Origin of the sequence: Kineococcus terrestris (assembly GCF_041020755.1) — a bacterium.
Classification (GTDB): domain Bacteria; phylum Actinomycetota; class Actinomycetes; order Actinomycetales; family Kineococcaceae; genus Kineococcus; species Kineococcus terrestris.
Genome location: NZ_JBEUEI010000028.1, coordinates 1 through 53,638, shown reverse-complemented (window position 1 = coordinate 53,638; position 53,638 = coordinate 1). Strand labels below are relative to the sequence as shown.

At 76.3% G+C, this 53,638-nt stretch carries 46 protein-coding genes; 21 read left to right on the top strand and 25 right to left on the bottom strand.

The window, feature by feature from the left end; all coding sequences use genetic code 11:
* Window positions 1-110: 110 nt before the first annotated feature.
* Complete coding sequence (locus AB8M62_RS15650; RefSeq protein WP_369070150.1) at window positions 111-1,502, bottom strand: ABC transporter substrate-binding protein; 1,392 nt, start codon at window positions 1,500-1,502, stop codon at window positions 111-113.
* A gap of 190 nt (window positions 1,503-1,692) precedes the next feature.
* Between AB8M62_RS15650 and AB8M62_RS15645 the strand changes: the two genes are divergently transcribed.
* The 7 genes from AB8M62_RS15645 to AB8M62_RS15615 all read left to right on the top strand — a co-directional run bounded on the left by AB8M62_RS15645 (window position 1,693) and on the right by AB8M62_RS15615 (window position 9,585).
* Complete coding sequence (locus AB8M62_RS15645) at window positions 1,693-3,513, top strand: ABC transporter ATP-binding protein (protein WP_369070149.1); 1,821 nt, start codon at window positions 1,693-1,695, stop codon at window positions 3,511-3,513.
* Between the two features lie 11 nt (window positions 3,514-3,524).
* Entirely contained in the window at window positions 3,525-3,824 is a 300-nt protein-coding gene (gene gatC, locus AB8M62_RS15640; RefSeq protein ID WP_369056088.1) for an Asp-tRNA(Asn)/Glu-tRNA(Gln) amidotransferase subunit GatC, read from the top strand.
* Window positions 3,821-5,353: an Asp-tRNA(Asn)/Glu-tRNA(Gln) amidotransferase subunit GatA gene (gene gatA, locus AB8M62_RS15635; protein ID WP_369056087.1), complete on the top strand. Its 1,533-nt coding sequence runs from the start codon at window positions 3,821-3,823 to the stop codon at window positions 5,351-5,353. The genes gatC and gatA overlap by 4 nt, the downstream gene beginning before the upstream one ends.
* Window positions 5,350-6,885: an Asp-tRNA(Asn)/Glu-tRNA(Gln) amidotransferase subunit GatB gene (gene gatB, locus AB8M62_RS15630; protein WP_369070148.1), complete on the top strand. Its 1,536-nt coding sequence runs from the start codon at window positions 5,350-5,352 to the stop codon at window positions 6,883-6,885. The genes gatA and gatB overlap by 4 nt, the downstream gene beginning before the upstream one ends.
* A 121-nt stretch (window positions 6,886-7,006) precedes the next feature.
* A complete protein-coding gene (locus AB8M62_RS15625) occupies window positions 7,007-8,155 on the top strand; it encodes a zinc-dependent alcohol dehydrogenase (protein WP_369070147.1) in 1,149 nt (382 codons plus the stop codon).
* 67 nt (window positions 8,156-8,222) lie between these two features.
* Window positions 8,223-8,801, top strand: coding sequence for a hypothetical protein (locus AB8M62_RS15620; protein WP_369070146.1), 579 nt, complete (start codon window positions 8,223-8,225; stop codon window positions 8,799-8,801).
* A gap of 40 nt (window positions 8,802-8,841) precedes the next feature.
* Complete coding sequence (locus AB8M62_RS15615; RefSeq protein ID WP_369070145.1) at window positions 8,842-9,585, top strand: SDR family NAD(P)-dependent oxidoreductase; 744 nt, start codon at window positions 8,842-8,844, stop codon at window positions 9,583-9,585.
* Between the two features lie 30 nt (window positions 9,586-9,615).
* Here AB8M62_RS15615 and AB8M62_RS15610 read toward each other — a convergent pair whose 3' ends face one another.
* From AB8M62_RS15610 to AB8M62_RS15595, 4 genes are read right to left on the bottom strand one after another with little or no spacing between them, the layout of a single operon-like run.
* Complete coding sequence (locus AB8M62_RS15610; RefSeq protein ID WP_369070144.1) at window positions 9,616-10,224, bottom strand: DedA family protein; 609 nt, start codon at window positions 10,222-10,224, stop codon at window positions 9,616-9,618.
* 12 nt (window positions 10,225-10,236) lie between these two features.
* Window positions 10,237-11,256: a glucose-6-phosphate dehydrogenase (coenzyme-F420) gene (fgd, locus tag AB8M62_RS15605; protein ID WP_369070143.1), complete on the bottom strand. Its 1,020-nt coding sequence runs from the start codon at window positions 11,254-11,256 to the stop codon at window positions 10,237-10,239.
* Window positions 11,257-11,265: 9 nt separating this feature from the next.
* On the bottom strand, window positions 11,266-12,468 hold the full coding sequence (locus AB8M62_RS15600) for a PQQ-dependent sugar dehydrogenase (protein WP_369070142.1): 1,203 nt from the start codon (window positions 12,466-12,468) through the stop codon (window positions 11,266-11,268).
* 36 nt (window positions 12,469-12,504) lie between these two features.
* Window positions 12,505-13,245 carry a hypothetical protein gene (locus tag AB8M62_RS15595; protein WP_369056079.1) on the bottom strand — a complete coding sequence of 247 codons (741 nt, stop codon included), beginning with the start codon at window positions 13,243-13,245 and terminating at the stop codon, window positions 12,505-12,507.
* Between the two features lie 189 nt (window positions 13,246-13,434).
* On the opposite strand from AB8M62_RS15595, the gene AB8M62_RS15590 reads away from it, so the two are divergent.
* The 3 genes from AB8M62_RS15590 to AB8M62_RS15580 all read left to right on the top strand — a co-directional run bounded on the left by AB8M62_RS15590 (window position 13,435) and on the right by AB8M62_RS15580 (window position 16,399).
* Complete coding sequence (locus tag AB8M62_RS15590) at window positions 13,435-14,667, top strand: sensor histidine kinase (RefSeq protein ID WP_369070141.1); 1,233 nt, start codon at window positions 13,435-13,437, stop codon at window positions 14,665-14,667.
* Window positions 14,668-14,720: 53 nt separating this feature from the next.
* On the top strand, window positions 14,721-15,317 hold the full coding sequence (locus tag AB8M62_RS15585) for a response regulator (RefSeq protein ID WP_373694970.1): 597 nt from the start codon (window positions 14,721-14,723) through the stop codon (window positions 15,315-15,317).
* Window positions 15,318-15,397: 80 nt separating this feature from the next.
* Complete coding sequence (locus AB8M62_RS15580) at window positions 15,398-16,399, top strand: 2-hydroxyacid dehydrogenase (RefSeq protein WP_369056076.1); 1,002 nt, start codon at window positions 15,398-15,400, stop codon at window positions 16,397-16,399.
* Here AB8M62_RS15580 and AB8M62_RS15575 read toward each other — a convergent pair.
* The 12 genes from AB8M62_RS15575 to AB8M62_RS15520 form a co-directional block, all read right to left on the bottom strand.
* Window positions 16,359-17,096, bottom strand: a complete 738-nt coding sequence (locus AB8M62_RS15575) for a sirohydrochlorin chelatase (RefSeq protein WP_369056075.1) — start codon at window positions 17,094-17,096, stop codon at window positions 16,359-16,361. The two genes, AB8M62_RS15580 and AB8M62_RS15575, sit on opposite strands and share 41 nt — an antisense overlap.
* Window positions 17,093-18,292 carry a uroporphyrinogen-III synthase gene (locus AB8M62_RS15570; protein WP_373694967.1) on the bottom strand — a complete coding sequence of 400 codons (1,200 nt, stop codon included), beginning with the start codon at window positions 18,290-18,292 and terminating at the stop codon, window positions 17,093-17,095. The genes AB8M62_RS15575 and AB8M62_RS15570 overlap by 4 nt, the downstream gene beginning before the upstream one ends.
* Window positions 18,289-19,641 (bottom strand): uroporphyrinogen-III C-methyltransferase, encoded by a 1,353-nt coding sequence (gene cobA, locus AB8M62_RS15565; RefSeq protein WP_369070139.1) that lies wholly within the window; start codon window positions 19,639-19,641, stop codon window positions 18,289-18,291. Before cobA ends, AB8M62_RS15570 begins: the two co-directional genes overlap by 4 nt.
* A complete protein-coding gene (locus tag AB8M62_RS15560) occupies window positions 19,642-19,959 on the bottom strand; it encodes a Rieske (2Fe-2S) protein (protein WP_369070138.1) in 318 nt (105 codons plus the stop codon).
* Window positions 19,956-22,550 (bottom strand): nitrite reductase large subunit NirB, encoded by a 2,595-nt coding sequence (gene nirB, locus AB8M62_RS15555; protein WP_369070137.1) that lies wholly within the window; start codon window positions 22,548-22,550, stop codon window positions 19,956-19,958. The genes AB8M62_RS15560 and nirB overlap by 4 nt, the downstream gene beginning before the upstream one ends.
* A 3-nt stretch (window positions 22,551-22,553) precedes the next feature.
* Window positions 22,554-22,901, bottom strand: coding sequence for a molybdopterin oxidoreductase (locus tag AB8M62_RS15550; protein WP_369056071.1), 348 nt, complete (start codon window positions 22,899-22,901; stop codon window positions 22,554-22,556).
* Between the two features lie 10 nt (window positions 22,902-22,911).
* Window positions 22,912-24,300 (bottom strand): MFS transporter, encoded by a 1,389-nt coding sequence (locus AB8M62_RS15545; protein ID WP_369070135.1) that lies wholly within the window; start codon window positions 24,298-24,300, stop codon window positions 22,912-22,914.
* Window positions 24,301-24,478: 178 nt separating this feature from the next.
* Window positions 24,479-28,528, bottom strand: a complete 4,050-nt coding sequence (locus tag AB8M62_RS15540) for a molybdopterin-dependent oxidoreductase (RefSeq protein ID WP_369070152.1) — start codon at window positions 28,526-28,528, stop codon at window positions 24,479-24,481.
* 168 nt (window positions 28,529-28,696) lie between these two features.
* Window positions 28,697-29,488 (bottom strand): GAF and ANTAR domain-containing protein, encoded by a 792-nt coding sequence (locus AB8M62_RS15535; protein ID WP_369070133.1) that lies wholly within the window; start codon window positions 29,486-29,488, stop codon window positions 28,697-28,699.
* A 90-nt stretch (window positions 29,489-29,578) separates the two neighbouring features.
* Window positions 29,579-31,771, bottom strand: coding sequence for a SpoIIE family protein phosphatase (locus tag AB8M62_RS15530; RefSeq protein WP_369070132.1), 2,193 nt, complete (start codon window positions 31,769-31,771; stop codon window positions 29,579-29,581).
* A 76-nt stretch (window positions 31,772-31,847) separates the two neighbouring features.
* Window positions 31,848-32,813: a LacI family DNA-binding transcriptional regulator gene (locus tag AB8M62_RS15525; RefSeq protein ID WP_369070131.1), complete on the bottom strand. Its 966-nt coding sequence runs from the start codon at window positions 32,811-32,813 to the stop codon at window positions 31,848-31,850.
* Between the two features lie 41 nt (window positions 32,814-32,854).
* On the bottom strand, window positions 32,855-34,810 hold the full coding sequence (locus tag AB8M62_RS15520) for an aldo/keto reductase (RefSeq protein ID WP_369056091.1): 1,956 nt from the start codon (window positions 34,808-34,810) through the stop codon (window positions 32,855-32,857).
* Between the two features lie 215 nt (window positions 34,811-35,025).
* Here AB8M62_RS15520 and ilvD point away from each other — a divergent pair, with 215 nt between their 5' ends.
* The 5 genes from ilvD (at window position 35,026) to AB8M62_RS15495 (ending at window position 40,987) form a co-directional block, all read left to right on the top strand.
* Window positions 35,026-36,768 carry a dihydroxy-acid dehydratase gene (gene ilvD, locus AB8M62_RS15515; RefSeq protein WP_369056067.1) on the top strand — a complete coding sequence of 581 codons (1,743 nt, stop codon included), beginning with the start codon at window positions 35,026-35,028 and terminating at the stop codon, window positions 36,766-36,768.
* 282 nt (window positions 36,769-37,050) lie between these two features.
* A complete protein-coding gene (locus AB8M62_RS15510) occupies window positions 37,051-38,916 on the top strand; it encodes an acetolactate synthase large subunit (RefSeq protein ID WP_369056066.1) in 1,866 nt (621 codons plus the stop codon).
* Window positions 38,916-39,428, top strand: coding sequence for an acetolactate synthase small subunit (ilvN, locus tag AB8M62_RS15505; RefSeq protein ID WP_369056065.1), 513 nt, complete (start codon window positions 38,916-38,918; stop codon window positions 39,426-39,428). The genes AB8M62_RS15510 and ilvN overlap by 1 nt, the downstream gene beginning before the upstream one ends.
* A gap of 44 nt (window positions 39,429-39,472) precedes the next feature.
* On the top strand, window positions 39,473-40,501 hold the full coding sequence (ilvC, locus tag AB8M62_RS15500) for a ketol-acid reductoisomerase (RefSeq protein WP_369070130.1): 1,029 nt from the start codon (window positions 39,473-39,475) through the stop codon (window positions 40,499-40,501).
* Window positions 40,502-40,561: 60 nt separating this feature from the next.
* Entirely contained in the window at window positions 40,562-40,987 is a 426-nt protein-coding gene (locus AB8M62_RS15495) for a DUF3253 domain-containing protein (RefSeq protein WP_369070129.1), read from the top strand.
* A gap of 47 nt (window positions 40,988-41,034) precedes the next feature.
* Here the strand turns inward: AB8M62_RS15495 and AB8M62_RS15490 are convergent, their stop codons facing one another.
* From AB8M62_RS15490 to map, 8 genes are all read right to left on the bottom strand, one after another.
* Window positions 41,035-41,367: an antibiotic biosynthesis monooxygenase family protein gene (locus tag AB8M62_RS15490; protein ID WP_369054710.1), complete on the bottom strand. Its 333-nt coding sequence runs from the start codon at window positions 41,365-41,367 to the stop codon at window positions 41,035-41,037.
* 83 nt (window positions 41,368-41,450) lie between these two features.
* Window positions 41,451-41,996, bottom strand: a complete 546-nt coding sequence (locus tag AB8M62_RS15485; RefSeq protein WP_373694968.1) for an NAD(P)H-dependent oxidoreductase — start codon at window positions 41,994-41,996, stop codon at window positions 41,451-41,453.
* Window positions 41,997-42,102: 106 nt separating this feature from the next.
* A complete protein-coding gene (locus AB8M62_RS15480) occupies window positions 42,103-42,738 on the bottom strand; it encodes a hypothetical protein (protein WP_369070126.1) in 636 nt (211 codons plus the stop codon).
* Between the two features lie 103 nt (window positions 42,739-42,841).
* Window positions 42,842-44,332: a glyceraldehyde-3-phosphate dehydrogenase gene (locus AB8M62_RS15475; protein ID WP_369070151.1), complete on the bottom strand. Its 1,491-nt coding sequence runs from the start codon at window positions 44,330-44,332 to the stop codon at window positions 42,842-42,844.
* A 199-nt stretch (window positions 44,333-44,531) separates the two neighbouring features.
* Window positions 44,532-45,551: an LLM class F420-dependent oxidoreductase gene (locus AB8M62_RS15470; RefSeq protein ID WP_369054715.1), complete on the bottom strand. Its 1,020-nt coding sequence runs from the start codon at window positions 45,549-45,551 to the stop codon at window positions 44,532-44,534.
* A 56-nt stretch (window positions 45,552-45,607) separates the two neighbouring features.
* A complete protein-coding gene (ppgK, locus tag AB8M62_RS15465; protein WP_369054779.1) occupies window positions 45,608-46,390 on the bottom strand; it encodes a polyphosphate--glucose phosphotransferase in 783 nt (260 codons plus the stop codon).
* Window positions 46,391-46,493: 103 nt separating this feature from the next.
* Complete coding sequence (locus tag AB8M62_RS15460) at window positions 46,494-46,688, bottom strand: PspC domain-containing protein (RefSeq protein WP_369054716.1); 195 nt, start codon at window positions 46,686-46,688, stop codon at window positions 46,494-46,496.
* Between the two features lie 145 nt (window positions 46,689-46,833).
* Entirely contained in the window at window positions 46,834-47,703 is an 870-nt protein-coding gene (gene map, locus AB8M62_RS15455) for a type I methionyl aminopeptidase (RefSeq protein WP_369054717.1), read from the bottom strand.
* Between the two features lie 94 nt (window positions 47,704-47,797).
* Between map and AB8M62_RS15450 the strand changes: the two genes are divergently transcribed.
* The 6 genes from AB8M62_RS15450 (at window position 47,798) to AB8M62_RS15425 (ending at window position 53,398) form a co-directional block, all read left to right on the top strand.
* Complete coding sequence (locus AB8M62_RS15450) at window positions 47,798-47,983, top strand: hypothetical protein (protein ID WP_369054719.1); 186 nt, start codon at window positions 47,798-47,800, stop codon at window positions 47,981-47,983.
* Window positions 47,984-48,285: 302 nt separating this feature from the next.
* Window positions 48,286-49,545 carry a toxic anion resistance protein gene (locus AB8M62_RS15445; protein ID WP_369070125.1) on the top strand — a complete coding sequence of 420 codons (1,260 nt, stop codon included), beginning with the start codon at window positions 48,286-48,288 and terminating at the stop codon, window positions 49,543-49,545.
* Between the two features lie 7 nt (window positions 49,546-49,552).
* The gene (locus AB8M62_RS15440) at window positions 49,553-50,470 is read left to right on the top strand and encodes a hypothetical protein (RefSeq protein WP_369054721.1); all 918 of its coding nucleotides are present in this window, start codon (window positions 49,553-49,555) and stop codon (window positions 50,468-50,470) included.
* Between the two features lie 33 nt (window positions 50,471-50,503).
* Window positions 50,504-51,790 (top strand): hypothetical protein, encoded by a 1,287-nt coding sequence (locus tag AB8M62_RS15435; protein WP_369070124.1) that lies wholly within the window; start codon window positions 50,504-50,506, stop codon window positions 51,788-51,790.
* A 75-nt stretch (window positions 51,791-51,865) separates the two neighbouring features.
* Window positions 51,866-52,678, top strand: coding sequence for an AIM24 family protein (locus tag AB8M62_RS15430; protein ID WP_369054724.1), 813 nt, complete (start codon window positions 51,866-51,868; stop codon window positions 52,676-52,678).
* Window positions 52,679-52,822: 144 nt separating this feature from the next.
* Window positions 52,823-53,398, top strand: a complete 576-nt coding sequence (locus tag AB8M62_RS15425; protein ID WP_369054725.1) for a TerD family protein — start codon at window positions 52,823-52,825, stop codon at window positions 53,396-53,398.
* Window positions 53,399-53,638 lie beyond the last annotated feature (240 nt).

The window sequence follows — 53,638 nt, the reverse complement described above, 5'->3', positions numbered from 1 at the left end:
CGCCGCGTGGGGGGGTGGGGGGGGGGCGGGGGGGGGGGGGGGGGGCAGGGCCCCCCGCGGGGCCGCCCCCCCGGCGGGCCCCCGCCCCCGGTGGCGGGGTCGGCCGGCCGTCAGTTCGGCCAGGCCGCCTCGATGTTGTCCAGCGTCGTCTGCGTGTCCTGCCCGTTGGCGATCCACGCGGTCAGCTCGCGCCACTCCGCGGCCGAGCCGACCGCGGCGGGCATGAGGTCGGAGGCGTCGAACCGGAACGCGACGCTCTCGTCCTGCAGCTGCTCGGCCGCCAGCTGGTCGATGGGGCTGACCAGGTTCTCCACGTCCAGGCCCGTGTTGGCAGTCAGCCAGCCGGGTCCGGACGCCTGGGCCTTGAGGTTGGCCCACTCGGCGGTCGACAGGTAGTACTGCAGCGCCTGGACCTCGGGCCGGTCGGCGAAGGCCGCGACGAACTCGCCGCCGCCCACGACGGCCTGGCCGACCTCGCTGTTGATCTCCGGGAACGGGAAGGCGAAGACGTCGCCGTCCTCGGCGACCTCCGTGCCGTCGGGCCAGTTGGCCTGGTAGAAGGACGCCTGGCGGTGCAGCCAGCAGTTGCCCTGCGTGATGGGGACGCCGGCGTCCTGGAAGGTCGTCGTGGCGATCGAGGCGACGTCGCCGAAACCGCCGTTGACGTAGTCGGGGTTGCGCAGGATCGAGCCGACCCGGTCGAGCGCGGCGACGATCTGCGGGTCGTTGAACGGGATCTCGTGCGCGATCCACTGGTCGTAGACGTCGGGGCCCAGCTCGTGCAGGACGACGTCCTCCAGCCAGTCGGTCGCCGGCCAGCCGGTCGCGTCGCCGGAGCCGATGCCGGCGCACCACGGCTTGACGTCCGGGTTGTCGGCCACCATCTGGTCGGTGAGGGCGATGAGGTCGTCCCACGTCTCGGGGATCTCGTAGCCGGCCTCCTCGAAGGCCGAGGGCGAGTACCACACGAACGACTTGGTGTTGGCGCCCAGCGGTGCGGCGTAGAAGGTCCCGTCGACGGACCCGTACTCGCGCCAGGCCTCGCTCCACAGCTCGTCGACGTTGTCCGAGACCGCCTGCGGCGGCTCGACGACCTGGCCGGTGCCGACCATCTGGGCCAGCAGGCCGGGCTGCGGCAGGAAGGCGATGTCGGGCGCGTTGCCGCTCTGCACGCGCACGGGCAGCTGCGCCTCGAACTGGCGCGAGCCGTTGTAGTTCACCGTGATGCCGGTGCACTCGGTGAACGGCTGGAAGGTGTCCAGGAAGGGCTGGTCCTCGGGCGTGACGATGGAGGTGTAGACCTCCACCTCGGTGCCGTCGAGGTCCTCGCCGAACTGCTCGAACTGCGAGCAGTCGATCTCGCTGCCGGTGACGTCGGTGCCGCCGCCGGTGCCCTCGCCGACGCCGGCCTCCTCGGCGCTGGCGCAGCTGCTCAGGGCGACCACGAGCCCGAGGCCGCCGGCGACGAGCGCGAGCCGGCGCGCGCGCGTGAGGACAGTCATCTGTGTTCTCCCTTCAGGTGCGGCACCGTCGCCGCACCGGGTGCAGACATGATGACCTACACCCGCTGCGCCTGCACGCAGGTCCGGATCACAGGTCGGACACGTCGTCCCCCCGACGGGGGCCGGACGTGTGACGGGCGTGCGACGAGTGACGGACGCGCACGCCCGGTGCCCGGGTCAGACTGCGCCGGTGGCCCCCGCGACCCCTCCCGCGACGACCCCCTCGCCGACTCCTGAGGTCCTGCCGCTGCCCGCGGCGGCCCGGCTGCTCGTGCCCCACCTGCGCCCGCACCGGCCGGGCATCGCCGTCGCGGTCGTCCTCTCCCTCGTCGGCGCGGCCGCTGCCCTGGTGCAGCCGCTGCTCGTCGGGCAGGTCGTCGCGGCCGTCGGGCAGTCCCGGCCCGTCGGCGGGCTGGCCGGGCTGCTCGTCGCCGTGGCCGTCACCGCGGCCCTGCTCGACGGCGCCCGGCAGTACCTGCTGGAGCGCGCCGGCGCGGGCGTCGTCCTCGGCGTGCGCACCTCGCTGGTCTCCCGGCTGGCCCGCCTGACCGTCGGCGCCCGCGACGCCCGCACGTCCGGGGACCTGCTGTCCCGCGTCGGCAGCGACACCACCGCGCTGTCGGCCGTGGTCACCTCGGGCCTGTTCGACCTCGTGGGCACCGTCCTGACCTTCGCCGGCGCCGTGGTGCTGATGGCGCGCCTGGACGCCGTCCTGCTCGGCGTCACCCTCGCCGCGGTCCTGCTGGCGGTCGGCGTCATCGCGGCCGCCTCCTCCCGGCTGGGCCGGCTCAACCTGGCCACCCAGACCGAGGTGGGGGCCATGAGCTCGGCGGTGGGCCGGCTGCTGTCGGCCCTGCGCACGGTGCGCGCCAGCGGTGCCACCGACCGCGAGCTGGCGGTCGTCGTGGCCGCCGCGCACCGCGCCCGCGACGCGCAGGTGCGCGCCTCGCGGGTCCGCGCCCTGCTGGGCCCGGCCCTGCAGATCGCCTTCCAGGGCTCCTTCCTCGCCGTCCTGGGCCTCGGCGGCGCCCGCGTCGCCTCCGGCGCCACGCCGCTGGCCGACCTCGTCAGCTTCCTGCTCCTGCTGTTCGTCCTCGTGGTGCCCCTGGGCGCCGTCGTGCAGGTCTGGACGGTCGTGCAGGCCGGGGTGGCCGCCCTGACCCGTGTGCAGGAGGTGCTGGGCCTGCCCGTGGAGGAGGACCCGCCGGGGCCGGCGCCGGCGCCCGTGCCCGGTGCGCCGCTGCTGGAGGTCGACGACGTCGTCTTCACGCACCCCGGCGGCACCACGGCCCTGCGCGGGGCCAGCCTGCGCGTCGAGCGCGGCACCCGCACCGCGCTCGTCGGGCCCTCGGGCGCCGGCAAGTCCACCCTGCTCTCGCTCGTCGAGCGCTTCGCGGACGTCGACTCCGGCGCCGTGCGCCTGGAGGGCGTCGACGTGCGCGCCCTGCCCCGCGCGGCGCTGCGCGCCCGCCTGGGCTACGTCGAGCAGGAGGCGCCCGTCCTGGCGGGCACCCTGCGCGAGAACCTCGTCCTCGGCGCCCCGGACGCCACCGACGAGCGGGTGCGCGAGGCCCTGGCCGCCGTCGCGCTGTCCGAGCTGGCCGAGCGCTCCGCCGACGGCCTGGACGCGGAGGTCGGCGAGGGCGGCGTCCTGCTCTCCGGCGGGCAGCGCCAGCGCCTGGCCATCGCCCGCGCCCTGCTGGCCCCCGGCGAGCTGCTGCTGCTCGACGAGCCCACCGCCTCCCTGGACGCCCGCAACGAGGCCCTGCTGCGCGAGGCCCTCGCGGCCGCCGGCGACCGGCGCACCCTCGTCGTCGTCGCCCACCGCCTGTCCACCGTCGTCGACTCCGACCAGATCGCCGTGCTGGAGGAGGGCCGGGTCGTGGCCACGGGCCGGCACGAGGAGCTGCTCCTCACCTCCCCGCTGTACCGCGAGCTGGCCACCACTCAGCTGCTCGTGCCGCCGGACCCGGCGGGCGGTGGCGGAACGGCCCCGCCCGGTGCCGCCTAGACTCGGCCGACGTGTCAGCCATCACCCGTTCCGAGGTCGAGCACCTCGCGCGCCTGGCGCGCATCGACATGAGCGACGAGGAGCTGGACCGCCTGGCCGGCCAGCTCGGCGCGGTCCTGGACGCCGTCGCCCAGGTGTCCGCGGTCGCCACCGACGACGTGCCCGCGACCTCGCACCCCGTGCCCCTGACCAACGTGACGCGCCCCGACGTCGTCCGCCCCGGCCTGAGCGCCGAGGAGGCGCTGGCCATGGCGCCGGCCGCCGAGGACGGCCGATTCCGCGTCCCGCAGATCCTCGAGGAGGACGCGTGAGCGTCGCCGAGCTCGTCCGCTGGGACGCCGCCCGCCTCTCGGAAGCCCTGCGCGCGCGCGTCGTGTCCTCCGAGGAGGTCGTGCGCGCCCACCTGGACCGCATCGCCGCCGTCGACCCGGCCGAGGGGGGCGGCGTCAACGCCTTCCTGCACGTGGCCGCCGACTCCGCGCTCGCCCGCGCCCGCGAGGTCGACGCCGACCGCGCCCGCGGCGCCGAGCTGGGCCCCCTGGCCGGGGTGCCGGTCGGCGTCAAGGACGTCCTCACCACGCGGGGGATGCCGACCACCTGCGGTTCGCGGATGCTCGAGGGCTGGGTGCCGCCCTACGACGCGACCGTCGTGCGCGAGCTGCACGCCGCCGGTCTCGTCGTCCTCGGCAAGACCAACATGGACGAGTTCGCGATGGGCTCCACGACGGAGCACTCCGCGTTCGGGCCCACCCGCAACCCGTGGGACCCCACCCGGATCCCCGGCGGCTCCGGCGGCGGGTCCGCCGCGGCCCTCGCGGCGTTCGAGGCGCCCCTCACGATCGGCTCGGACACCGGCGGCTCCATCCGCCAGCCCGCCGCCGTCACCGGCACCGTGGGCGTCAAGCCCACCTACGGCGGGGTCTCGCGCTACGGCCTCGTGGCGCTGGCCAGCTCGCTGGACCAGGCCGGGCCGTGCGCGCGCACGGTGCTCGACACCGCGCTGCTGCACGCGGTCATCGCCGGCCACGACCCCTACGACTCCACGTCGATCCCCGAGGCCGTGCCCGACGTCGTCGGCGCGGCCCGCCGCGGCGCGGACGGCGACCTGACCGGCGTACGGGTCGGCGTCGTCACCGAGCTGTCCGGCGAGGGGTACGAGCCCGGTGTGCTCGCCCGCTTCGGCGAGGCCCTGGAGGAGCTGCGCGCCGCCGGCGCCGAGGTCGTCGAGCTGAGCCTGCCGAACCTCGTGCACGCGCTGGCCGCGTACTACCTCATCCTGCCCAGCGAGGCCTCCAGCAACCTCGCCAAGTACGACGGGATGCGCTACGGCCTGCGCGTGACGCCCGAGGGTTCCGGCGTCACCGCCGAGCAGGTCATGCGCGCCACCCGCGCCGCCGGGTTCGGCGACGAGGCCAAGCGCCGGATCATCCTCGGCACGTACGCCCTGTCCGCCGGTTACTACGACGCCTACTACGGCAGCGCGCAGAAGGTCCGCACGCTCGTGCAGCGCGACTTCGCCGCCGCCTTCGGGCAGGTCGACGTGCTGGTCTCGCCGACCGCCCCGACGGTCGCCTACCGGCTGGGGGAGAAGCTGGACGACCCGCTGGCCATGTACGCCGGCGACGTGGCCACCATCCCCGCCAACCTGGCCGGGATCCCCGGCATGTCGCTGCCGGCGGGGCTGTCCGACGGCCTGCCCGTCGGGCTGCAGCTGCTGGCCCCGCAGCAGGCCGACGACCGGCTGTACCGGGTCGGCGCGGCCGTGGAGGCGCGGCTGGTGCAGCGCTGGGGCGCGCCGCTGCTCGAGCAGGTCCCCGAGTGGAAGGGGGTGCCGGCGTGAGCGCCGCACCGCAGGAGCTGGACCTCGTCGACTACGACGAGGCCGTCGCGCAGTTCGACCCGGTGCTGGGCCTGGAGGTCCACGTCGAGCTGTCGACCGTGACGAAGATGTTCTCCGGCGCGCCCACGGAGTTCGGCGCCGCGCCGAACACGCAGGTCGACCCGGTCTCCCTCGGCCTGCCCGGCGCGCTGCCGGTGCTCAACGCCAAGGCGCTGGAGTCGGCGGTCCGCATCGGCCTGGCGCTGAACTGCCGGATCGCCGACCGCTGCCGGTTCGCCCGGAAGAACTACTTCTACCCGGACATGCCGAAGAACTTCCAGACGTCGCAGTACGACGAGCCCATCGCCTTCGACGGGCACCTGGACGTCGAGGTCCCGGCCAGCGAGGACGGGACGAAGCCGGCGTTCACGTACCGCGTCGAGATCGAGCGCGCCCACATGGAGGAGGACACCGGCAAGTCCCTGCACGTGGGCGGTTCCACCGGCCGCATCCACGGCGCCGAGTACTCGCTCGTGGACTACAACCGCGCCGGCATCCCCCTCATCGAGATCGTCACCAAGCCGCTGACCGGCACCGGGGACCGCGCTCCGGACGTCGCCCGCGCCTACGTCGCCACCCTGCGCGACCTGCTGCGGGCGCTGGACGTCTCGGACGTGAAGATGGAGCAGGGCTCGCTGCGCTGCGACGTCAACCTGTCGCTGCGCCCGTCCCCCGAGGCGCCCCTGGGCACCCGCTCGGAGACGAAGAACGTCAACTCCCTGCGCTCGGTGGAGCGCGCGGTGCGCTACGAGGTGCGCCGGCACGCCGCGCTGCTGCGCGCGGGCGAGCGGGTCGTGCAGGAGACCCGGCACTGGCACGAGGACACCGGCCTGACGACGTCCGGGCGGGAGAAGTCCGACGCGGAGGACTACCGCTACTTCCCCGAGCCGGACCTCGTGCCCGTCGAGCCGGACCCGGCGTGGGTGGAGCAGCTGCGCGCGACGCTGCCGGAACCGCCCGCGCAGCGCCGCCGCCGCCTGCAGGGCGAGTGGGGCTTCTCCGACGCCGAGATGCGCGACGTGGGCAACGCCGGCGCGGTCGACCTCGTCGAGGCCACCGTCGCGGCCGGCGCCCCGGCCGCCGCGGCCCGCAAGTGGTGGACGGGTGAGCTGGCCCGCCGCGCCAACGCCGACGGCACCGACCTCGCCTCGCTGCCCGTGACCCCGGAGCAGGTGGCGCAGCTGCAGTCCCTCGTGGACGCCGGCACCCTGACCGACCGCCTGGCCCGCGAGGCGCTGGAGGGCGTCCTGGCCGGGGAGGGCTCGCCCGCCGAGGTCGTCGAGTCCCGGGGCCTGGCGGTCGTCTCCGACGAGTCGGCGCTGGTGGCCGCCGTGGACGCGGCCATCGCCGCCAACCCCGGCGTGGTGGAGAAGATCCGCGGCGGCAAGGCGCAGGCCGCCGGCGCGCTCATCGGCGCGGTGATGAAGGAGATGCGCGGCAAGGCCGACGCCGCGCGCGTGCGCGAGCTGGTCGTGGAGCGCGTCGGCGCCTGAGCCCGCCCCGTGGCGCGCCGGGCGCCCCCCCGCCGGGCGGCGCCCCGCGCGCCCCCCCCCCGCCGGGGGGCGGCCCCGTCGGCCGGGGCTGGCGCCCGGCCCCCGCGGGACAAGTGGATAGGTGCGAGCGATGGTGTACCGCGGTCCGTACCGGGTCGGCGTCGAGGAGAAGGACGTCCCGGCGATCGAGCACCCGCAGGACGCGATCGTCCGGGTGACGCTCGCGGCGATCTGCGGGTCGGACCTGCACCTGTACCACGGGCTGATGCCGGACACCCGGCCCGGCACCACCTTCGGGCACGAGTTCATCGGTGTCGTCGAGAGCGTCGGGCCGGCCGTGGAGCGGCTGCAGCCGGGCGACCGGGTCATGGTGCCGTTCAACATCTCCTGCGGGTCGTGCTTCTTCTGCGCCCGCGGGCTGCTGTCGAACTGCCACAACGTCAACCCGAACGCGACCGCCGTGGGCGGCATCTACGGGTACTCCCACACCACCGGCGGCTACGACGGCGGGCAGGCGGAGTACGTCCGCGTCCCGTTCGCCGACGTCGGCCCGGAGCCGATCCCCGACTGGATGCACGACGAGGACGCCGTCCTGTGCACCGACGCCCTGGCCACCGGCTACTTCGGCGCCCAGCTGGCCGACGTCGTCGAGGGCGACGTGGTCGTCGTCCTCGGCGCCGGGCCCGTCGGCCTGTACGCGGCCGCGTCGGCGTGGCTGCTGGGCGCCGGCCGGGTGATCGTCGTCGACCCCCTGGAGGACCGCCTGGCGATGGCCCGCTCCTTCGCGCACGCCGAGACGGTGAACCCCACGCAGGTCGACGACGTGGTCGTCCACCTCAAGCGCACCACCGGGCACCTGGGGGCGGACCGCGTGGTCGACGCCGTGGGCGCCGAGGCCGACGGCAACGCCCTGCACCAGGTCGCGGGCACCAAGCTGAAGCTGCAGGGCGGTTCCCCGGTGGCCCTGAACTGGGCGATCGACGCCGTCCGCAAGGGCGGCACCGTGTCGGTGGTGGGCGCCTACGGCCCCGTCCCCACCGCGGTGAAGTTCGGCGACGCCGTCAACAAGGGCCTGACCCTGCGGATGAACCAGACCCCCGTCAAGCGGCAGTGGCCGCGCCTGTTCGAGCACGTCCGGGCCGGGTACCTGCGGCCCCGCGACATCGTGACGCACCGCTTCCCGCTGGAGGAGGTCGCCGAGGCGTACCACGTGTTCTCGTCCAAGCTCGACGGCTGCGTGAAGCCGCTGATCGTGCCCGGCGCGGCCTGAGGCGGCCGCGGGCGACGAGGACCACCCGCACGACCCCGCACGACCCCGCACGACCGGAGGAGGGACCGTGGCGTACCGCGCCGAGAAGCCGCCCCTGGCGGAGACCCCCGAGCAGCTGCGCGCCCGCATCCCCGGGTGGGGCGTCGACCTCGACCCCGCCGACCGCCCGGCGGTGCCGCGGGAACTGCCACCGGACCCGACCCGGTACGGCGCGCACTGGGACTTCCCCGAGCGCCAGCCGGAGCGGGTCCCGCGCGAGCGCTCGGTCGAGCACGCGCAGCTGCCCCCCGTCTTCGGCACCGTCGCCCCGCCGCACGGGCTCTCCGGCGTCGTCCGCCGGTACGCCTACCGCTGGTCCGAGGGGCGGAACACGCACTGGCTGCTGCTGATGGCCGCCGACCGGATCGACGCCGTCGAGTCCGCCGCCACCGCCACCGCCACGCGGCGGGGCCGGGCGAGCGGCCCGTGGCAGGCCCGTGCGCGCGCCGAGTCCTCGGGGCACGGGCTGCGCTCGCGCGCCGGGCGCGGGCGCGCCGACGTGCGGCACCAGTGGCTGGACCCCCTCGTCGTGGGCGCCCCCTGGGTGCTGGGCGCCGCGGCGGCCGTCGCGGGCGCGCGGGCCCTGGCCCGCGCCGGGCGGCGCTGACCGGTCGCCGCGGGGGCGGGCGTCCCCTACGTTCGGGACCGTGGATCTCACGGGACAGGTGGCGCTGGTGACCGGCGCGGGTGGCGGTCTGGGTGCGGCGATCAGCCGGGAACTGGCGTCGGCGGGCGCGACGGTGTGGGTGAGCGACGTGCGCGCCGAGGGTGCCGAGCGCACCGCCGCCGACGTCGCCGCCGCGGGCGGCACGGCGCACGCGCTGCCGCTGGACGTGGGCGACGCCGCGGCGGTGGCGCTGGCGGTGGCGCAGGTCGTCGAGCGCTCCGGCCCGGTGGACGTGCTCGTCAACAACGCCGGCTACGACGTCTGCACGCCCATCGAGCACCAGACCGCGCAGCAGGCCGCCGACGTCGTCGCCGCGAACCTGCTCGGCCCCATGTACCTCGTCGCCGCGACGTACCCGTCGATGCTGGAGCGCAACCACGGCTACGTCGTCAACACGCTCTCGACGGCCGCGCGGCGGGTGTGGACGGAGGCCTCGGCGTACGCCGCGAGCAAGCACGGTCTGCGCGCCTACACCGCCGCGCTGTTCAAGGAGGCGCAGCGGGACTGCCGGCAGCGCCACGGGTCCATCGGCGTCGGGGTCACCGGCCTCATCCCCGGCGGGATGGCCACCCGGTTCGTCACCGACCGGTTCCCCGACGCCGACCTCAGCAAGCTGCAGGACCCGGCGACCGTGGCGCGCGCGCTGATGACGGTGTTCGCCACGTGGCCGGACAGCGTCGTGCCGGAGCTGGCGGTCCTGCCGCCGGGCGAGACCTCCTGGTGAGACCCGTGCGCGAGACCCCCGGCGGGCCCGTCAGGCGCGGGCCCGCCGCGGGTGCACGAGGCGGTTCAGGACGGTGTCGACGGCGAACCCGATGACGAGGGCGCCGGCCACGCCGACGAGCGCCCCCACCAGCGGGGTGGACTCCACCCAGTGCCCGGCCAGGGCGCCGATCGCGATCGAGTACCCCGACCACGTCAGCGCGGCCACCGCCGACAGGCCCACGAACCGGCGCCGCGGGAAGCGGGTGGCGCCGGCGGTGAGGTTGACCGCCGTGCGCCCGACCGGCACGTAGCGCGCCGCGAGGATCGCCAGCGCCCCCCGCTTGGCCAGCTCGCGGCCCGACCGGTCGAAGATCCGCTCCAGCCGGGGGTTGCCCGACACCCAGCGCCGCAGCGGCGAGTGCCGGCCGATCGTGTAGGTGACGTTGTCGCCGCAGAACGCGCCCAGCGCGGCCGCCACCCCCAGGGCGAGCAGGTCGGGCTCGCCGGTGGCCGCCCAGATCGCCGACAGCGCGATGACCACCGACTCGCTGGGCAGCGGGGGGAAGAACGCGTCGACGGTGGCGAGCCCGAACACCAGGAACGGGACCCACCAGGCCGCGGCGTAGGAGGTGACGAGGACGTCGAGCTGGTCGAGCACGGCGGGAGCCGGTCAGAGGGAGCGCAGGTGCGGCACCACGTCGGCGGTGAACTGCGACAGGAACCGCGACTGGTCGTGGCCGGGGGCGTGGAAGACCAGGTGGTCGAACCCGGCGTCGACGTACTGGCGCACCTGGCGGACGACCTCCTGCGGGTCGCTGGTGACGATCCAGCGCTTGGCGACCTGCTCGATCGGCAGCTCGTCGGCCAGCCGGGCCATCTCCGCCGGGTCGTGCACGTTCGCCTTCTGCTCCGCCGACAGCGACAGCGGCGCCCAGAACCGGCAGTTCTCCAGCGCGCGCTCGGGGTCCTCGTCGAAGGACAGCTTGACCTCGATGGTCCGCTCGATCTGGGAGAACTCGCGGTTCGAGGCCTCCAGGCCCTCCCGCAGCGCGGGCAGCAGCGTCTCGGAGTACAGGTCCATGCCCTTGCCGGAGGTGCAGATGTACCCGTCGCCGGCGCGGCCGGCGTACTTGGTGACCCCCGGGCCGCCACCGGCGACGTAGATCGGCACGGGGACCTGCGGCTTGTCGTACACGGTCGCGCCGTGCAGGGCGTAGAACTCGCCCTCGAACTCGACGCGGTCCTCGGTCCACAGCCGGCGGATCAGCCGCACCGCCTCGCGCAGCCGGGCGAAGCGCTCGCGCGTCTCGGGGTAGGGGGCGCCGACGGCGGTCTCGTTGAGCGCCTCGCCCGTGCCCACGCCCAAGATGGGCCGGCCCGGGTGCAGGACGCCGAGGGTGGCGAAGGCCTGCGCGACGACGGCAGGGTTGTAGCGCAGCGTCGGCGTCAGGACGCTCGTGCCGAACCGGACGCGGGAGGTGCGGGCGGCCACGTGCGCCAGCCACACCAGCGCGCTGGGGGCGTGACCACCCTCGTGCCGCCACGGCTGGAAGTGGTCGGAGATCCACACCGAGTCCAGCCCCTGGTCCTCCGCCTGCACGGCGAAGTCCGCCAGCTGCCCCGGCCCGAACTGCTCCGCGGACGCCTTGTACCCGATCTTGAGGCTGCTGCCCCGCACGTCGTCGACCATGGCCGGAGCCTACGGCGCGGGCTGCAGCGGCACGCTGACCAGGCGGTCGTCGCCCGCGCGCGGCTCCCCGCGGAAGGTGTTGCTGGTCAGCACCCACAGCGAGCCGTCGGGGCCCACCTCGACGGTGCGCAGCCGCCCCAGCGCGCCCGCCAGGAACTCCTGCGGCGCGCCCGTGGGGCCCTCGGCCTCCAGCGGCACCCGCCACAGCCGCGCCCCGCGCAGCGCGGCGACGTAGACGGCGTCGGGGGTGACGGTCAGCCCGCTGGGGGAGGCGTCCGCGGGAGACCACCACTGCAGCGGCGCCTCGAAGCGGCCGCCGCCGTCGCCGGGGCCCTCCACCTCGGGCCAGCCGTAGTTCGCGCCCGGGCGGATGACGTTGAGCTCGTCCCAGGTGTCCTGGCCGAACTCCGCCGCGACCAGCCGGCCCGCGGAGTCGAACCCGAGGCCCTGCGGGTTGCGGTGCCCCAGGGAGAACACGGGCGACCCGGGGAAGGGGTTGTCCGGCGGGACCTCGCCGGTCGGGGTGACCCGCAGCACCTTGCCGCCCAGCGAGGCCGGGTCCTGCGCCGACGGGCGGTCCTGCGCGTCGCCGGTGCCGACGTAGAGCATCCCGTCGGGGCCGAACGCCAGCCGGCCGCCGTTGTGGGTGCTCGCCTTCGGCAGCCCCGTCACCACGGGCAGCGGCTCGTCGAGGCGGCCCGGGGACCACGTGTACCGCACGACCCGGTTGTCGTCGCGGGCGGTGAGGAACAGGTAGACGTGGCCGTCGTCGGCGAAGGTGGGGGACAGGGCGATCCCCATGAGGCCGCCCTCCCCGCCGGGCACGACGTCCGGCACGCGCCCGTCCTCGCCGGGGGCGGCGACCTGCTCCAGCACCCCGGGCCCCGCGCGCACCACGCGGGCCTCGTCCCGCAGCGTCACCAGCGCGGTGCCGTCGGGCATCACCGCCAGCCCCCACGGCACGTCCAGGCCGGTCGTGACGTCCACCGGCTCGCCGGGGAACCCGACGGCCGCGGCCGTCGACCCCTGGGCGGGGTCGGCGGCGGGGTCCGCGGGGTCGGGCGTGGGCTCGCCCGGCTCCTCCGGTCCCGTCGCGGTGGGCACGGGAGCGGCGGTGCCGGTGCCGGTGCCCACGTCGGCGTCCTGCCCGCAGCCCGCCAGGAGCAGGGCGAGGGCGGCCGAGCAGGCGAGGGCTGGGCGCAGCGGGGCCATGACCCATGCTCACCCGGCCCCCGCCCGCCGCGCACGTCAGGACGCCCGCCGGGACGGTGCACCGGCACCGCGCAGCAGCAGGGGGCCGGTGGCCAGGAGCGCGACCGCGGTGGCCACCAGCGCCAGCCCCTCCCACGGCCCGTCGACCTCGCTGAGGAACCAGGAGCCCAGCGCGCCCGCGGTGGCCAGCACGGGCACCCACGCCGCCAGCAGGCGCGCCCGCCGCAGCCCCCACAGCAGCAGCGGCACCCCCACGTGCACCCCGGGCAGCACGAGGAGGAAGACGACGGCCAGGCCCGCCGAGCCCTCCAGGCGCTCGGCCACCGCCAGGACCTCCGGCCCCGGCGCCGGTCCCGACGCCAGCGCGGCCACGTCGAGCTCGGAGGCGCCCAGCGCGACCAGGCCCACGGCACCGGCACCCGCCAGGTACCCGCCCGCGGTGGTGAGGCGGGCACCCGGCTCCCGCCGCGACGGCAGGCGCACCAGCGCGGCGACCGCCGGCAGCAGGAGCAACCCGGTGAGGACCAGGCACAGCGACCACGCGGTCCAGCGCGCGGAGTCCTCGGAGACGTGCGCCAGCAGCGCGGCCAGCGAGTCGCCCGGCACGGCCGGGTCCAGGGCGCCCGCCGCGGCCAGCGCCAGCGCGGCGGCGACGAGGCAGGCGCCCGGGACGCGCGAGCGCGACCCGGGAGGTGCCTCGAGACCCGGCAGCGGACGCCCGCCGCGGCGCCCCCGGGTCGTGGTGGTGCTGGTGCTGCTGGTGGTGGTGTCGTCCACGGCTTCCTCCGCCCGTCGGCCGGTCCCCGCGACCGGGAGCGGCGACGCTAGGCGCGGGCGCCGCGGGCCTCGCCCGTCCCGCGCGGGAGAGCCGTCCCCCGGCGGGCGGACCGGTGCCGCGGTCTCCCCCGGGAGGTGGACGACCTGCGGGGGGTGACGCGCCGGCGGGCGGCGTCCTACCGTGCGCCGGTGACCGGCTCCGCGGCGCGGTGGCGCTGGGACGTGGTCCTGCCGGTGGTGCTCACCCTCGCCGCGCAGGTCGAGCTGCACCTGCCGCACAGCACGGACGCGGCGCCCCCGACCGCGGCGCACGCGCTGCTGCTGGTCGCCGTCACCGCCCCCCTCGTCCTGCAGCGGCGCGCGCCGCTGCTCGCTCCCGCGGCGGCCACCGCGGCGTGGGCCGCCGAGCCGCTCCTGTTCCCCGTCGCCAACACGTTCGCCGTGCCCCTGTGCGCGCTCGGGCTGGCCCCGCTGGCGGCCGCCCGGTGGTCGCGGACCACGGCCCGCGCAGCGGTGGCCGTGGCCGTCGTCCTCGTGCTCGTCGCGCTGCAGGGCCTCGTCCACGAGGCCTACGGGATCGGGGACGGCGTCGCCAACACCGTCTTCGCCGGGGCGGTGGCCGTGCTCGGCCTGGTCTGGCGCCGGAACGCCACCGAGCGGCGGCGGGCCGAGGCCCTGGCCGCCGAGCGGGCCGCGGCCGCTGACGAGGCCCGCGAGCGGGGCCTGCGGGCCGTGGAGGCCGAGCGGGCCCGGATCGCCCGCGAGCTGCACGACGTCGTCGGCCACGGCCTGAGCGTCGTCGTCCTGCAGGCCCGGGGCGCCCGCGCGGTCCTGGCCGCGGACCCCGCCCGGGCGCGCGAGGCCCTCGACGAGGTCGAGCGGGCCGCCTCCGGAGCCCTGCGGGAGATGCGGCTGCTCACCGGGCTGCTGCGCACGACCGACGACGCCGCCGGCCCGCCACCGGGCCCGCCGGACCTGCCCGCGCTCGTCGGCGACGTCCGCCGCGCCGGTGTGCCCGTGACGCTCGACGCGGACCCGCTCGACGGCCTGCCGCCGGGATTCGCCGTCACCTGCTACCGCGTCGTGCAGGAGGCGCTGACCAACGCGGCCCGGCACGCCCCCGGCGCCCGCGTCGCCGTCGTCGTACGCCGCGGGGAGCGGGAGGTGGTGGTGGACGTGCGCAACGGCGCGCCGCCGGAGCCCGCACCGCGTGGCGGCGACCTCCCTTCCACGGGCGGGCGGGGGCTCGCCGGCGTGCGCGAGCGGGCCGCCGTCCTCGGCGGTCACGTCCTGACCGGCCCCCGGGAGGACGGCGGGTTCCGCGTCCTCGTGCGCCTGCCCGTGCCCCCGCCGGCGGCGGAGGGAGTCCCCGGGGCCGTGCGCGAGCCCGCGCGGGCGGCCGCCGGGGAGGCCCCGGCGTGAGCCTGCGGGTGCTCGTGGCGGACGACGAGCGGCTCGTGCGCGCCGGGTTCCGGATGGTGCTCAGCGCCTTCCCCGACGTCGAGGTCGTCGGGGAGGCGGCGGACGGCGCCGAGGCCGTGTCGGCGGCCCGGGCCCTGGACCCCGACGTCGTCCTCATGGACGTCCGGATGCCGCGCGTGGACGGCATCGAGGCCACCCGCCGCCTGGCCCGCGCCGGCCCGCGGCCGGCGGTGCTGGTGGTCACGACCTTCGACGAGGACGAGCACGTCTACGCGGCGCTGCGGGCGGGGGCGGGCGGCTTCCTGCTCAAGGACGCCCCCGAGGCGCAGCTGGTGGCCGCCCTGCGGACCGTCGCGGAGGGCGTCTCGCTGCTCGCGCCGTCGGTGACCCGCCGCCTGGTCGCCGCCTTCGCCCCGGCGGTCCCCGCGCCGGCGGCCGTGCCGCTGGACGTGCTCACCGCCCGCGAGCGGGAGGTGCTGCTGCTGGTGGCCCGCGGGCTGGCCAACGCCGAGATCGCCGGCCGCCTCGGCGTCGGGGAGGCCACGGTCAAGAGCCACGTCTCGCACGTCCTGGCCAAGCTGGGGCTCGTCAGCCGCAGCCAGGCCGTCGTGGCCGCCTACGAGGCCGGGCTGGTGAGGCCCGGCTGGTGAGGCCGGGCTGGTGAGCGGCCCCGTCCGGCCGGTGCCCGACCCGGCTCGGCACCCGGCGCCGGGCTCGCTACGGTGCCCGGATGCCCAGCGCCGAGCCGTCCCCGACGCCCGCCGAGACCACCGCGGAGCCCTCCGCCGAGGTGGTGGTCAGCCTGCCGCGCGCCTCGTGGGCCGAGGCCCTCGGCGAGCTGCCCGGGGTGCGCGCGGTGGTCTGGGACTGCGCGGGCCCGGTGCCCGACCCCGCCCCGCAGGTCGTCGTCCCCCCGTACATGGGCGCCCCGCCGCTGCGGGGGTCCCTGGACCGGCTGCCCGCGCTGCGCACGGTCCAGCTGCTCACCAACGGCTTCGACGGCGTCGTCGAGCAGCTGCCCGACCACGTCACCCTCTGCAACGCCGCCGGCGTGCACGACGCCTCGACGGCCGAGCTGGCCGTCGGGCTGGCCATCGCCGCGCTGCGGGGGATCGACGACGCCGCCCGGTCGATGGCCTCGGGCGCGTGGACCGCGGCCCGGCGGACCTCGCTGGCCGACCGCCGCGCCCTCGTCCTCGGCTGGGGCGGGGTGGGCCGCGCCGTCGCCGACCGCCTGGAGCCCTTCGAGGTCCAGGTCACCGCGGTGGCCAGCGCCCCGCGCGTGGAGGAGGGGCCGGCCGGGCGCGTGCGCGTGCACGGCCCGGCCGAGCTGCCGGACCTGCTGCCCGAGCACGACCTCGTCGTCGTCGCCTGCCCGCTGACCGACGCCACCCGCGGCCTCGTGGACGCCGCGTTCCTCGCCGCCCTGCCCGACGGCGCCCTGGTCGTCAACGTCGGCCGCGGGCCCGTCGTCGACACCGACGCCCTGCTCGCCGAGGTCCGCACCGGCCGCCTGCGCGCGGCCCTCGACGTCACCGACCCCGAGCCGCTGCCGCCCGCCCACCCGCTGTGGAGCACCCCCGGCGTGCTCGTCACCCCGCACGTGGGCGGAAACACGACCGCGTTCCGCCCCCGGGCCCTGGCCCTGCTGCGCGAGCAGCTGCAGCGCACCGTCGCCGGTGCGCCGCTGCTCAACGTGGTGCGAGCGGGGCGGGACGCGCCGCGGGGCTGAGCGCGGCGTCGTAGCGGCGCAGCACCAGCTCCACCAGCTCCGGGTGCGGGCCCATCGGCTCGGCGACCGCGTCCGCGCCCGCCGCGGCCAGCCGCGCCGAGAACACCCCCGGCGCCAGCAGGTAGCTGGCCACCGCCACCCGCCCGGCGCCCCCGGCGCGCGCGGCCGCCACCGCGTCGGCCACGGCGGGCTCCTGCGCGGACAGGAAGCCCGCGCGCACCGGCCGTCCGGTCGCCGCCGCCAGCAGCGACACCGCCCGCTCGACGTCGGCGCGGGCCCGCTCGTCCGAGGAGCCGGCCGCGGCCAGCACCAGCGCCAGCGACGGGTCCGCCGGACCCTCCGGGCCCAGCGCCTCCCGCAGCCGCTCCACGAGCACGCCCGTGACCTCCGCGCCGGGGCCCAGCGCCTCGGCGGCCACCGCGGTGCCGCCCGAGGCGGCCACGGCCCGGGCGATGTCGACGCGCACGTGGTAACCGGTGGACAGCAGCAGGGGCACGACGACGCTCGGGCGGCCCGCCGCGGCCAGCTCGCCGACCACCGCGTCCAGCTCCGGCTCCTGCACGTCCACGTGCGCGGCCAGCACCTCCACGCCGGGCCGGCGCTCGCGGACGGCGGCCCGCAGCCGCTCGACGGTCTCGTGCCCGGCGCGCGAGCGCGTGCCGTGGCTGCACGCCACCAGGACGGGTGCGCCGCTCACGCGCCCACCTCCCGCGCGCCCCGCTCGCCGCCGGAACCGCCGCCGGAGTCGTCCTCGGGCAGCACGTCCAGGCGGTAGCCGCGCTTGACGAGCGTGCGCACGAGGTCCGGGCGGGGCAGCGCACCGCGCAGGCGCGCGACCGTCACCTCCACGGCGTGCGTGTCCGCGGCCGAGGGCAGCTCCGCCAGCAGCTCCTCGCGGGTGACGACCGCGCCGCCGGCCAGCGCCAGGCGCCGCAGCACCGCCAGCGGGCCGGGGGCCAGCTCCAGCAGCTCCTCGTCCAGCACGGCCGCCTGGGCGCGCAGCTCCAGCACCCCGTGCGGGGTCCGCACCCGCGCCAGGGGGTGCTCGGCCAGGTGGGCGGTCACCGTGCGCAGCAGCGCCCCCAGGCGCCAGCGGTCCGGCACGAGGGGGTCCACGCCGGCCGCGCGCAGCGGCTCGGCGGTCACGTCGCCCACCGCGCACGCCACGACGCCCTCCCGGAAGCCGGCCAGCAGCTCCTGCTCGCGCCCGGCGGCCGCCGCGGCGTCCAGCAGGGCGGCGGCGCCGGGGGCGCTGGTGAACGTCACCGCGTCCAGGCGCCGGCAGGCGACGGCCTCGACGAGGCGCTGCACGGCCTGCGGGTCCTCCGGCGGCAGCCAGCGGTAGACCGCCACCCCGCGCACCCGGGCACCCGCGTCGACGAGCGGCTGCAGCTGGTGCTCGTCGGCCGCGCCGTGCAGCTGCACGACGACCGAGCGGCCGGCGACGCCCTGCGCGACGAGGTGCTCGACGGCCTCGGCGGTCTGCTCGGAGGACGCCGACCACTCCTCCCGCAGCCCGTTGGCGCGGATGACGCCGGTCGCCTTCGGCCCGCGGGCGAACACCCGCGAGCGGCCGAGGACCTCCAGCAGCGGACCGGCCAGGCCCGCGGCGTCCGCGGCCTCCACCCAGCCGCGCAGGCCGATGCCCGTGGTGACGAGGACGAGGTCCGGCGGGTCCGCGATGACGTCGCGGGTGTCGGCCAGCAGCTGCGCGTCCTCGCTGAGCGGGACGATGCGCATGGTCGGGGCGTGCAGCACGCGGGCGCCCTTGCGCTCGAAGGTGGCGATCATGTCGTCGGAACGGCGGTCGCTCGTCACGCCGATGGTGACGCCGAGCAGCTGCCGCACGTCGGCGGCGGCCGCGGCGCGGGGCGGGGCGGAGGTGTCGCTCACGACCCGTGACCGTAGGCGACCGGCAGGGCTCCCGTCAGGTGGTGCCCCCGCTCCGGCGACCCGCCGGGCAGCAGGTCGTCGGCCAGGTCCACGACCGGGCCGACCACGATGACGGCGGGGGAGCGGACTCCGCGGGCTTCCGCGACGGCGGCGATCTCCGACAGCGGGGCGGTGGTCGTGCGCTGCTGCGGCGTCCAGCCGCGCTCGACGACGGCGACCGGGGTCGCCGGGTCCTTGCCGTGGGCGACGAGGTCGGCGGCGAGCCGCGGCAGGGCCGCCACGCCCATCATCAGCACGAGCGTGCCGTCGAGGCGGGCCAGCGCGGCCACGTCGACCCCGCCGTCGACCCCGCCGTCGACCCCGCCGTCGACCCCGCCGTCGCCCGCGGTCGCCGCCTCGCAGGTGTGCGCGGAGACGACGGTGACGGACCGGGCGACGCGGCGGTGGGTGACGGGCACGCCGGCCGCGGCGGGGACGGCGAAGGCGCTGGTGACGCCGGGCACGACCTCGACGTCCACGCCCGCCTCGCGGCAGGCCAGGACCTCCTCGCCGCCGCGGCCGAACACGTACGGGTCGCCGCCCTTGAGGCGCACGACGTGCCGGCCGGTGCGGGCCGCCTCCACGAGGAGGCGGTTGATCTCCTCCTGGGGGACGGGGTGGTGGTCGGGGGTCTTGCCGACGTCGACGACCTCCACCTCGGGGTCCAGCTCCGCGAGCACGGCCGTGGGCGCGAGGCGGTCGACGACGACGAGGTCGGCCTCGGCCAGCGCCCGCCGCCCCCGCAGGGTCAGCAGGTCCGGGTCGCCGGGGCCCCCGCCGACGAGGGTGACGCGGCCGGTGCCGGGGCGCTGCCGGCGCAGGGGGAGCGCCCCGGTGTCCAGGAGCCGGCCCAGGGCCTCGCGCAGGCGGCGCGCGCGGCGCGGGTCGCGCCCGGCGGTGACGGAGACGACCACCTCGCCGCCCACCCCGTCACCGGCCCCACCACCGGTGAGCGGGCGGCGCACGACGGCGGGGGTCCAGGCGGTGGAGGCGGCCGCGTCGTCGGCGCGCACGCACCAGGTGCGCCGCTCCTCGGCCGCCGCGGCCAGCGCGGCGTCCGTGGCCGGGTCGCCGGTGGCGGTGTGCACCAGCCAGGCGCCCTCGACGTCGGCGGGCACGGCCTCGCGCGCCTCCCAGCGCGCGCCGGCGTCCCCGCGCACCAGGTCGGCGAGGTCCTCGCACACGGCCGGGGCGACCACGACGACGTCGGCGCCGGCGGCCGCGAGGTCCGCGGCGCGGCGGGCGGCCACGGGGCCGCCGCCGGCGACCAGCACGCGCCGGCCGGTCACGTCCAGGTGCAGCGGGTACACCTACACCTCCACGCTGACGCGGCCGACGGCATCCACCCGGCACGGGTGCACGCGCAGCGGCGCGCAGTCGCCCGAGGACTCCCCGGTCGTCAGGTCGAAGGCGTTCAGGTGCAGCGGGCAGACGACGACGCGCTCGTCGATCTGCCCGTCGGCCAGCGGCCCGCCGGCGTGCGGGCAGGCGGCCTGCACGGCGCTGACGCGGCCGCTGCGGTGGCGGAACACCGCCACCTGCTGACCGGCGACGGCGAAGGCGCGGCCCTCGCCGGGCGGGACCTCCTCGAGGGAGCAGACGTCGTGGGCGCTGGTGGTGCTGGTCACCGGGGACCTCCCGTGGTGGTGGGTTCGGCGGCGGAGCCCGCGTGGACCTCGGGCACGAGCCCGCCCGGGGCGCCGGCGGGCCGGTGCGGGGCCAGGGGCAGGTCGACCAGGGGCAGGGCGGTGCGGAACTGCCCGGGCGTGACGGGCTCGCGCCCCTCCAGCCACGGGTCGCGGTAGGCGTCGACGGTGGCCTGCAGGCGCTCGTCGAGACCGGCGAGCATCCCGTCGGAGTCGTCGACGAGGACGGCCCGCAGCCGCTCGATCCCCAGGCGCGGCACGAACTCGTACGTGCGCTCCAGCCAGTTGCCCCACTCGCGGTAGAACTGGATGAACCGGCCCGTCAGCGCGATGACCTCCTCCGGGGAGCCCACGGTGGCCAGCAGGTCGGCCTTGCGCACCGAGGCGCCCGCGGCGCCGCCCACGTGCACCTCCCAGCGGCCGCTCCCGACGGCCACCACCCCGACGTCCTTGACGTAGGCCTCGGCGCAGTTGCGGGGGCAGCCGACGACGCCGAGCTTGAGCTTGGCGGGGGTCTCGATGCCCTGGAACCGGGTCTCCATGTCGATGCCCAGGCGGGTGGAGTTCCCCAGCCCGAACCGGCAGAAGTCGGTGCCCACGCAGGTCTTCACGGTGCGGAAGCTCTTGCCGTAGGCGTACCCGCTGGGCATGCCGAGGTCCGCCCAGACGCCCGGCAGGTCCTCCTTCCTCACGCCCAGCAGGTCGATGCGCTGCCCGCCCGTCACCTTGATCATCCCGACGTCGTACTTGTCGGCGACGTCGGCGATCTTCCGCAGCTGCTCGGCGGTGGTGACGCCGCCCTTCATCTGCGGCACGACGGAGAACGTGCCGTCGCGCTGGATGTTCGCGTGCACGCGGTCGTTGATGTAGCGGCCGTCGCGCTCGTCCTCGACCTCACCGGGCCACAGCATCCGCAGCAGCGAGGTCAGGCCCATCTTCGACTTCGCGTCCTCCTCGCCGCCGGGGGCCAGGGCGCGGAACACCGCCGACACCGAGCGCAGCCGCTGCGCGCGGATCGCGGCCACGAGCTCCGGCTTGGCCATCGGGATCCCCGGGACGTACCAGGTGGCGGACTCGTCGACGGTGAGGGCGCCGCCGGCGGCCCACTCGGTGATCTGCTCCACGACGCTCTTGCAGGAGCCGCAGCCCTTGCCGGCCTTCGTGCGCGCCATGACGGCGCCCAGCGAGGTGCAGCCGTCCTCGACCGCGTCGACGATCGTCCCCTTGGTGACGCCGTTGCAGGCGCACACCTGCGCGGAGGCGGACAGCTCGGCGACGCCGACGTCCTCGGCGGGGGCGCCGAGGTCGAACAGCAGCGCGGTGCGCTCCTCGGGCAGCGGCAGCGCCTGGTCGAAGGCCTGCTGCAGGAACGCCGTCTTGCGCACGTCGCCCAGCAGGGTGGCGCCCACGAGGCGGCCGTCGCGGACCACGGCGTTCTGGTAGACGCCGCGGTGGGGCTCGGAGAACACGACGAACTCGTCGTCCTCGGTCTCCGGGCCGGGCAGGCCCATCTGGACGACGTCCACCCCGGCGACCTTGAGCTTCGTGGCCGTGCGCGAGCCGTGGTACTCCGCCCGCGGGTCGGTGCCGGTGAGGTGGTCGGCCAGGACGCCGGCCTGCTCCCACAGCGGGGCGACCAGCCCGTAGGTCTGCCCGCGGTGCTGGACGCACTCGCCGACCGCGTACACGTCGTCGCCGCAGCTCATCCGGTCGTCGACGACGATCCCGCGCTCCACGGGCAGCCCCGAGCGCAGCGCCACGTCGGTGGACGGCCGGATGCCCGCCGCGACGACGACGAGGTCGGCGGGGAGGACGGTGCCGTCGGGCAGCTCGACGCCCTCGACGCGCTCGGTGCCGACCAGGGCGCGGGTGCGCACGCCCGTGCGCACCGAGATCCCCAGCGCCTCCACGCTGCGGCGCAGCACCTTCCCGGCCTCGGCGCCCAGCTGCTGGTTCATCAGGTGCGGCGGGGAGTGCACGAGCTCCACCCGCACCCCGTGCGTGGCCAGGCCGTGGGCGGCCTCCAGGCCGAGCAGCCCGCCGCCGATGACGACGGCCCGGCGGTGGGTGCGCGCGGCCGCCAGCAGCGCGCGGGTGTCGTCCAGGGTGCGGAAGGAGAACACGCCCTCCAGCAGGGAGCCGTCGAGCCGGTGGGTGCCCTCCATGCGCGGGACGAAGGGCGTGGACCCGGTCGCCAGGACGCACACGTCGTACGGCGTCTCGCCGCCGTGCTGGTCCACGACCACCTTGGCGGCGGTGTCGATCCGCTCGACGGCGACCCCGGAGCGCAGGTCGATCCCGTTCTCGGTGTACCAGGCCAGGGAGTTGAGGTAGATGCCCTCCTCGTCCTCCTCGCCGGACAGCACGTGCGAGAGCAGGATGCGGTTGTAGTTGCCGTACGGCTCGGCGCCGAACACGGTGACGTCGAACTGCTCGGCGCCGCCGCGCTCGAGGACCTCCTCCACGGCGCGGGCGCCGGCCATGCCGTTGCCGACGACGACGAGGCGCCGCTTGCGCGAGCGCTGGGCCGGGATCCCGGCCGTCCGGGTCGCGGTGCTGCTGGTGACGCTCACGGTTCAGACCTCCACGAGACCCAGGTCGACGACGAGCGTGCCGCTGACGCCCTCGGGGGCGGCGACGCGCACCTCGACCGTCGAGGGGGCCTCGATGTCCTCGACGATCCTCAGGCTGACGTGGACGGCGCCGAGCGCGCCGATCGGGAACCAGCGCATCGGGACCCCGTCGCGGACCAGGACGGCCGACACCAGCTCCGCGGTGGAGTTCCCGCCGCGGAAGTAGACCGCCTGGGCGCGGGCGCCGTCGGGGACGGTGTAGACGGGCAGGCCCTCCAGCGGGACCGGCTTCTCCAGCCCGGCCCCGGTGAAGGGGTGGGCGCCCTGCAGGAAGCGGGGGGTGGAGCGCATGTCGTCCTCCTCAGACGGCGGTGCCGGCGAAGCGCGTGGCGCGCCCGCGGACGTAGACGACGGCGGTGACGGCGGCGCACACCAGGTAGAAGCCGGTGAAGACGGCCAGCGCGGGGGTCAGCGACCCGAAGTCGGTGATCGAGGTGGCGAACACGCGCGGGATGACGAAACCCCCGTAGGCGCCGATGCCGGCGGCGATCCCGATGCACGCCGCGGCCTGCCGCTTGGCCATGGTCATCGCCGCGCGGTCCTCCGGGTCGACCCCGGCGCGGAAGATGGCCGGGATCATCCGGTAGATGGAGCCGTTGCCGATCCCGCTGGCCACGAACAGGACGAGGAAGCAGGTGAAGAACATCGCGAAGCTGCCCAGCGACAGCGCGAGGACCACGCCGAGCGCGCCGAGGGCCATCACCAGGTAGGAGGCGATGCTGACGCGTCCGCCGGACAGGTGGTCGGACAGGCGGCCGCCGTAGGGGCGGGCCAGGGACCCCACGAGGGCGCCGAGGAAGGCCAGCGTCAGCGGCACCTGCGGCAGGCCGAGGAAGCCCCAGTCGAACGACACCTGCGGGAACTGCTGCGCGATGAGGGTGGGGAAGACGCCCGCGTAGCCGATGAACGACCCGAACGTCCCGATGTACAGGAACGAGATGACCCAGGTGTGCTTGTTGCGCACCGCCGCGGCGTACCCGCCGAAGTCCGACCTCGCGGTGGACAGGTTGTCCATGAACCGCCACGCCAGGACCGCGGCCAGGACGGCCAGCGGGAGGATCATCAGCCCGGCGCGGTCCAGGGCGAGCCCGCCGCCGATGACGACGACGACCGGCACGACCAGCTGCACGACGGCCACGCCGAGGTTGCCGCCCGCGGCGTTCAGGCCCAGCGCGGCGCCCTTCTCCCGCTCGGGGTAGAAGAAGGAGATGTTGGCCATGCTGCTGGCGAAGTTGCCGCCGCCGAAGCCGGCGGTGGCGGCGACGAGCACCATCACCCAGAACGGCGTCTGCGGGTTCTGCACGACCACGGCCAGGCCGACGCAGGGGACGATCAGCAGCAGCGCCGAGACGATCGTCCAGTTGCGCCCGCCGAAGCGGGGGACCGCGAAGGTGTAGGGGAAGCGCAGCGTCGCCCCGACGAGGTTCGGGACGGCGATCAGCCAGAACACCTGGTTCGTCGTCAGGCTGAAGCCGGCGTCGTTCAGGCGGGGGGTGACGATGGTCCACAGCTGCCAGACGGAGAAGCCGAGGAACTCGGCGAAGATCGACAGCCACAGGTTGCGGCGGGCCGCGGGGCGCCCGGTGGACTCCCACTGGGCGCGGTCCTCGGGGTCGTGGTGGTCGACCCAGCGCCCGGGGCGCGGGTTGGTGATCGTGCCGAGCGCGTCGCGCTCCTCGGTGACGGCCATCGCGGCTGACTCCCTCGGTCGGTCCGGGGCGGGCGGTGGGGCGGGCTGGTGGGGCGGGCTGGCGGTCCGACGCTAGGTGCGCCGTGTTACCGCCCGTGCCCTCTCGTGTTTCGCCGGTGGCACGGTGTCCTCTCGCCCGCGCCGGCCCGGTGTGAGGGCCGCGGGCCGGTGGGGCGGGTCAGTAGACGTCGCGCGCGTAGCGGCCGGCGGCGGCGAGCCGCTTGAGCAGGTCCGCGGCCTCCTGCTCGTCCAGCCCGCCGTGGCGCACGGCCACCTCGCGCAGCGCGGCGTCCACGTCGGCCGCCATCCGGCGCGCGTCCCCGCACACGTACAGGTGGGCGCCGTCCTCGACCCAGCGCCACACCTGCTCCCCGTGCTGGCGCAGGCGGTCCTGCACGTACGTCTTGTCCTCGCCGTCGCGGGAGAACGCCAGGGACAGGCGGGTCAGGACGCCGTCCTCGCGCAGCCCCTCCAGCTCCTCGCGGTAGAGGAAGTCGGTGGCCGAGCGGCGGTCGCCGAAGAACAGCCAGTTGCGGCCGGGGTGGGCGAGCGCGCGGCGCTCGTGCAGGAAGGCGCGGAACGGTGCGACGCCCGTGCCGGGGCCGATCATGACGACGGGCGCGGCGGGGTCCTCGGGCAGGCGGAAGTGGTCCGCGCGCTGCACGAACACCCGCACGTCCGGGGCGTCCGGCCCCGAGCAGCGGTCGGCCAGGAACGTCGAGCACACCCCGCCCGTGCGGCGCCCGCCGCGCTCCCACCGGGTGACGCCGACGGTCAGCTCGACGCGGCGCGGGTCGGCGGCGGGGGAGGAGGAGATGGAGTACTGCCGCGGCTGCAGCCGCGCCAGCGCGCCCAGCAGGGCGTGCGGGTCCAGACCCCGCTGCCGGGCGCGCCCCTCGCGCAGCACCTCGGCGACCACGGGGCCCGGGCGGGTCCGGTCCTGAGCGCCCGCGACGTCCAGCAGCCGCCGCAGGCCCTCGCCGGCGCGGCGCAGGTCCAGGTGCGCCGCGGCGGCCTCGTACCAGGTCGTCTCCCCGGCGCGCTCCAGCAGCACGGGTCGCGCGGGGTCGAGGCCGGCGGCCTCGAGGAACTCGGCGACGTCCTCGTCGCCGTTGCGCGGGTGCACGCCGAGGGAGTCTCCCGCGCGGTACGTCACGTCGGCCGGCAGCTCGAAGGCGAAGCGGTGCACCTCCTTGGTGGAACCGGGCCCGCTGAGCAGCTCGTCGAGGACGAGCGGGACGGCGACGGGTGCGGCGCGCGTCCCGCGGGCCGCGCCGCCCGTCCCGCCGCCGGTTCCGCCGCCCGTCCCGTCGCCGGGGCGCTGGGCGGGCAGCCGCGGCGCGGTGCGCGCGGCGGCGGGCTCCGCGGCGGCGTCGGCGGCGTCGTCCGTCAGCCCGTCCAGCACCGCGCGCAGCCACGCGTCGGCCGGGCCGTCCTCGCCCGGTTCGCAGTCGGCGCGCTCGGCCAGGCGCGCGGCGCCCAGCTCGGCCAGCCGGGCATCCAGGCGGCGGCCGTGGCCGCAGAACGCGCTGTAGCTGGAGTCGCCCAGGGCCAGGACGGCGTACCGGGTGCCCTCCAGGCGGGGGGCGTCGGGCGCGGCGAGCGCGCTCCACAGCGCCTCGCCGTTGTCGGGGGCGCCGCCGTCGCCGAAGGTGCTGGTGACCAGCAGGACGGTGCCGGTCCCGCCGAGCTCGGCCGGCTCCACCTCGTCCATGGCGCGCAGGTCGACGTCCAGGTCGTCGCGGGCGCGCAGCGCCCCGGCGACGGCCTCCGCGCGCTCCTGCGCGGTGCCGGTCTGCGAGGCCCACAGCACGCTGACCCGCCGCCGGGACGCGGCGCCCGTCCGCGCCGCGGTCTCGTCCGCGCGGGAGAACAGGCCCGCCAGCAGCCCGTCGACCCACGCGCGCGCGGTGCCCCCGAACGGCGCGGACGCCGGGAGCACCGGCACGCCCGTGACGCCCTCGCGGCGGCGGCCGGCGAGCACGCCGCCCAGGTAGGCGCGCTGCACCTCGTCCAGCGCCGGCTCGCCGGCACCGGCCGGGTCCTCGGGCGCCGCCCGCCGCGGGGCGGGGAGCGAGGGCGCCTGCGGCGCCGGTCCCACCCGGGTCAGCCGCACGGCGCTCACCTTGAACTCCGGCTGCAGCGACAGCGGGTCGACCGCGTCGGAGGTCACGGCGTTGACGGCGAGGTCCTCGCCGGCCGTGTCGTTCCAGTGGAACGGCGCGAAGCAGCAGCCGGGCCGCACGCGGTCGCTGGGACGGGCCGGCAGCACGGCGCGCCCGCGCCGGGACACGACCTCCACGAGGTCGCCCGGGGCCGCGCCGAGGTCCCGCGCGTCGTCCGGGTGCAGCTCCAGGAACGGCCCCGGCGCCAGCTTGGACAGCTTGGCGACCTTGCCCGTCTTGGTCATCGTGTGCCACTGGTGCTGCACGCGGCCGGTGCTCAGGACGAAGGGGTGCTCGTCGTCGGGCAGCTCGGCGGGCTCGGCGTGGGGGCGGGGCAGGAACTGCGCCCGTCCGTTCGCCGTGGCGAAGCGGAACTCCTCGCCCTCGCGGTAGCGCACCGGGTTGCGCCGCCCGGCGCCCGGCGGGCACGGCCACTGCACCGGACCCTCGCGCAGCATCTCGTAGGTGATCCCGCGCAGGTCGTAGCCGGTGCGCGGGTTCGCGAACCGGCGGAGCTCGTCGAACACCTCCTCGGAGCTGGCGTAGTCGAACGCGTCCCCGTAGCCGAGGGCGGCGGCGACGCGGGCGACGAGCAGCCAGTCCGGCAGCGCGTCCCCGGGCGGGTCGGCGGCCTGCGGCAGCAGCGTCAGCGTGCGCTCGGAGTTCACGGTGACGTAGGTGGACTCCGCCCACAGCGCCGCGGGCAGCAGGACGTCGGCGTGCGCGGTGGTCTCGGTGGCCGCGAAGGCGTCCTGGCACACGACCAGCTCGGCCGCGGCCAGTCCCTCCAGCACGGTGCGCCGGTTGGGGACCGAGGCGACCGGGTTCGTGCAGACGATCCAGCAGGCCTTGACCTCGCCGTCCGCCATCCGCCGGAACACGTCGACGGTGCCGGTGGACACCTCGGTGCGCAGGGTCCCCGGTGCCAGGCCCCACACCTCCTCGACGAAGGCGCGGTCGGCGTCGTCGAGGACGGAGCGCTGCCCGGGCAGGCCGGGGCCCATGTAGCCCATCTCGCGCCCGCCCATGGCGTTCGGCTGCCCCGTCAGCGAGAACGGCCCGCTGCCGCGGCGGCCGATCGCCCCCGTGGCCAGGTGCAGGTTGCACAGGGCGTTGGTGCTCCACGTGCCGTGAGTGCTCTGGTTCAGCCCCATCGTCCAGCACGACATCCAGTTCCCGGACTCCCCGATCCAGCGGGCGGCGGTGCGCAGGTCCTCCTGCGCCACGCCGGTGATCGCGCTGACGACGTCGGGCGGGTACTCGGCGACCAGCTCCTCGACGGCGTCCCAGCCGTCGGTCCAGCGCTCGACGAACTCCCGGTCCACGTGCCCGGCCTCGACGAGCAGGTGCAGCAGGCCGTTGAGCAGCGCCAGGTCGGTGCCCGGGCGCACCTGCAGGAACAGGTCGGCGGCGTCGGCGGTCGCGGTGCGGCGGGGGTCGACGACGACCAGCCTCGCGCCGGCCCGGACGCGGTCCACCATCCGCAGGAACAGGACGGGGTGGCAGTCGGCCATGTTGGCGCCGGTCACCAGGAACGTGTCGGCGTGGTCGAAGTCGTCGTAGGAACCGGGCGGGCCGTCCGCGCCCAGCGACTGCTTGTAGCCCGTGCCCGCGCTGGCCATGCACAGCCGCGAGTTCGACTCCAGCCACCGGGTCCGCAGGAACCCCTTGGCCAGCTTCGTCGCCAGGTACTGCGCCTCCAGCGACATCTGTCCCGACAGGTACACGGCGACGGCGTCCGGGCCGTGCTCGTCCACGACGGCCCGCAGCCCGTCCGCGACGCGCTGCACGGCCTCGTCGAGGGCCACGGGGACCGCCGGGCCACCGCGCCGCTCGCGCAGGTGCGCGCGCTCCAGGCGCCCGCCGGCGCGCATCACGTCCGCCTGCGTGGCGCCCTTGGTGCACAGCCGGCCGGCGTTGGCGGGGTGCTCCCGGTCGCCCGAGACCCTCGCGACGCGCCGGCGCCCCGTGGCGGGGTCGACGTCGACGTCGAGCACCACCCCGCAGCCGACCCCGCAGTACGAGCACGACGAGCGCACCGCGGTGCCGGGGCGGCCCAGCACGGGCAGCGCCGTCCGGCCCGCCGGCTCGGCCGCCGCTGACACCGGTCCCGCTGCGCTCACGCCGCCAGTGCAGCGCACCGCTGTTTCACCGCGGTGTCCCGTCCGTGTCGGCGGTGTCCCGTCCGTCTCACAGGCCCCCGCGCCGCGCGTGAGGCCCGTGGTGGGGGCTCAGCGCTCCCGGCGGAGCTCCGTCCCGTCCTGCGCGCCGGGCGTCCGGCCGGTGCTGACGAGCTCGCGGGCCACGTCGTGCAGCCGCGTGTTCGTGTCCTGCGACACCCGCGACAGCAGCCGGAAGGCCTGCTGCCCGTCGAGGCCGTAGCGCTCCATGAGGATGCCCTGGGCCTGCCCGATGACGGTGCGCGTGCCCATGCCCTCGCGCAGCTGCTCCTCGCGCTGCGCCGAGGACAGCGCGACCGCCACCTGCGCGGCCAGGACGTGGGCGCGGTGCACGTCCCCGGTGCCGAAGGCGCCGGTGCTCGTGGCGTACAGGTTGAGGGCGCCCAGCTGGTCGTCGTCGGTGAACAGCTGGAAGGCCAGGGCGCTGCGCGCGGGCGTGGCGGCGACGACCCTGGCGGCCCAGTCGGGGTGCTCGGGGTCCCTCGCCAGGTCGGGCACGTGGACGACCTCGCGCTCGCGCAGCGCGCGCAGGCACGGGCCCTGCCCGGTCTCGTACTGCAGGGCGTCGGCCCGCTCGACCCAGGGAGCGGTGCTGACGGGCGTGCGGGTGCGCCCGCGGCGGTCGTGCAGGGTCACGCTGACCCCCGCGGCGGCGGGCACGTGCTCGACGACCAGCTGCACGGCGCGCTCCAGGGTCGGCTGCACGCCCTCCTCGGCCAGCAGCGCCCGGGCCGCCCGCGGCACCCAGCGCAGGAGCCCGCCCGCGCCGTCCGCCGCACCGCGCACCGCGCCGTCCGCCGCGCCGTCCGCCGCGCCCGTGCCGTCCGCCACGTCGCTCGCCACGCCGACCACCCCTCACCCGCGGGCCGCCCTGCTGCAGCCGCCGCCGTCACACTGCCACAGCGCCCGCGCGCGGGACGGGCGCTCGGCCGCTCAGGGCCGCGGCGCCGCCGCCAGCTCGGCCCACACGGTCTTGCCGTCGCCCTCGGCGCTGACGCCCCACGCGTCGGCCACGGCCTCGACGATGCCCAGCCCCCGCCCGCCCAGGGCGTCCTCGTCGGCGTGCCGCTCGCGCGGGTGGCGGGTGGAGCGGTCGCGCACCGACAGCGTCAGCCGGCCCGCGTCGCGGTCCAGGCGCAGGCCGACCACGGCCTCGCCCTCGGTGTGCACCAAGGCGTTGGTCACCACCTCGCTGAGGACCAGCTCCGCCTCGTCCAGGACGTGGCCCACGTCCCACGCGCTCAGCGCGGTGCGCAGGAACGCCCGCGCCTGCGCCACGGCCCGCACGTCCGCCGGCAGCGGCAGCGAGGCCTCCTGCACGTCCGCGGTGGCGCCGCGGTACTCCAGCACGAGCATCGCCGCGTCGTCGTCCAGGCGGTGCGGGATCCCCGCCATGATCTTGTCGGCGAGCGCCTCGGACCCCTCCGCGGCGGCACCGGCCAGGCTGGCGCGCAGGGCGTCCACCCCGGCGCCGAGCTGGTCGGCGCGCGACTCGACCACGCCGTCGGTGTAGAGGACCACCGTGCTGCGCCCGCGCAGCCGGTGCACGGCGGTGGCGTAGGTGGCCTCCGGGTCCACGCCCAGCGGCGGGCCGGGGTCGACCGCGGCCTCGCGCAGCCCGTCCTCGTCGGCCACCAGCGGTACGGGGTGCCCGGCGGAGGCCACCGTCAGCGTGCCCGCCTCCAGGTCCAGCCGCGCCAGGCAGCAGGTGGCGAACAGCTCGTCGGCCTGCTCCAGCAGCAGCCGGTTGGTGCGCTCCAGGGCCGCCGCGGGCCCGTGGCCCTCGGACACGTACGCGCGCACCGCCGTGCGCAGCTGCCCCATGAGGCCGGCGGCCGTCGTGCTGTGCCCCTGCACGTCGCCGATGACGAAGACGGCGTCCCCGTCCAGGGCGACGGCGTCGTACCAGTCGCCGCCCACCTCGGCGCCCACGACGGCCGGCTGGTAGCGCACGGCGACGTCGACGCGCTCCAGCACGGGCAGCCGCTGGGGCAGCAGCCCGCGCTGCAGGGCCCGCGCCAGCTCGGTGAGGGCGTCCACCGAGCGGGCCAGGTTCTCGCGCGCCGCGCGCTCGGCGTCCAGCAGCTGCGCCCGCTCCAGCGCCAGCGCCACCTGGGCGGCGACGCTGCGGAACAGCTCGACGTCCTCGCCGCCGGGGTCGGGCCCGCTCGCGCCGGACGCCTCGTCCCAGCCGACCTCCAGCGCGCCCAGGACCCGCCCGCCCCGGTCCACCAGCGGGACGGCGAGCGCCCCGGCGGACCCGTGCTCCGGGTCGGGCCCGGCGACGACGGGCGCGGCCCCGGCGACGGCCCGGGCCGCGGCCGACGGGGCGTCCAGCGGCACGGCCGCCTCGCCCCGCCCGCGGGCCGGGGGGTGCGTGCGCGCCAGCAGCAGGCCGCGGCCGGCGTCGAGCAGGTGCAGCGCCGCCCAGGCGCACCCGGCGGCCTCGGCGACGGCGCGGGGCACGCGCGCGCCGATGTCGGAGGTGGTCGCGCTGCGCGACAGGAGCGCGGTGATCGACTGCAGCAGGGCCGTGCGGCGGGCGGCGGCCGCGGCGGCGGCCTCGCGGTCCTCGGCCAGGCGCCGGGCGTGCTGCTGCTCGCCCAGCAGCAGCGCGCCGTCCACCGCGATGCCGGCCCCGCGCGCCGCCGTGACGGCCGCCGCCTCGGCGTCGGCGTCGAAGCGGCCCGGCTCGCGGTGCCCGAACAGCAGCGCGCCGATGACGCGCCCGCCGGAGGAGGTGACGGGGACGGCCAGGTAGCTGCGCACACCGAGGTGGTGCGGGGGCAGCCCGCCGGTGGAGCCGTGCCCGAAGCGCGGGTCGGCGGTGACGTCGTCCACCCGCACGGGGTCGGCGCCCGTGAAGGTGGGGGCGAACAGCGGGGTGTGGCGCACGGGCTCGGCCGTGGGGAACTGCGCGGGGTCCGCGCCGGCCAGCGTGAACAGGTCGAGCCGCTCCCCGCGGTCGTCGCGGTCGTGGTAGAAGAACGCGCCGAAGTCGGCGCCGGTCAGCTCCGTGGCCGCCACGGTGGCGGCGTGCAGGAGCGCGCGCAGGTCCCGGCCGTGGCGCAGGGACAGCGTCGTCATGTCGAGGAGCGTCTGGTGCTCCGCGCGGCGGTCGACCACGCCTAGAGACTACGTCGAGTTGCTAGATGCCACTGTCCGTGAGCATCGCGCCGGTCACCAGCGGGTCACCCGCCGATCACGTCGACTCGCCCACCACCAGCCGGTGCGCGACGGTGCGGCGCAGCTCCGCCGGCGCCCCCGGCTCCGGCGGGGACGCGTGCAGCGCCAGGACGAGGTCCAGGGCCTCGCGGGCCGCCGCGTCCACGTCCAGCGCGAGCGTCGTCAGGCGCGGGGCGACGTAGGCGCCGATCCCCAGCCCGTCCACCCCCACGACCCGCACCTCGCCGGGGACGTCGGCGCCGGCCCGCCGCAGCGCGCGCAGCGCCCCCAGCGCCGTCACGTCGTTGAAGGCCACGACGGCGTCCGGGCGCTGCCGGCGCTCCAGCGCCGCCCGGCAGCCCTCCTCGCCGCCGGCGAGGTCCGCGGCCGCCACGCGCTCGCGCGCCAGCGGGACGCCGCGCGCGGCGAAGGCGTCCAGGAACAGGCGCCCGCGCCGGCTGGGGGACTGCCCCAGGTCCAGCAGGACCGGGCGGTCCGTCCCGCGCTCCAGCAGGTGCTCCACGGCGTCGGCGACCGCCGCGCGCATGTCCAGCTCCACCCGCCCGCGCCCGCCGCGCACCTCCTGCGGGTCGATCTCCACCAGCGGCAGCGGCGCGGCACCGGTGACGTCCTCGGGGAACGAGGAGCCGGTGAAGGCGATCGCCGCGTCCACCCGCGCGGCGAACGCCTCCAGCGCCCCCGGCGGGCCGCCGCCGTGCTCGGCGAGGACGACGTGCCAGCCGGCCCGCGCGGCCCGCTTGAGCACCGCCGAGGCCAGCTCCGGGTAGTACGGGTTGGCCAGGTCGCCCACCAGCAGCCCCAGCGTGCGGCTGGAGCGGCGCACCAGGTCCCGCCCGTAGCGCGAGGGCCGGTACCCCAGCCGCCGCGCCTGCTCCAGCACCCGCTCCCGCGTGCTCTCGCTGATGCCCGGCATCCGGTTCACCGCGCGGGTGACCGTCTGCCGGCTGACCCCGGCGGCGCGCGCGACGTCGTGGATCGTCACCGCGCGCGCCGCCGCGGACCCCGGGAGCCGACCGGGCACGGTCAGTCCCGCAGGTCCAGCCACGCGACCTGCTCAGCGGTCAGCTCGACCTCCAGCGCCGACAGCGACCAGCGCAGCTCGGTGACGCTGCGCGGGCCGACCAGGGGGAACGTGGGGAACGGCTGGTGCAGGACGAACGCCAGCGCCACGGCCGTCGCCGGCACGCCCAGCTCGCGGCCCAGCTGCTCCGCGCGCCGCTTGCGCTCGAAGTTGGCGCCGCTGTAGTAGCAGCGCACCAGTTCCGCGTCGGAGCGGTCGTCCTCGTCGGCGCGCGCGAAGAACCCCCGCGCCTGCGAGGACCACGGCAGCAGCGGGATCTGCCGCTCGGTCAGCCACCGCTTGGACGCCTCGTCGGTGACGTGCTCGCAGCCGGCCCACGGCACGTCGAGCGCCTCGGCGAGGCCGAAGTGGTTGCTCAGCACGGTGAAACCCCGCTTGCCGTGCGCGGCGGCCCACGCGTTGGCCTCGTCCACGCGCGCCGGGCTCCAGTTGGACCCCCCGAACACGCCGATCCGCCCGGCCTCGGCGTGCTCGTCCAGGGCGTCGACGAACTCACCCACCGGGACGTCCGGGTTGTCGCGGTGCAGCATGTAGACGTCGGCCCGGTCGTGCTGCTGGTTCTCCAGCGACTCCAGCAGCTGCCGGGTCATCCCCTCCGGCGTGCACTCGGGCGTGTGGGCCCCCTTGAGCACCGCGACCACCTCGTCGCGCACGCCGCGGTTGGCCATCCACTGCCCGAACAGCTTCTCGTACCAGCCGCGCCCGTACCACCACGACGTGTCGAAGGTGTTCCCGCCGGCCTCGAAGAACGCGTCGAACAGCGCCGAGGCGTGCGCCAGGTCCGGCTGGTTGTCCACGCCCATCACCAGGCGCGACAACGGCTTCGCGACACCCGCGACCTCGCCGTACCGCATCGCGGAGCGGTCCGCCACCAGCGGCAGGCCGGAGACCGTGGGGATCGGCGCGTCGTCGCGCTCGAACGGGTAGCGCAGGCCCACGGCGGCGCGCCAGCGGTCCAGGACGCGCGCGGTGGCCAGGGAGTCCTCGGGCGTGAACTCGACCCGCTCACCGGCGGCGGCGCGGGCCAGGGCGTCGGCCTCGCGGGCGTAGGGGCGGGCGGCGGGGTCGTCGCCCGGGAACTCCCAGGTGCGGGGTTCCTCGCCGGCCACCCGCAGCTCCACGCGGCCGCCGCCTCGGAACGTCCACGGGTCGCTGACCGTCAGCACGCCGCGGGCGCCGGTGACCACCACGGACTCCGGGTCGGCCAGCCGCACGCCGGTGCGCACCGTCGCGGTGAGCCCGCCCGGGAACTCCAGGCGGGCGGCGGCGAACTCGTCGACGCCCGTCGGCCCGAGGGTGCCCACCGCGCGCAGCCCGGTGGGCTCGGCGCCGGCGAGCGCGCACGCGTACGTGACGGGGTAGCCGCCGACGTCGAGGATCCCGCCGCCGGCCACGTCGACGTCGAACAGGCGGCCCTCGCGCCCGCCGGTGTCGAAGGAGAAGCTGGCGTCCACGTGCAGCAGCTCGCCCAGCGCGCCCGAGCGCACCAGGTCCAGGACGGTGCGGGTCTGCTCGTGGAAGCGGTACATGTACGCCTCGACGAGCGCGACGCCGGCGCGGCGGGCGGCGTCGACGACGGCCATCGCGCTGCCGTGGTTGGGCGTCAGCGGCTTCTCCACGAGCAGGTGCTTGCCGGCGCGCGCGGCCGCGACCGCCAGGCGCGCGTGCGCGGTGTGCACGGTGGCGACGTAGACCGCGTCCACGCCCGGGTCGGCCAGGACCTCCTCGTAGCTGCCCGCGCGCACCTGCGAGCCCCCGCCGCCGAACTCCTCGGCGAAGGCGCGGGCGCGGGCCGGGTCGGAGCTGCCGACCGCGACGAGGCGCCCGCTGCGGCTGGCCGGCAGCTGGGAGGCGAAGCGGCGCGCGATGGCGCCGGGGCCGAGGACGGCCCAGCGCAGGGCGGGCGGGGCGGCGGCGTCGCCGGGGTGGACCGGGGCGGACGACGGGGCGGGGGACACGGCGACTCCTGTGGCGGGTGACGGCCGTGAACGTTCACGGCCACCGGTGAGCGTAGGGACCGCGCACCCGCCGGCACAAGGGCGGGCGGCCCGGCGGCGCGGGGGGCCTCGTGGGGGCGGGGAAGCGTCGGAACCGCCGCCTACACTCGACCGGCGTGAGCCTCGACACCCCCTCCGCCCAGCACGCCCAGCACCCGGTCGCCGCTCCCGGGGTGGACATCAAGCCGCGCAGCCGGCAGGTCACCGACGGCCTGGAGGCCACGGCCTCGCGCGGCATGCTGCGCGCCGTCGGCATGGGCGACGAGGACTTCGCCAAGCCGCAGATCGGCGTCGCCTCCAGCTGGAACGAGATCACCCCCTGCAACCTGCCCCTGGACCGGCTCGCGAAGGCCGTCAAGGACGGCGTCCACGCCGCCCACGGCTTCCCGCTGGAGTTCGGCACGATCTCCGTCTCCGACGGCATCTCCATGGGCCACGAGGGCATGCACTTCTCCCTCGTCAGCCGCGAGGTCATCGCCGACTCGGTCGAGACCGTGATGAGCGCCGAGCGCCTGGACGGCTCGGTCCTGCTGGCCGGCTGCGACAAGTCGCTGCCGGGCATGCTCATGGCCGCCGCCCGCCTGGACCTGGCCAGCGTCTTCCTCTACGCCGGCACGATCCTGCCCGGGCGCGCCAAGCTGTCCGACGGCAGCGAGCGCGAGGTCACCCTCATCGACGCCTTCGAGGCCGTCGGCGCCTGCGCGCGCGGGCTGATGAGCCGCGAGGACGTCGACGTCATCGAGCGCGCGATCTGCCCGGGCGAGGGCGCCTGCGGCGGCATGTACACCGCCAACACGATGGCCGCGGCCGCCGAGGCGCTGGGCATGTCGCTGCCCGGCAGCGCCGCGCCGCCGGCCACCGACCGCCGCCGCGACGGCTTCGCCCGCCGCTCCGGCGAGGCGGTCGTGAACCTGCTGGCCAAGGGCATCACGGCCCGGCAGATCCTCACCAAGGAGGCGTTCGAGAACGCCATCGCCGTCGTCATGGCCCTCGGCGGCTCCACCAACGCCGTGCTGCACCTGCTGGCCATCGCCTACGAGGCCGAGGTCGAGCTGACGCTGGACGACTTCGACCGGGTCGCCAGCCGCGTGCCGCACCTGGGCGACCTCAAGCCCTTCGGCCGCCACGTCATGGTCGACGTGGACCGCATCGGCGGCATCCCCGTCGTCATGCGCGCGCTGCTGGACGCCGGGCTGCTGCACGGGGACTGCCTGACCGTGACCGGGCGGACGCTGGCCGAGAACCTCGCCGAGATCGCCCCGCCGGACGTCGACGGCGTCGTGCTGCGCGCGCTGGACGACCCGATCCACGCCACGGGCGGCATCACGGTCCTGCGCGGCAACCTCGCCCCGGGCGGTGCGGTCGTCAAGAGCGCCGGCTTCGACACCGACGTCTTCGAGGGCACCGCGCGCGTGTTCGAGCGCGAGCGCGCCGCGCTGGACGCGCTGGAGGACGGCACCATCGGCGCCGGCGACGTGGTGGTCATCCGCTACGAGGGCCCCAAGGGCGGCCCGGGCATGCGCGAGATGCTCGCCATCACCGGCGCCATCAAGGGCGCGGGGCTGGGCAAGGACGTGCTGCTGATGACCGACGGCCGCTTCTCGGGCGGCACCACGGGCCTGTGCGTGGGGCACGTGGCGCCCGAGGCCGTCGACGGCGGCCCCATCGCCTTCGTGCGCGACGGCGACCGCATCCGCCTGGACGTGGCCGGCAAGACGCTGGAGGTCCTCGTGGACGAGGAGGAGCTGGCCGCCCGCCGCGAGGGCTGGGCGCCGCTGCCGCCGGTGTACACGCGCGGCGTCCTGGCCAAGTACGCCAAGCAGGTCCAGTCCGCCTCGGTGGGCGCGGTGTGCGTCTGAGCGCGGTGCCCGTCTGACGGGGTGAGACGCGCGTCTCACGATGTGGGACGCGACGCCCGCCCGGCTGACAGCCGGGCGGGCGGGGGTCTACGGTCGGTCCATGCGGTTCCTCGTAGCCATCGGACAGCGCGCCGGCTGACAGCCCGGCCGAGCGCGCGACCCCTCGTCATGCCTGCGGGCGGAGGGGTCTTTTCGCGTCCGGCGCAGGGACGACCGGACGCCGGGGTCCGCACGGGCCCCCGCAGGTCGACGAAGCACGAACCGCCCGAGGAGGAACGGACCATGCCGGACGTCACGCCGGTCAGCACCACCGACACCGCGCTGCCGCTCGACCCGACGCTGCCCGTCGCGTCGCTGACGGGAGCCCAGAGCCTCGTGCGCTCGCTCGAGGCCGTGGGCGTGGAGGTCGTCTTCGGGATCCCCGGGGGCACCATCCTGCCCACCTACGACCCGCTGATGGACTCCCCGCACGTGCGCCACGTCCTCGTGCGCCACGAGCAGGGCGCCGGGCACGCCGCCGAGGGCTACGCCGTGGCCACCGGCAAGGTCGGCGTCTGCATGGCGACCTCCGGCCCGGGCGCGACGAACCTCGTCACACCGCTGGCCGACGCGCACATGGACTCCGTGCCCGTCGTGGCCATCACCGGCCAGGTCGGCACCGCCGCCATCGGCACGGACGCCTTCCAGGAAGCCGACATCACCGGCATCACCCTGCCGATCACCAAGCACAGCTACCTGGTCACCGACCCCGCCGACATCCCCCGCGTGGTCAAGGAGGCCTTCCACCTGGCCTCCACCGGCCGCCCCGGCCCCGTCCTCGTGGACGTCCCGAAGTCGGTGCAGCAGTCGGTGACCTCCTTCGAGTGGCCGACCGAGGTCGACCTGCCCGGCTACCGGCCGGTGACCCGCCCGCACGGCAAGCAGGTCAAGGAGGCCGCGCGGATGATCGCCGCGGCCCACCGCCCGGTCTTCTACATCGGCGGCGGCCTGGTCAAGGCGGACGCCGCCGCGGAGATGACCGCGCTGGCCGACCTCACCGGCATCCCCGGCACCACCACCCTCATGGCGCGCGGCGTCCTGCCCGACTCGCACCCCACCAACCTCGGCATGCCCGGCATGCACGGGACGGTGGCCGCGGTGACGGCGCTGCAGAAGGCCGACCTGCTCATCGCCCTCGGCGCCCGCTTCGACGACCGCGTCACGGGGCAGCTGTCCACCTTCGCCCCGCACGCCAAGGTGATCCACGCCGACATCGACCCGGCCGAGATCGGCAAGAACCGCGCCGTGGACGTCCCGATCGTGGGCGACGGCAAGCTGGTCGTCGCCGAGCTGACCGCCGCCCTGCGCGCCGAGTTCGAGGCCAACGGGCGCACCGACATCACCCCCTGGCAGGAGCTGACCGAGAGCTGGCGGCGCGAGTACCCGCTCGGGTACACCGACAGCGAGGACGGCACGCTGGCCCCGCAGCACGTCATCTCCCGGATCGGCGCCATCGCCGGCCCCGAGGCGCTGTACGTGGCCGGTGTCGGGCAGCACCAGATGTGGTCGGCCCAGTTCGTCCGCTACGAGCACCCGCGCACCTGGCTGAACTCCGGCGGCCTGGGCACGATGGGCTACGCCGTGCCCGCCGCCATGGGCGCCAAGGTCGGCCGCCCCGAGGCGGTCGTGTGGGCCATCGACGGCGACGGCTGCTTCCAGATGACCAACCAGGAGCTCGCGACCTGCACCCTCAACGGGATCCCCGTGAAGGTCGCCATCATCAACAACTCCAGCCTCGGCATGGTCCGGCAGTGGCAGACGCTCTTCTACTCCGAGCGCTACTCCAACACCGACCTGAACTCCGGCGCCCACCACGGCGCGCACTCCGCGCCGGTGCCGGACTTCGTCAAGCTCGCCGAGGCCTACGGCTGCGTGGGGCTGCGCTGCGAGCGCCCCGAGGACGTGGACGCCACCATCGAGAAGGCCATGGCGATCAACGACGTGCCCGTCGTCGTCGACTTCCGCGTCCACCGCGACGCGATGGTCTGGCCGATGGTCGAGGCCGGCGTCAGCAACGACGCCATCCAGTACGCCCGCGGCGTCTCGCCGCGGTGGGACCGGGAGGAGGGGGCCGACACGGCCTCCGGCCCGGAGAAGGTGGTCTCCTGATGAGCCGGCACACCCTGTCCGTCCTGGTGGAGAACCGCCCCGGCGTCCTGACCCGCGTGACGTCGCTGTTCGCGCGCCGGAACTTCAACATCCACTCCCTGACGGTCGGGCCGACCGAGCGCAGCGAGATCTCGCGCATGACGATCGTCGTCGACGTCGAGAAGCAGCCGCTGGAGCAGGTGACCAAGCAGCTGAACAAGCTCGTCAACGTGCTGAAGATCGTCGAGCTGGAGGACGACGCGTCGGTGCAGCGCGAGCTGCTGCTGGTCAAGGTCCGCGCCGACGCCACCGTGCGCGGCGAGGTCCTCAGCACCGTGCAGCTGTTCCGCGCCCACGTCGTCGACGTGGCCCCGGACGCGGTCACCGTGGAGGCCACCGGCAGCCCCGACAAGCTGGCCGCGCTGCTGCGCGTGCTGGAGCCGTTCGGGGTCCGCGAGCTCGTCCAGTCCGGGTCCGTCGCGCTGGCGCGCGGCGGGCGGGCGATCTCCGACCGCGCGCTGCGCTCGGCCTGACCCACCCCCCGACCCCCCGAAAGACGAACCGAGGAGAGCCTGACGTGGCCGAGATGTTCTACGACGACGACGCCGACCTGTCGAAGATCACCGGGAGGAAGGTGGCGGTCCTGGGCTTCGGCAGCCAGGGCCACGCGCACGCGCTGTCGCTGCGCGACTCCGGTGTCGACGTCGTCGTGGGCCTGAAGGAGGGCTCCAAGAGCCGCGCCAAGGCCGAGGAGCAGGGCCTGGCGGTCCTCACCCCGGCCGAGGCCGCGAAGGCCGCCGACGTGATCATGGTCTTGGTGCCGGACCACCTGCAGCGCGGCCTGTACGCCGAGGCGATCGAGCCGAACCTGACCGCCGGCAAGGCGCTGTTCTTCAGCCACGGCTTCAACATCCGGTTCGGCTACATCAAGCCCCCGGCCGACGTCGACGTCGTCATGGTCGCCCCCAAGGGCCCGGGCCACCTCGTGCGCCGCGAGTACGTCGACGGCCGCGGCGTGCCCGTCATCGTGGCCGTCGAGCAGGACGCCACCGGCGGTGCGTGGGACCTGGCCCTGGCCTACGCCAAGGCCATCGGCGGCCTGCGCGCCGGCGGCATCAAGACGACCTTCACCGAGGAGACCGAGACCGACCTGTTCGGCGAGCAGGCCGTCCTGTGCGGCGGCGCGTCGGCCCTGGTGCAGACCGGGTTCGAGGTCCTCACCGAGGCCGGCTACCAGCCGGAGGTCGCCTACTTCGAGTGCCTGCACGAGCTCAAGCTCATCGTCGACCTCATGTACGAGGGCGGCATCGCCAAGCAGCGCTGGTCGATCTCCGACACCGCCGAGTACGGCGACTACGTCTCCGGCCCGCGCGTCATCGACGCCTCCGTCAAGGCGCGCATGCAGGACGTCCTGAAGGACATCCAGGACGGCACCTTCGCGCGCCGCTTCATCGAGGACCAGGACGCGGGCGCCCCGGAGTTCAAGCGCCTGCGCGAGCAGGGCGAGCAGCACCCCATCGAGAAGACCGGCCGCGAGCTGCGCAAGCTCATGGCGTGGGTGAAGTCGGACGACTCCGACTACGTCGAGGGCACCGCCGCCCGCTGACACCACCCGCACCGCCCGTGCCCCCTCGCGCCGCCCGGCGCGAGGGGGCACGCTCGTGCGGTGCCCCGCCGCTCCGCCGACGCGCCCGCCCGCTCGTCCTCGCGCTCCTCCGCCCACCCGCCCGCCAAGGACTGCGCGGTCTGCGGGCGCACCATCACCTGGCGCAAGAAGTGGGAGCGCGACTGGGAGGCGGTGCGCTACTGCTCCGACGCCTGCCGGCGCCGCGCCCGGGGGGCCGGCGCCCGCGAGGACGCCGCGCTGGACCGCGCCCTGGACGAGGCCCTCGACGCGGGCGGCCGGGACGGCGTCACGCCCGAGGAGGTCGCGCGGGCCGTGGGGGGCCAGGAGTGGCGCCCGCTGCTGGAACCGGCGCGGGCCGCGGCCCGGCGCCTCGTCGCGGCCGGCCGGGCGCAGCTGGTGCAGGACGGGCGGGTCGTGGACCCCTCCACGGCGAGGGGGCCGGTGCGGGTGCGCCGCCCGCGCTGAGCGCGGGCGGCGCGACGCCTCACGGGCGGGCACTCACGGGCGGGGACTCACGTCTCGTCGGGGCCCTGGAACACCATCGCCGGCTCGACCGAGAGCACGACCTCGAACTCCAGCAGGCTGGCGCCCGTGGCCACCGGCTGGGCCCGCTCGCCCGCGTGCGCGGCGCGCGCCCCGCCGGAGGACCACGCCTCGAAGGCGTCCTCGGTCTCCCAGCGCGTGTAGACGAAGTACCGCGTCTCCCCGCCCACGGGGCGCAGCAGCTCGAAGCCGAGGAAGCCCGGTGTGCCCTCCACGGCCCCCATCCGGTGGGCGAAGCGGCGCTCCAGCTCCGCGCCGCCGCCCTCGGGGACCTCGATCGCGTTGATCTTCACGACTGCCATGGGCGAGAGCCTGGCACGGGGGCGCGCGAGGTTCCCCCCGGGTGCCTCCCGGGTTCCTCCCGCAGCGCCCCCGGCCGCGGGGCTCAGGAGGTCAGGCGCCCGGCGATGGTGACCACGCGCTGGGCCAGGTGGTCCAGCGCCGCGAGCTCGGCCTCGCCCAGCGGCTGGTCGTTGTCGGCGCCCGTGACGTGCGAGACGCCGTAGGGGTTGCCGTCGACGAACTTCAGGCCGTCGGTGTAGCCGGGCGGGACGATGATCCCGCCGAAGTGGTAGATCGTGTTGTAGAGCGCGATGAGGGTCGTCTCCTGGCCCCCGTGCGCGGTCTGGCTGGCGGTGAAGCCGGCGTAGACCTTGTCGGCCAGCAGGCCCTGCGCCCACTGCGCGCCGAGGGAGTCGATGAAGGTCTTCAGCTGCCCGGCCACGTTGCCGTAGCGGGTGGGGGAGCCGAAGAGGACCGCGTCGGCCCACACGACGTCGTCCGCGGTCGCGGCGGGCTCGGTGGCCTCGGCGCTGTGCGCGGCCTGCGCCTCGCTGGCCTGGCGCTCACCCTCGGTGGTCTGGCGCGCGACCTGGCGCAGCCGCACCTCGGCGCCGGCGGCCTCGCCGGCGGCGGCGGCGCGCTGGGCCATGGCCCGCACGGTGCCGGTGGCGGAGTAGTAGACGATGGCGAGCTTCACGCTCACGGTGCCTCCTGCGTCGGGGTGTTGTTGAACGTGCAACCGCAGGGTAGCCGGGTCAGCCGCCGACGGCGAAGCGGTGCGCGCCCGGCACCCGCGCCGTCCCGGCCGGCACCCCGGCCCGGGCGCTGTCCCAGCCGACCGTCACCGAGCGCGCCGCGGCGGCCAGCACGTGCACCGGTCGGGCGCCGCAGCCCAGCTGGGCCGGGGTGGGGAAGGGGAAGGACACCTGCAGGCGCGCGCTGTCGGCGTCCAGGCGCGTCAGCGGGGTCGCGTCCGCCGAGCGCACCAGCGAGCTCGGGCCCGTGGTCACCGGCACCGAGCGCAGGCGGGGCAGCCAGGAGCCCTCGCAGCGCACGAGCACGTCGACCCGGGTACCGGCGGCCTCGACCAGGGAGGCGACCGGCTCCTCGCAGCCCTCGGTCCACGGGGAGCAGTCGGGCACGCCGCCCGAGGCGCCGAAGCCGCCGAGGACGACGTCGACGACGCCGTAGCCGCACAGCGCGCCGCTGCGCCCGCGCCAGCAGTCCGCGTCCAGCGGCCGGGTGCTGGCCGGTGCGGTCGTGGTCACCGCGGCGCTGCGCAGCACCAGGCCCCCGCCCGCCGCCGGTGCGGCGCTCGCGGGCACCGCCGGGGTGGCCAGGGCCGCGAGGGGCAGCGCGGACAGCAGCGCGGCGGCGAGGGTGCGGCGCATCGGGGGACCTCCAGGAGTGTCGGGACGTCACTCACTGTGGCACCGCGGGTACTCCTGGTGGTCCGGAACGGTGACAGGTTGCGGCGAACGGGTGACGCGCGGCTCAGCCGCCTGACACGGGCACCCCCACCGCCGGTGCTCCCGCCGGTGCTCCCGCCGGTGCTGCGGCGTCCGGCCGACGCACGTCGAGCACCAGCGGCGCCAGCGGCGGCAGGACGGGCCGGCGCACGCCCTGCATGACCTCGGCCACCCGCACCACCTGCTCGGAGTAGCCGCGCTCGTTGTCGTACCAGACGTAGACCACGAGGTGCCGGCCGTCGGCGATCGTCGCGCGGCCGTCCACCACGCCCGTGGTCCGCGTGCCGACGAAGTCGGAGGAGACCACCTCGGGGGAGTCGACGTAGTCGACCTGGTCCTGCAGCGGGGAGGACAGCGACACCCCCCGCAGGAAGGCGTTGACCTCCTCGCCGGTCACCTCCCGCGACAGCTGCAGGTGCAGGATCGCCAGCGACACGTCCGGCGTGGGCACGCGGATCGCGTTGCCCGTCAGCTTGCCCGCCAGCTGCGGCACGGCCTTCCCCACCGCGCGCGCTGCCCCCGTCTCGGTGATCACCATGTTGAGGACGGCGGAGCGGCCGCGCCGGTCGCCGCTGTGGAAGTTGTCGATGAGGTTCTGGTCGTTGGTGAAGCTGTGGACGGTCTCCACGTGGCCGTGCACCACGCCGAAGCGGTCGTCGAGGACCTTCAGCACGGGGCTGATGGCGTTGGTCGTGCAGCTGGCGGCCGAGGCGATCCGGTCGCGGTCCTCCAGGACGTCCTCGTTGAGGCCGTGCACGACGTTCTTGACCGTCCCCTTCCCGGGGGCCGTCAGCAGGACCCGCCCCGCGCCCGGGCTGCGCAGGTGCCGGGCCAGGCCCGCGGCGTCGCGCCACTTCCCGGTGCTGTCGACCACGAGCGCCTCGCGGATCCCGTGCGCGGCGTAGTCGACCGCGCCGGGGTCGTCCGAGCGCAGCACCTGCACCACCACCCCGTTGGCGGTGATGGTCTCGCGCTCCTCGTCGACGGTGATGGTGCCGGGGAACTTGCCGTGCACCGAGTCGCGGCGCAGCAGGCTCGCGCGCTTGACGAGGTCGCCCGCGCCCCCGTGGCGCACCACCACCGCGCGCAGCCGCAGCCCGTGCGGGTGGTCGCCGTGCTCCAGCAGGATCCGCGCCACCAGCCGGCCGATGCGCCCGAAGCCGTACAGGACGACGTCGCGCTGCCCGCACGGCCGCTGCCCGCGCAGCCCCAGCACGGGCGCCAGGTCGGCGCGCACCCGCTCCTCCAGCGTCGCCCCCGCCCCCCGGGCGCCCAGGCGGGCGACGTCCACCACGGCCGGGCGCAGGTCCAGCCCGCACAGCAGGTGCAGCAGCGACAGGGTCCGCTCCAGCGGCAGCTCGGCGTCGTCGACCCGCCGGGCGAAGCGGTGGGCCTTGACGATGCCGACGACGGACTTGCCCACGAGGCTGCGGCCGTGGACGGTCGCGGTGACGCCCCGGTCGCGGTGCAGGCGTCCCACGAGCGGGACGATCGCCTCCGCCAGGGCCAGCTTCAGCGACCAGGACTCCGGCTCGGACGGGCCGGCGGGGTCCGCGGGGTCCGCGGCGTCGGGGGTGGGCGTGGCGGGCACGGCGCAGCGCTCCTGGGGTGGACGACGGTGTCCGGTCCACCGTCCCCCGGCGGCACCGTGCGCGTCGACCCCCACCGGCCGTGAAGATCCGACGATCTTCACGGCCGGCCGGGGCGCGGAGGCGTCAGCCCAGGTCGCGCAGCGCGGGCAGGACCTCGCGCTCGAACAGCTCGATGCCGCTGGTGTCGGTGGCGGCCTCGGGGAAGTAGAAGATCGGGTAGGTCATGCCGGCCTCGACGACGGGGCGCAGCTTCTCGACGATCTGCTCGGGCGTGCCCACCGCCGGCAGGTCCGGCGCCAGCGACTGCAGCTCGCGCTCCACGGCCGCGGCGGACACGTGCGGCTCCAGCTGGGCGCGGCGGGCCGCCACGCGCTCGGCGACCTCCGCCTCGTCCCGGCCGACCGCCACGTTGTAGTTGGCCGAGCGGACGATCTCCGCCGGGTCGCGCCCGACGTCCGCGCAGTGGGCGAAGAGCACCTCCGACTTGTGCCGGAACTCCTCCAGCGTGCCGTCGAAGTTCGTGTACTGCGCGTACTTCGCGGCCGTGCGCAGGGTCTTGCGCTCCCCGCCGCCGGCGATCCACAGCGGGATGCCGCCCTCCTGCGCGGGCAGCGGCCGCACGATCGCGCCGTCGGTGCGGTAGTGCTCGCCGGAGAACGTCGAGACGCCCTCGCGCCAGGCCTGCGCCATGACCTGCACGCCCTCGTCGAGGGCGGCCAGCCGCTCGCCGGCCGAGGGGAACCCGTAGCCGTAGGCGCGCCACTCGTGCTCGTACCAGCCGGCCCCGATGCCCATCTCGACGCGCCCGCCGGTCAGCACGTCGATGGTGGCGGCGACCTTCGCCAGGTAGGCGGGGTTGCGGTAGGCCATGCACGTGCACATCTGCCCCAGCCGCACGCGGCGGGTGGCGGCGCCCAGCATGGCCATGAGGGTCCACGCCTCGTGGGTGGCCTGGTCGGTGGGCTCGGGGACGGTGTGGAAGTGGTCGTACACCCAGACCGACTCCCACAGGCCGCCCTCGTCGGCGCGGCGGGCGAGCCCGCTCATCGCCGCCCAGTGGTCGGCGGGGTCCAGCCCCACGAGGTCGTGCCGCCAGCCCTGGGGCACGAACAGGCCGAAGCGCGTCGTCGCGTCCTGCGTCATGCCGCGAACCTAGCGCCGCGCCGGGTCCCGCTGACAGCGGGGACCCGCGCCGGGACCTAGCGCGCCGAGCGCGCGGCGGCCGCCGCCAGGCACGCCGCGCCGATGATGCCGGCGTCGTTGCGCAGCTGCGCCGGCACGATCGGGGTGCGCAGGTCCAGCAGCGGCAGGAACTTCTCGTGCTTCTTGGACACCCCGCCGCCCACGACGATCAGGTCCGGCCACAGCAGGTCCTCCACGTGGGAGTAGTAGCGCTGCAGGCGCTTGGCCCAGTGCGCCCAGGACAGGTCGTCGCGCTCGCGGGCGGAGTCGGCGGCCTTCTTCTCCGCGTCGTGCCCGCCGATCTCCAGGTGGCCGAGCTCGGTGTTCGGCACCAGCGTGCCGTCGACGACCAGCGCGCTGCCGATGCCCGTGCCCAGGGTCGTCACGAGGACCACGCCGCGCACGCCCTTGGCCGCGCCGAACGCCGTCTCGGCGTACCCGGCCGCGTCGGCGTCGTTGACCACGACGACCGGCCGCCCGGCGGCCTCGGAGAACAGCGTCTCGGCGTCGGTGCCGATCCAGGAGCGGTCCACGTTGGCGGCGGTGCGGGTGATGCCGTGCTGGACGACGGCCGGGAAGGTGACGCCCACGGGGACGTCGGCGTGCTCGGGGAAGCGGGCCAGCAGGTCGGCCACGACGGCGGCGACCGCGGCCGGGGTGGAGGGCTGCGGGGTCTCCACCCGCACCCGCTCGGCGGCGAACGCGCCGGCCGCCAGGTCCACCGGGGCGGCCTTGATGCCCGAGCCGCCGACGTCCACCCCGAGGGCGGAGCCGCCGCCGGTGGCGGCGCCGGGCGACAGCACGCTGTCGGCGGTGGGGGTGCTGGCGGGGGTGGCGTCGTCGCGGGTCACGGTCGCCGACTCTAGGGGCGCGGCGGCCGTCCTGCCGAGCGCGCCCGGCCCCTCAGCCGGGGTCCTTCGGCATGATCGCCCACAGCACCAGGTAGACGACCACCTGCGTGCCCGGCAGCAGCAGCGAGGCGACGAACAGCGCCCGCACGAGGGTCGGCGACCAGCCGAACCGGCGGGCCAGCCCGGCGCACACGCCGGCGACCACCTTGCCCTGCTGCGGACGGGACAGGCTCGTTCCAGCGGCCACGACGACCTCCTCCTGCGCGGGGCGGGGACCCGGCCGGTCCCCGCCGCTGGCCGCGACGCTGCCACCGGCGCCGGTCCACCGCCAGGGCTGCCGGGGTCGGACCGGGGTCGGCTCCGGGTCCGGTCGGGGTCCTCCCGGGCGGGCGTCAGGGGACGGTCAGCACCTCGGCGCCGGTCTCCGTCACGACGAGGGTGTGCTCGAACTGCGCGGTGCGCGAGCGGTCCCGGGTGACGGCCGTCCAGCCGTCCTCCCACAGGTCCCACTCGTGCGTGCCCAGGGTGAGCATCGGCTCCACGGTGAAGACCATGCCCGGCTCGATGAGCGTGCCGTGCTCGGGCGCGGCGTCGTGGTGCGGGACGACCAGGCCCGTGTGGAACGCCGGCCCGACCCCGTGGCCGGTGAAGTCGCGCACCACCCCGTAGCCGAAGCGCCGGGCGTACGCCTCGATGACGCGGCCCACGACGTTCAGCGGGCGCCCGGGCGCGACGGCCGCGATGCCCCGGCGGGTGGCCTCGCGGGTGCGCTCGACGAGCAGGCGGGACTCCTCGTCCACCTCCCCGACGCAGAACGTGGCGTTGGTGTCGCCGTGCATCCCGTCCAGGTAGGCGGTGACGTCGACGTTCACGACGTCCCCCTCGCGCAGCACCGTGGAGTCGGGGATCCCGTGGCAGACGACCTCGTTGACGCTGGTGCACAGCGACTTCGGGAAGCCGCGGTAGCCGAGCGTGGACGGGTAGGCGCCGTGGTCGAGGAGGAACTCGTGGCCGACGCGGTCCAGCTCGTCGGTCGTGACGCCCGGGGCCACGTGCCGGCCGACCTCGGCCAGCGCGCGGGCCGCCAGCCGGCTGCTGCGCCGGATCCGCTCGACGCCCTCGGCGTCCACGACGTCGGGCCCGGTCCACGGCGCGGGCGCGGGGCGGTCCACGTACTCCGGGCGCGGGATCGAGGCGGGCACGGGCCGCCGGGGGCCGACGGTGCCGGGGACGAGCGCGGCCGGGGGAGCACCGGGGGTCATGCCCGGATCCTAGGTCGCCGCCCGCACCCGGCCCCCCGCCGGCGGCGCGCGCGCGGGGCGTGCGCGGGGTGGCCCGGCGGCGCAGGATGCCCGCATGAGCCAGGGACCGTTCTACTTCAACGTCGACACCGGCCAGGTGGAGGAGGAGCGCGGCAAGAGCCAGCAGCAGCACCTCATGGGCCCCTACGCCACCCGCGAGGAGGCCGCGCGGGCGCTGGAGACGGCGCGCGCGCGCACCGAGGCGTGGGACCGCGAGGACGCCGAGGAGGACGACCGCTGAGCCGCCCGGAGCCGTCCAGCCCCTCCCCGAGCGCTCGGGGGGCACTCGGGGGCGGCCCCCCGCGTTCGACGGACGACGGGCGTCCTCGCTCCGCCGCCCGGGGCAGGCCCGGGTACGACGTGCGGTGGATGACCGCCGGGGCCCGGCCGGGCGATGATCGACCGGGCGCCGGCCGTCGCCCGGCCCCGTGACGGGGTCGCGACCTACGATGGCCGGGCAGCCCGGGGCGACCCGGGGCAGCAGGGCGCCGGCCGCCGCAGCACCGCGGCGGGCGGGGCAGTCGAGAGGACCGGGGGAGACACATGTCGGAGTCGCTGGACCTGAGCAAGCCGCTGAGCCCGCCGTCGGCTCCCGCGGCCCCGCCCGCGACCGACCTGCAGCTGACGCCGCCCGCCCCCGTGCCCGTCGTCGCCGACGACCAGGCCGAGAGCATGATCCCGCTGGACGAGGCCACGCGCACCGAGCTGGCCCGCAAGGCGCAGGCGTTCGTCGAGGACCTCGCCGCCCAGGACCCGCGCTCGCCCGCGTTCGCCAAGAAGGTCGACGACATCGTGCGGATGGGCGAGCAGGAGGTGCGCGCCTCGGCGCAGGTGTCCAACCGGATGCTCGAGCGCCCGGCGTCCTCGCTGGCCGGCGCCAAGGGCCAGAAGGCCTCCGGCCCGGGCGCCGACGCGCAGGTCAAGGTCGCCAACACGCTGCTGGACCTGCGCCGCACGGTCACCGAGCTCGACCCCGGCCGCGCCGACCTCAAGGGCCCGCGCCGGCTGCTGGGGGTCATCCCCTTCGGCAACAAGGTCCAGCGCTACTTCGAGCGCTACGCCGACGCCCAGTCCCAGCTCGACGCCATCATCAAGGCCCTGGCCTCCGGGCAGGACGAGCTGCGCAAGGACAACGCCTCCATCGAGGCGGAGAAGCAGAACCTGTGGGCCACGATGGGCAAGCTCACCGAGTACGCCACGCTGGCCAAGTCGCTGGACGCCGCCACCGTCGCCAAGGTCGAGCAGCTGCGCGGCAGCGACCCGCAGGCCGCGGAGGCCCTCACCTCCGACGCCCTGTTCCCGATCCGCCAGCGCCACCAGGACCTGCTGACGCAGCTGGCGGTCAGCGTGCAGGGGTACCTGGCGCTGGACCTGGTGCGCAAGAACAACATCGAGCTCATCAAGGGCGTCGACCGCGCGCGCACGACGACGGTCTCGGCGCTGCGCACCGCGGTGGTCGTCGCCCAGGCGCTGGCCAACCAGAAGCTGGTCCTGGACCAGATCAACGCGCTGAACACGACGACGAACCAGATGATCCTGTCGACGTCGGAGATGCTGCGGCAGCAGACCGGGCAGATCCACGAGCAGGCCGCCAGCGCCACCGTGTCGGTGGAGACGCTGCAGAAGGCCTTCGACAACGTGTTCGCCACGATGGACGCCATCGACACCTTCAAGCAGCAGGCCGTCGTGAGCATGGCCACGACCGTCGACGCGCTCGAGGGCCAGGTGCACCGCTCCCGCTCCTACCTGGAGCGCGCCCGCAACGGCGAGCAGGCGGGCCCGGCCCTCGAGGGGGGTCGGTGAGCAGGCCGTGAGCGAGCGGACGCAGGGACCGGCGCCCCGGGCCCTGCGCGGTCAGCGGCGCGAGGTCGCGCCCACCGGCGCGCACCCCGTGCGGCGGGGCGCCCGCGGCGCGGCGCAGGCCCCGCCCGAGGTCGTCTCGCGGCGGCTGCGCAGCCGCACCTGGCGCGCGGCGAACTCGTGGTGGCTGGCGCTGCCGGCGGTCGGGCTGCCCTGGCTGGCGTTCCTCTACATGGGCCTGCGGGCCCGGCGGCCCCAGTGGGTGGCCGCCTCCGCGGGCTACTTCGCCGGTGCGGGCGGGGCGCTGGCGCTCCTGCTCGCCGACGCGACGCTGCTGAACCTGCTCGGCGCCCTCGGGCTGCTGGGCCTGTGGGGTCTGGGGCTGGTGCACTCGGTCATGGCGAACTCCCGGTGGTTGCGCATCAAGGCGGCCTTCACCGACCAGCCGGTCCTGCCGGCGGCGCCGCAGCCGGCGGGGCCGGCCGCCCCGCTCGCCCCGCGCGACCCGGTCGCCGTCGTCGGCGAGCAGCTGCGCGCGCTGGTGCGCCGCGTCAACGCCGCCGGCGGCCGCCTGCCGGACGGGGCGGTGCCCAAGGTCCGCGAGATCGAGGACGTGCTGCGCCCCGTCATCGCCCACGTCGCCAAGCGCGGCGTGGAGGCCGAGGAGCTGCACCACCTGGAGACGATCGTCGGGGAGTACCTGCCCGCGGCGGTCGACCGCTACCTGGACCTGCCCGACGACTACGCGCGCACCCGCCGCGGCGCGACGGGCGCGACCCCGGCGCAGGAGCTCCTGACCCAGCTCGGGCTGCTGCACGAGGGGGCGCTGCAGCTGCGCAGCGCGGTCTACGACCACGACGCGCAGCAGCTGGCCGTGCAGGGCCGCTTCCTGGACGCCAAGTTCCGCCGTTCCGACCTCGACCTGTAGCCCAGACCCGCCACCGATCCGAGGGGGTGCACCGTGGCCGTCGACCTCATCAAGCCGGGAGCGGGGGAGGACCCGCGGGAGCCCGTCGCGGGCGCCGCGCCCGCTGTGCCCGTCGCGCCCGTCGTGCCCGCTGTGCCCGTCACCGTGCCCGTCGCCGCGCCCGCCGAGCCCCTCGTGCCCGCGGACCCGCCGGCCCCCGTCGCCCCCGGCGACGTCGTCGCCCGGCCGCTGCGCAACCAGCTGCAGGAGGAGCTGCCCGGCCGCCGCGGCCGGCTGCACGACCGTGTCCACTCGCAGGTCCACGCGCAGGTCCAGTCGCAGGTGCAGGACGCGTTCAGCCTGCAGGAGCGGGTGCAGGCGCAGGTGCAGGAGGCGCTCAACGCCCGCCTGGTGCTGCGGGGCCAGCGCCCGCCCGCCCACCGCCCGCACCCCGCCGCCCTCGAGCTGCCGCCGCCCCCGCCGCCCGTCCCGCAGGTGCGCCGGCCCGGGCCGATGGCCTCCTGGGGCGAGGACTGGGTGGTCCTGGACGAGCGGACCCTCAAGCCGGCCGGGGTGAACCTGCCCCGCCTCGGCTTCGTGCCGGCCCCCGTCCTCGGCGCCGTGCGCGGCACCTGGCTGGCCGTGTGGATCGTCCTGTTCGCGATCGGCGCCCCCGCCGCCGCCCTGCCGCTGATGATCCTGTGGATCGTGGCGACGGCCTCCTTCGACGAGCACGCGCGCACGCTGCGCAAGCGCCGCAAGCGGGAGCTGAACCGGCTGCGCACGCAGGGCCGCACCGGACCGCCGCCGCACCCGGGCGGCGGCGCGCCCCCCGGCCCGCCACCCGGCGGGCCGCGCGTGCAGCCCCCGCCGCCCGCCCGGCCGGCCGCCGGGCCCCCGCCGCCCCCGTCCCCGCCGGTCACGTCGGAGGCCGAGCGCTCGCTGGAGCGCGTCGTCCAGCGGGTCCAGGGCGCCCGCGAGCGGTTCGAGGAGCCCGAGCTGGACCTGTTCCGCCGCGTGGAGGGCGTCCTGACGCCCCTGCTGGTGGCGCTGCGCACCCGCGGGGCCCCCGTCGAGGTGCGCCACGACCTGGAGGCCATCGCCCGCGAGCACCTGCCGCGCACGGTGGAGGACTTCCTGGTCCTGCCGGCCGACTACGCCCGCGAGCACCGCACGGCGGCCGGCACCACCCCGGCCGACGAGCTGCGCAAGCAGCTGGAGCTGCTGCACACCGGCGCCCTGCAGCTGCGCGACGCCCTCCACGACCGCGACGTGGACCGCCAGGTGCAGCAGAGCCGCTTCCTCGAGGCGAAGTTCCGCCGCAGCGACCTGGACCTCTGAGCCGCCCGCGCAGCTCACTCCCCGCCCGCCCCGCACCGCCCGCGCCCGCGCGCGCCACCCCCGGAGGACACCCCCGTGACCCTCGACGTCCAGCTCGTCGGCACGACCACCCAGATGGCCGTCGTCTCCCTGCGCCCCGGCCAGGTCGTCTACTGCGAGGCGGGCAAGTTCCTCTTCTCCTCCGGCGACGTGCGGATGGAGACCAAGCTGTCGGCGCCCGCCGACCCGCACGCCGGCACCGCCGCGGGACCCGGCGGCGGGCTGGGCGGGCTGCTGCGCGACGCGGTGGGCGCCGGCAAGCGGATGCTCGCCGGGGAGTCCTTCGCCTTCCAGCACTTCTCCACCCCCGGCGGCGACGGTCTGCTCGGCCTGGCCGGCGTGCTGCCCGGCGAGATGCGCCACCTGGAGCTCGACGGCGCCACCACGTGGTTCGCGGAGAAGGACGCCTTCGTCGCCGCCGAGGCGGGCGTGCACTTCGACGTCGCCTTCAGCGGGCTCGGGCAGGGCCTCATGGGCGGGGAGGGCTTCGTCCTGGAGAAGTTCACCGGCCGCGGCTCCCTGCTGCTGGCCGGCGCCGGCGACTTCATCGACATCAACCCCGCCGACTACGGCGGCACGCTGCGCGTGGACACCGGCTGCGTCGTCGCCTGGGACGACCGCATCACCTACGGCGTGGAGACCGTCGGCCGGCTCAACCGCCAGGGCGTGATGAGCGCCGTCTTCGGCGGCGAGGGCCTGACCCTGGCCACGCTGCGCGGGAACGGGCGCGTCATCCTGCAGTCGGTGACCATCGAGGCCTTCGCCAAGGCGCTCGCCAAGAACAGCCGGAAGCCCGACCAGCAGGGCACCGGCGCGCTGGGAGGCCTGTTCTCCGGCTCGCGGGACTGACCCGCGGGGCGCAGCCTCCCAGGGGACGCGCAGCCACCGGGCGGCACTCACCGCCCGCGGCGCGCGTTCGACAGCACGGACGCCGGCCCCGGGCCGGCGCAGGACGGACACGACGGTGGGCGACCACCAGGACGGAGCGACACCATGGGCGTCAGCCTCAGCAAGGGCGGCAACGTCTCCCTCACCAAGGAGGCGCCGGGCATGACCCGCGCCGTCGTCGGGCTCGGCTGGGACGCGAACAGCTTCACCGGCGCCGAGTTCGACCTCGACGCGCAGGCCATCATGGTCGGCCCCGACGGCAAGGTGCCCAACGACGGCTACTTCGTCTTCTTCAACCAGCTCAAGAGCCCCGAGGGCTCCGTCGAGCACACCGGCGACAACCGCACCGGTGAGGGCGACGGCGACGACGAGAAGATCAACGTGGACCTGTCCGGCATCCCCGCCGAGATCGACAAGGTCGTCTTCACGGTCGCCATCTACGACGCCGACACCCGCAAGCAGTCCTTCGGCCAGGTCCGCAACGCCTTCATCCGCGTGGTGAACGCCGACGGCGGCGCGGAGGTCGCCCGCTACGACCTGTCCGAGGACGCCTCCACCGAGACCGCCATGGTCTTCGGCGAGCTGTACCGCAACGGCGCGGACTGGAAGTTCCGCGCCGTCGGCCAGGGCTACGCCTCGGGCCTGCGCGGCATCGCCACGGACTTCGGCGTCAGCGTCTGAGCACCCGCGGCGCGTGAGGCGGGGGGGGGCCCCCCCGCCCGGGGCGCCCCCCCCCCCCCCCCCCCCCCCCCCCCCCCCCCCCCCCCCCCCCCCCCCCCCCCCCCCCCCCCCGCCCCCCCCCCCCCCCCCCCCCCCCCCCCCCCCCCCCCCCCCCCCCCCCCCCCCCCCCCCCCCCCCCCCCCCCCCCCCCCCCCCCCCCCCCCCCCCCCCCCCCCCCCCCCCCCCCCCCCCCCCCCCCCC

Bases quoted from the DNA above. Each gene is read 5' to 3' on its own strand.
- AB8M62_RS15650 (WP_369070150.1), bottom strand. From the start codon at position 1,502: ATGACTGTCCTCACGCGCGCGCGCCGGCTCGCGCTCGTCGCCGGCGGC.
- fgd (WP_369070143.1), bottom strand. From the start codon at position 11,256: ATGGTCGACGACGTGCGGGGCAGCAGCCTCAAGATCGGGTACAAGGCG.
- AB8M62_RS15600 (WP_369070142.1), bottom strand. From the start codon at position 12,468: ATGGCCCCGCTGCGCCCAGCCCTCGCCTGCTCGGCCGCCCTCGCCCTG.
- AB8M62_RS15585 (WP_373694970.1), top strand. From the start codon at position 14,721: ATGGTGCTCAGCGCCTTCCCCGACGTCGAGGTCGTCGGGGAGGCGGCG.
- AB8M62_RS15580 (WP_369056076.1), top strand. From the start codon at position 15,398: ATGCCCAGCGCCGAGCCGTCCCCGACGCCCGCCGAGACCACCGCGGAG.
- AB8M62_RS15550 (WP_369056071.1), bottom strand. From the start codon at position 22,901: ATGCGCTCCACCCCCCGCTTCCTGCAGGGCGCCCACCCCTTCACCGGG.
- AB8M62_RS15545 (WP_369070135.1), bottom strand. From the start codon at position 24,300: ATGGCCGTCACCGAGGAGCGCGACGCGCTCGGCACGATCACCAACCCG.
- AB8M62_RS15510 (WP_369056066.1), top strand. From the start codon at position 37,051: ATGCCGGACGTCACGCCGGTCAGCACCACCGACACCGCGCTGCCGCTC.
- ilvN (WP_369056065.1), top strand. From the start codon at position 38,916: ATGAGCCGGCACACCCTGTCCGTCCTGGTGGAGAACCGCCCCGGCGTC.
- AB8M62_RS15490 (WP_369054710.1), bottom strand. From the start codon at position 41,367: ATGGCAGTCGTGAAGATCAACGCGATCGAGGTCCCCGAGGGCGGCGGC.
- AB8M62_RS15485 (WP_373694968.1), bottom strand. From the start codon at position 41,996: ATGGCCCAGCGCGCCGCCGCCGCCGGCGAGGCCGCCGGCGCCGAGGTG.
- AB8M62_RS15480 (WP_369070126.1), bottom strand. From the start codon at position 42,738: ATGCGCCGCACCCTCGCCGCCGCGCTGCTGTCCGCGCTGCCCCTCGCG.
- AB8M62_RS15470 (WP_369054715.1), bottom strand. From the start codon at position 45,551: ATGACGCAGGACGCGACGACGCGCTTCGGCCTGTTCGTGCCCCAGGGC.
- map (WP_369054717.1), bottom strand. From the start codon at position 47,703: ATGACCCCCGGTGCTCCCCCGGCCGCGCTCGTCCCCGGCACCGTCGGC.
- AB8M62_RS15450 (WP_369054719.1), top strand. From the start codon at position 47,798: ATGAGCCAGGGACCGTTCTACTTCAACGTCGACACCGGCCAGGTGGAG.
- AB8M62_RS15445 (WP_369070125.1), top strand. From the start codon at position 48,286: ATGTCGGAGTCGCTGGACCTGAGCAAGCCGCTGAGCCCGCCGTCGGCT.
- AB8M62_RS15425 (WP_369054725.1), top strand. From the start codon at position 52,823: ATGGGCGTCAGCCTCAGCAAGGGCGGCAACGTCTCCCTCACCAAGGAG.